This window comes from Pinisolibacter sp. (assembly GCF_036782435.1).
In the GTDB taxonomy this organism is placed as follows: domain Bacteria; phylum Pseudomonadota; class Alphaproteobacteria; order Rhizobiales; family Ancalomicrobiaceae; genus CALBKH01.
In genome coordinates, this window is sequence record NZ_DAIPZB010000037.1 from 1 (window position 1) to 49807 (window position 49807).

Consider the following 49807-nt stretch of genomic DNA (forward strand, 5'->3'; position numbering starts at 1 on the left):
CATTAAACGCATCAAATCAACATGATGGTCCAACCGCGCACAGGTCTCATGAGACGGCGCGGTCCGCGTCGCGCCTCGCTCGGGGTACGGGATCAGTCGAAGTTCGGCGGCCGGCCGGCGAGGTTGGCGGCGACGGCTTCGAGTTGGGCGGGCTTGCCGATCACCTCGTGCTGCATCGCCGCTTCGAGCCGCAGACCTTCCGCCGGCGGCGCGAACCACGAGCGATCGAGCAGGGCCTTCATCCGCCTGACGGCGTCGGGCGAGCGGGCGGCGATGTCGCGGGCCAGCGCGTGGGCGGCGGCGAGCGGATCGTCGGCGAGACGGGTGAGGAGGCCGAGGTCGCGCGCTTCCTCGGCCGCGACGATGCGGCCGGTCATGAGCAGGTCCTTGGCGACGTCGATGCGGGTGAGGCGGCGCAGCGCCTGGGTGATGCCCATGTCGGGCACCAGACCCCAGCGGATCTCCATCACCGACAGCCTAACGTCGGGCGCGGCGATGCGGATGTCGGCGCCCAGGGCGATCTGCAACCCGCCGCCGAAGGCGACGCCGCGCAGCGCCGCGATCACCGGGATCTCGAGCTCCTGCCAGACGTAGGAGGGCTTCTGAAAGAGATTGGCGATCTCGCCGGGGGGAAGATCGAAGAGCCGCGCGGTCAGGGCGTCGAGGTCGGTCGCGAGCGTCCGGAACATCGCCAGATCGAGGCCGGCGCAGAAGTCGGCGCCCTGCCCGGTCAGCACCACGGCGCGAACGCTTCGGTCGCGCTTCAGCGCCTCACCGGCGGCGGCGATCTCCTCGAACATCGCCATGTCCAAGGCGTTCTTCTTGTCCGGGCGCGCCAACGCCACTTCCGCCACCCGATCGGCGATCGTCACTTCGACCCGCGCCATCGTCACCTCCCGTCGCTGCCTCGTGGCAGAGGCCGGAGGCGCCGATGCGCCCGGCCTCCGAAGACACGCGATTTCTCATCCGTATCGGTGGCATGAGAAATCGCGTCAGGAATACCATCGGTCATTTCCATGCCCGCCGGTATCGCCGGCATAGCGCCGAAATCGACGGACGGCGAGAGCGACGTCGGCGCGAGGGCGAGATCGGCCGCGCCGAGGACGGCGGCCTCAGAACAGGCCGACGAGGCCGAGGAGCGTCGGTGCGGCGACCACCGCGACGCCGGCGAGCCAGACGCCGATCGACTTCGGCGTCGACGTCTCGAGCCCGCGCGAGCTTTCGTAGATCGCCGCGGGCACACCGCCGATCAACACGGTCATCAGCGAGATGAACAGCGAAGTGAAGTAGAGCAGCAGGATCGGGCTGGTGAGGAAGAAGCTCGCGGCGAAGGGCTTGAACAGGAAGAAGACCGGATCGAAGTACGGCGAGAAGTGCATGCCGTTGAGCAGCGAGAGGCCGGCGACGACCATCAGAAGGACGTCGCGTTGCATCATGGCCTGGCGTTCGTCGTCGTCGATCATGACTCAGCCTCCGATCCGCGGCGCGAGGCCGGTGAGCGCGAAGCCCAGGAACAGCGCCATGCGCAGCGCCATCAGCCAGGCGACGGCGAAGACCATCACCAGACCGCGCGGCACGATCTTCGGCGTCACCGCCGCGACCACCTTCAGGATCGGGTCGGTGACGTTGCGAAACACCCGCATCAGCACCCGGTCGCTGTCGACGCCGAAGAACACCGACAGGAGATAGCGCCCGATCAGGGTGTAGATCGCCGCGGCCAAGAGGAAATTGGGGAGGTGGAAATACCAGTGGGAGACGAGACTGTCGGTCGCTGTCACTTGGATGACCCGTCGTGTCCGGCCGTCGGCCGGGTGTTCTCGATGAAGAAGGGCGGGTGCAGCACCCGCCCTTCCCGTTTCGTCAGGAACGCGATCAGTGCGACGGCAGAGCCGCGTCCTTGTCGCGCATGATCAGATCGCCGGACGGACGACGGGTGGCGTCGACCATGTCCTGGATCTCCTGCGACGGCGCCCTGGTCAGCAGCGAGCCGACGATGACGCCGAGGAAGCCGACCGGCATGCCGAACAGCGCGGCGGAGATGTTCTTCACGCCGAACCAGTTGGCCACGGCCTGCGCCTGCTTGTCGAGAGCCACCCAGGCGGCGTCCTTGGCGGCGCCGGCCGCCGCGGAAGACCACGCGGTCTGCAACTCGACGAACTTCGCCTTCGCGGCGGGCGCCGAACCCGACAGCCAGCTCCACGTCTCGTAGAAGGAGACCGCATAGTAGCGGGTTCCGACCAGATAATAGACGCAGACGCCGAAGCCGGCGAGCATGCCGATGATGGCGCCGGGCGTGTTGGCCCGCTTCCACCACACGCCGAGAACCAGCGCCGGGAAGATACCCGCCGCCGCCAACGAGAAGGCCCAGGCGACCATCGACAGGATGTCCGCGGGCTTGGTCGAGGCGACGTAGGCCGCGAAGATGGCCACGAAGAGGAGCAGCACCCGCGACGCGATCAGACGAGTCTTGGTCGGCGCGTTGGGGTTGATCATCTTGTAGTAGACATCGTGCGACAGCGCGTTGGCGATGGCGAGCAGGAGACCGTCGGCGGTCGACAGCGCGGCGGCGAGACCGCCGGCGGCGACCAGACCGGCGATCACATAGGGCATGCCCGCGATCTCCGGGGTGGAGAGCACGATCACGTCCGTGTTGATCGACAGGTCCTGCAGACGGAGCATACCGCCCTGGTTGGCGATCTTGCCGCAGGCGGCGATCACCGATTGTGCATCCACGGCATTGGCGCCGCAGACTTTCACCAACCCGATCTTGCCGTAGGTGTAGATCCACTGCGGCAGGTCGGCGAGCGCCGTGCCCTTGTTGATCAGGCTGTAGACTTCCAGCTTGGAGAAGGCCGCGTAGGCCGGGGCCGAGAAGTAGAGCAGGAAGATGAAGAACAGCGACCAGGCCACCGACGAACGCGCGTCACGCACCGACGGGGTGGTGAAATAGCGCATCAGGATGTGCGGAAGCGACGCCGTGCCGACCATCAGGCAGAGGATCAGCGCGAAGTAGTTCAGCGGGTCGTAGTCGGTGAAGGGCTTGATGTGCGGCTTGGCGAAGGAGACCGCGCCGGCGGCGTCCTTGATCACCGGAGCCATGCCCTTGGCGGCGAGGCTGTTCTCCAGATTGGTGATCTCCTGGAGGGCCTGGCCGTAGGTGAGCTGCGGCAGCGGGATGCCGAACTTCTTGGCCGACAGGATGACGATCGGCAGGAGGTAGGCGACGATCAGCACGATGTACTGGGCCACCTGCGTCCAGGTCACCGCCTTCATGCCGCCGAGCATCGAGCAGAGCAGGATGCCGAGGAGACCCGCATAGACCGCGATGGTGAAGTCGAGATCGAGGAAGCGCGAGGCGATGAGGCCGGTCGCGTAGATCTGCGCCACCACGTAGGTGAACGAGCAGGAGATCAGCACGATGACCGCGATGAGGCGCGTCGTGTTGCCACCGTAGCGCTCGGCGAAGAAGTCGGGAACCGTGAAGGCGCCGAACTTGCGCAGGAACGGCGCGATCAGCACCGCCACCAGCACGTAACCGCCGGTCCAGCCGAGCACGAAGGCGAGGCCATCGTAGCCGAGCAGGAAGAGCGTGCCGGCCATACCGACGAAGGAGGCGCCGGACATCCAGTCCGCACCCGTCGCCATGCCGTTGTAGAACGCCGGCACCTTTCGACCGGCGACGTAGTACTCGCCGACCTCGGAGGTGCGCGACAGCACGCCGATCAACGCGTAGACGGCGATCGTCAGGAAGACGAAGCCGTAACCGATGAATTTGTTGGGAACACCGAGCTGTTCCAGGATCCCCAGGAACACCACGAAGGCGAAGAACCCACCCGTGTAATAGGTGTAGATCTTGCCGAGATTGGAGATGAAATCTCCGCCGGACTTGGCTTCCGCCATGATCTCACCCCCCTCAATCTTCTTCGGCCACGCCTTCTTCGCGATCGATGTTGTCTTGCTTCTTGGCGAAGACGAACAGCATCACGACGAAGGCGAGGAGCGAACCCTGAGCCGCCATGTAGAAGCCGAGCGGAAAGCCGGCGATCACGATGGAGTTCAGCGAATTGACGAAGAAGTGGATCACGAAGCCGAAGAACAACCAGAGTCCCAGCATCGTCCACATCAGGCCACTGGTTCTCTGCCAGTGGCGGGCTGCATCTCGAGACATTTCGTTTCCTCGCCTGGAGTCATTGTTTTGGCTTGTTCAGGCGGAGAACGTGCGATTCCGAGCGCGCCAGCGCACGGCCCGGTTCGACACCTCCCCACGAACACGCTAGACAGCCATTCGACGAAAGACCAATCATACTTTAGCCCAATATGTGGCGAAGTATCTCTATTTCGCAATGCACTATTTATTTCGCTATGCGGCATGCATATGCTCGAGAACAATTTTCGTTCGCCCACCGACTTGGTATCGGCCGGGCGCCCGAAGGTCGACTTCGCAACGCAAGATTGACCACCAACTCCGGTTTCGGGAAACTTCACGGGTCCATGTGAATTTTCGAACGATTCACATCTCGCGTTCTTCTCCGCCGATCGACGAGGTCCGCATGGTCTCCAATGCCTATTCGACGCCGCTGACCGCGCTCGACGCCGTCGTGCTCGACACCGAGACCACCGGGCTCGATGCCAAGTCGGCGCGGATCGTCCAGATCGGTGCGGTACGCGTCCACGGAACCGAGGTCGACGTCGGCGATCGCTTCGACACGCTGGTCCAGCCGGGGATCGCGATCCCGCCGGAGACCACCCGGGTCCACGGCATCGCCGATGCGGACGTCGCCGGCGCACCGCGTTTCGCCGAGGTCGAACCACGCTTTGCCGCCTACCTCGGCCGGTCGGTGCTGATCGGCCACACGCTCTCCTTCGACCTCGCCATGCTGAAGCGGGAGTACGGGCTGATCGACCAGCCGTGGCGGGCACCGCGCTTCCTCGACGTGCGCTGGCTCGCCCGCGTCGTCTCCCCCACCCTCGCCCACTACGATCTCGACGGCCTGTGCGCCTGGCTTTCGATCACCAATCCCGGCCGCCACACCGCCATCGGCGACGCCATGGCGACCGCCGGGGTCTTCGCGGCACTGGTGCCGCTGCTGCGCCAGCGCGGCATCCGCACCTTCGCCGAGGCCGCCGCCGCCTGCCGCAAGATCACCGAGATGGAGGCACGCGGCACCGGCGGACTGATCGTCATCGAGACGACGGGGGGCGACGATCAGACGTCGACGCTGGCCAAGATCGACAGCTACCCCTACCGCCACCGGGTGCGCGACGTGATGAGTTCGCCGCCGATCACCGCGTCGTCGAGCGACACGCTGGCCGCGGCGATCGCCGTCCTCGCGGAGAGGCAGATCAGCTCGGTCTTCGTCGAGGCCGACAACGGCGACCTCGGCATCCTCACCGAGCGCGACGTGCTCAAGCGGCTGCACGAGAAGGGCGCGGCGGCCCTCGAGGAGCGGCTCGGGGCGATCGCCACGACGCCGCTGCAGACGGTCTCGGAGAGCGCCTTCGTCTATCGTGCGATCGGCCGCCTCGACCGGTTGGGGCTGCGTCACCTCGGGGTGCGCGACGCCCACGGCAAGGTGATCGGCGCGCTCACGCCGCGCAACCTGTTGCGCCAGCGGGCGAGCGCGGCGATCGCGCTCGGCGACGAGATCGACAGCGCCGCCAATGTCGCCGCCCTCGGGCGGGCCTGGGCGAAGCTGCCGCTGATGGCCAATTCGCTGCTCGAAGAGGATGTCGAACCGCGCATCATCGCCGAGGTGATCAGCTCGGAGATCTGCGTCATGACCCGGCGGGCGGCGCAGATGGCGGAAGCGCGCATGGCGGAGGACGGAAAGGGCGAACCGCCGGTTCCCTACTGCGTCATGGTGCTGGGGTCGGGCGGGCGCGGCGAGAGCCTGCTCGCCGCCGACCAGGACAACGCCATCGTCTTCGAGCGCGGCGAGGCGGGCGGCGCCGAGGACCGGTGGTTCGAGGCGATGGCCACCCACATGTCGGCGATCCTCGACGAGGTCGGCATCCCCTTGTGCAAGGGCGGGGTGATGGCGAAGAACGCGCCGTGGCGGATGTCGCTTCCCGCTTGGCTCGCCCAGATCGACGGTTGGGTGCGGCGGCAGAAGCCGGAGGATCTGCTCAACGTCGACATCTTCTTCGACGGCATCCCGGTGCACGGCGACGCCGCCCTCGGCGAGACGATCTGGAACCACGCCTACGAGGTCGGCGGCCGGGCGCCCGATTTCATCAAGCTCTTGACCATCCACGCCGGCGAGGGTCGCGCGCCGTTCACGCTGTTCGGTGGCCTCAGGACCGACGAGAAGGGGCGCGTCGACATCAAGAAGAACGGCCTGATGCCGATCTTCACCGCCGCCCGCTCGCTCTCCATCCGCCACGGCATCCGGCGGCGCGCGACGCCGGAGCGGCTGCGGGGCCTGCGCGAGATCGGCAAGGGATCGCCCGAGGACATCGAGGCGCTGGTCGCCGCGCATCAGGCGATCCTCGGAGCGATGCTCGCCCAACAGCTCTCCGACACCGAACAGGGCATCCCGCTCTCCACCCGGGTCAACCCGGACGGCATCCCGAAGAAGGCGCGCGCCGCCCTCACCGAGGCGCTGAAGAAGGTCTCGATCGCCACCGATCTCGCCAACGAGGGGCGAATCTGATCGGCTGCGGGCGGATCGACGGACGATCGTGCAACGGTGAGTTTCGTTCGGCGGTCGGCGCGAAGGGGTGAGTGATGAACGACGCCGAAGCCCGAGCTCTGCTCGTCCGCATGTTCGAAGCGGCGATCGCCGCTGCCCAACCCGATCTCTGCATCCCGCCGCACCTGCCGGCGCGACCGAAGGGCCGCACCGTGGTGATCGGCGCCGGCAAGGCCTCGGCCGCGATGGCGCGGGCGGTGGAGAAGGTCTGGGGCCCCCCGCTCGAGGGTCTGGTCGTCACCCGCTACGGCTATGCCGTCCCCTGCGACCACATCGAGATCGTCGAGGCCGCCCATCCCGTCCCCGACGCCGCCGGCGAGGTCGCCTCGCGTCGGCTCCTCGATCTCGTCTCGGATCTCGGCCCGGACGATCTCGTTCTGGCGCTGATCTCGGGCGGCGGATCGGCGCTGCTCGCCGCACCACCGGAAGGTGCGACACTCGACGACGAACGGGCGCTCAACCGTGCGCTGCTCGCCTGCGGCGCCTCGATCGGCGAGATGAACCTCGTCCGCCGCCATCTCTCGGCGATCAAGGGCGGGCGGCTCGCCGCCGCCTGCCATCCGGCGCGGGTCGTCACACTGGTGATCTCCGACGTGCCGGGCGACGATCCGGTCGACATCGCCTCGGGGCCGACGGTCGGTGATCCGACCACCTGCGATCAGGCGCTGGAGATCATTCGCCGGCGAAAGTTCGATCTGTCGGCGTCCCTGATGGAGGTTTTGACCAGTGGACGCGGCGAGAGCGTGAAGCCGGACGATCCGCGTCTCGCCGGCAACGAGGTCAGGCTGGTGGTGACGCCGCAGGCGGCGCTGGAGGCGGCGGCGGCGGTCGGACGGGCGGCGGGCCTCGACGTCCACATCCTCGGCGATGCGATCGAGGGCGAGGCGCGCGACGTCGGCACGGTGATGGCGGGCATCGCCCGTCAGGTGGCCCGGCGCGGCCAGCCGTTCCGCCGTCCCTGCGTCCTGCTGTCGGGCGGCGAGACGACCGTGACGCTGAGGGGGAAGGGGCGCGGCGGGCGCAACGTCGAGTTCCTGCTTTCGACCGCGATCGCCCTCGACGGCGAGGCCGGCGTCTTCGCGCTGGCCGGCGACACCGACGGGGTCGACGGGGTCGAGGAGATCGCCGGGGCGGTGATGACGCCGGACACGCTGGCGCGCGCCTGGGACGCGGGCATCGACCCGAAGGCGAGCCTCGCCGCCAACGACGGCCACGGCTTCTTCGGCGCGCTCGGCGACGCGGTGATCACCGGGCCGACGCTGACCAACGTCAACGACTTCCGGGCGATCCTGATCGTCTGAGCGGCGAAGGCCGACACGGCCTCCCCTCGCCCGGCGATCGCCGGCGATCACGCGCCGGTCACGGCAACGTCGGTGGCGGGTGAAGCGGAAAGATCGCATGAGCGTGGCGAATCCCCTCGCCCACTCGAGACCCCTTCGATGACCGATCCGACCGTCCCCACTTCCCTCCTCACCCGCCGCCGTCTCGTCGGCGGGCTGGCGCTTCTCCCCGCGATGGCGGCGACGATCCGGACGGCGGCGGCGACCTCGGCGGAGGAGGTCTTCGCCGACCCGGACGTGCCGGTGCTCGGCAATCGCAACGGCGACGTCGCCATCGCCATGTGGTTCGATTACCAGTGCCCGTTCTGCAAGAAGGTCGAGCCGGAGATGATGGAGGTGGTGCGGGCCGACGGGAAGGTCGCCGTGCTGCTCAAGGATTGGCCGATCTTCGGCAAGATGTCGGAGACGGCGGCGCGGCTCGCCTGGAGTTCGCGCCACCAGGGCAAGCTCGACAAGGTCCATCGCGGACTGATGGCGATCGAGGGACGGCCGACCGAGGCGCGCGTCGACGCGGCGCTCGCTTCCGCCGGGATCGACCGGGCGCGGCTCGATCGCGACGTCGCCGCCGACGAGGCGGCGTTCCGGGCACTCACCGCGCGCAACGGCGCCCAGGCGGACAGCTTCGGCTTTCCCGGCACGCCGGCCTTCGTCATCGGCTCCTTCGTCTTCGGCGGGGTCCTCGACAAGGACGGCTTCCGCCAGGCGATCGCCGACGCCCGCCGGCAGAAGAAGAAGTGACGGGCGGGTTCAGCTCCCGTCGTGGAGATGCGCCGCCGCCGCGGCGAGGTCGTCGGGCGTGTTGGCATTGAAGAACGGATCGGGCGCGCCCGGGCCTTCCGGCGCGAAGTCGCACCATACGGGGTCGTGGGGTTCGACCCAGGTGAAGACGCGCATGGTCGGCGACGTGGCGAGCCAGTGATCGAGATCGTCGCTGAGCGCCAGCGGCCACAGGCCGAAGACCGGATGGCGACCGCTCGCCGAGCGGGCAAGGACGATGCGGCCGGGTGATGCCCGCTCGACGAAACGGGCGACGAGATCGCGCGGCAGGAAGGGCGCGTCGGTCGCGACCGAGACGAGATGGGTGATGGCGGGATCGCGCGCGGCCCAGGCCATGCCGGCGGCGACGCCGGCGAGCGGGCCGGTGTTGCCGGGGGTGAGGTCGGGAAGGACCGGCAGGCCGAAGCCGGCGAAGGCCGCGGGATCGGCATTGGCGGAGATGGCGAGCCGGCCGACCTGGGGCGCCAGCCGCTCGATCACCCGGGCGATCATCGGAACCCCGGCGAGAGGGCTGAGCGACTTGTCGCGCCCGCCCATGCGGCGCGACAGGCCGCCGGCCAGCACCAGTCCCGCGATCCCGCCGACCCCGTTCATCCCCGATCTCCGACGGCGACCGCGCCGATCACGCCGGCCGCGTCGAGCGGCCGCCCGCGTCAGGTACAACCGCGCGGCGGGCTTGTCGACCGTCGACGAAGCGCCGGTGGATCAGCCGCGGCGCGCCAGGACGAGGGCGGTGAACTCGCGGGCGAGGTCGTCGACGCGGTGGCGTTCGGGGCGATACCACTCGGGCGACCAGTTCATCATGCCGAGAAGGGCGAGTTTCAGGCTGCGGGCGGAAACCCCGGCGCCGGTCGCGCCGGCGGCGACGATCTCCTCGGCGAGGCGATCCCAGATCGCCTCGTAGGCGAGACGATGCGGCCGCGCCGCGTCGCGCACCGGCTCGGGGGCTTCCGAATAGGCATTGAGGCCGGCGGAGGTGTAGTCGCCGAACTCGAGCAGCGCATGGAGATGGGCGCGGATCGCGGTCTCGAGGCGCTCCTCCAGCGAGGCGTTGGCCGCGAGGCCGGCGAGCGCTTCGGTGACGGCGCGATGGACGGCGTCGACGCCGTCGTTCATCACCGCGGCGATGATCTCGTCCTTGGAGGCGAAGTGGTAGTAGATGCTGCCGGCCTTGATGCCGACGGCGTCGGCGATGGTGCGCAGCGTCGTGGCGTGGTAGCCGCGCCGACGCAGGATGCGGGCGGCGGCGTCGAGGATGTCGCGCCGAGACTTCTCGCCGCTGCGCGTGCCGCCCGATGCGGTGTCGTCGACGATCTCGCCCGCGGTCATCTCGTCCTCTCGCTCACAGCCGCTTGGCGACCTCTTCCAGCATCACCTCGGTGGCGCCGCCGCCGATCGATTGCACCCGCGCGTCGCGCGCCATCCGCTCGATCGCCATGCCGGTCATGAAGCCGGAACCACCGTGGCACTGGAGGCAGGCATACATCACCTCGTTGACCAGTTCACCGCAGAACGCCTTGACCATCGAGACCTCGCGCGTCGTGTCGATGCCCTGGCCGTGGCGCCAGGCGGTCATGTAGACGAGCTGGCGCGCCGCCTCGACGCGGGTGGCGGCGAGCGCCAGTTTCTGTCGGATCGCCTGCTTGTCCCACAGGGTGCCGCCGAAGGCGCGGCGCGTCTTGACGTGGTCGAGGGTCAGCTCGAGCGCCGCCCGCGCCTCGCCGACCGCCATGGCGCCGAGGACGATGCGCTCGTTCTGGAAGTTCTTCATGATGGCGTAGAATCCGCGCCCCTCCTCGCCGAGGATCGACCCATCGGGGACGAAACAGCCGTCGAACAGCAATTCGGCGGTGTCGGAGGAGCGCCAGCCGTGCTTGTCGAGGGCGCGGGCGACGGTGAAGCCGGGTGCGCCCTTCTCGACCAGGAACATGGTGACCGAACGGCCCGGCGGGGCGGACGGATCGGTCTTGGCGGCGACGCAGTAGAGATCGCCGTGGACACCGTTGGTGATGTAGAGCTTGGCGCCGTCGAGGACCCAGCCGCCGGCGACCCGGCGCGCCGTGGTGCGGATGCCCTTGACGTCGGAGCCGGCGTCGGGCTCGGTCACGGCGACGGCGGTGATCGTCTCGCCGGCGATGATCGACGGCATCCAGCGACGCTTCTGTTCCTCCGAACCGGCGTTGAAGAGGTGGACCGAGGCCATGTCGGTGTGGACCAGCGCGGTGATCGCCACGCCGGAAAAAGTCGAGCGGCCGAGCTCTTCGGCGAGGATGACCGTCGACAGCACGTCCATCTCCGAGCCGCCGTATTCGGCCGGGTAGCGGATGCCGAAGAAGCCGAGGTCGCCCATCTTGCGCAGCACGGCGCGCGGGGTGGCGCCGTCGATCTCCCACCGATCGGCGTGGGGCTTGACCTCCTCGTCGACGAAACGCGCCACCTGTCGGCGCAACAGGGTGTGTTCGGGGGTCAGGAACGGAAAGGCGTCGTCCTGATCGGCGGCGATGCGGGAGGCCATGAGCGATCCTTTCGGCTTGACCTAACAAACGTTAGACAGTCTAATGAAGCCGGTCAAGGCATCCTCGAACCCGACGGCCCGACATGACGACCGGCACCTCGTTCCACGACCTCGTCGCCACCTTGCGCGAGCGCCACCGCGCCGTCCTCGCCGGCGGTGGCGCGGCGCAGAAGGCGCGCCATCATGCCCGCGGCAAGATGGCGGTGCGCGACCGGATCGATCGGCTGCTCGACGTCGGCAGCCCGTTCCTGGAACTGTCGCCGCTCGCCGCCTGGGGCCTCTACGGCGGCGACGTCGCGTCGGCGGGCATCGTCACCGGCATCGGCCTCGTCCACGACACGCCGTGCATGGTCATCGCCAACGACGCGACGGTGAAGGGCGGGTCGTTCTTCGCCGAGACCGTCCACAAGCACTCGCGCGCCCAGGAGACCGCCGAGGAACACCGCCTGCCCTGTCTCTATCTGGTCGACTGCGGCGGCGCCTATCTGCCCGAGCAGGATCGCGTCTTTCCCGACCGCGACCACTTCGGCGGCGCCTTCTGGCGGCAGTGCCGCATGTCGGCGGCGGGCATTCCGCAGATCTCGGCGGTGTTCGGCGGCTCGACCGCCGGCGGCGCCTACATCCCGGCGCTGTCGGACGAGGTGGTGATGGTGCGCGGCACCGGCCGCATCCACCTCGGCGGGCCGCCGATCGTCAAGGCGGCGATCAACGAGATCGTCGACGGCGAGACGCTCGGCGGCGCCGACATGCACACCACCGTCTCGGGCGTATCGGATCATGTCGCCGCCGACGAGAAGGAGGCACTGGCGAAAGTGCGCGCGATCGTCGCCTCGTTCGGCGACCTGCGTCGGATCGCTCCGCCGCCGTTCCCGGCGCGGCCGCCGGAGGCCGGTCGATCGGCGCTCGTCGACGTGGTTCCGACCGATCTCAAGCAGCCCTACGACGTCCACGAGGTGATCGTCCGGATGGTCGACGAGGGCTCGATCCACATCTTCAAGCCGGACTATGGCGAGACGCTGGTCTGCGCCTTCGCCCGCATCCACGGCCACCCGGTCGCCATCCTCGCCAACAACGGGGTGCTCTTTTCCGAATCCTCGGTGAAGGGCGCGCATTTCATCGAGCTGGCCGACCAGCGGCAGATCCCGCTCCTGTTCCTGCAGAACATCACCGGCTTCATGGTCGGCACCGAGGCCGAGCGCGGCGGCATCGCCAAGCATTCGGCGAAGCTCGTCTACGCCGTGTCGAACGCCCGTGTGCCGAAATACACGGTGATCATCGGCGGCTCCTACGGGGCGGGCAATTACGGCATGTGCGGCCGCGGGTTCCGGCCGCGCTTCCTGTTCTCCTGGCCGAATTCGCGCATCGCCACCATGAGCCCGGAGGTGGCGGCCACCGTGGTCACCGACCTGCGGCGGGCGAGCCTCAAAGGAGCGGCCGACGACGACGTCATCGCCGACCTCGACCGGCGGACGCGGGCGCAGTTCAGCGAACAGAGCGATCCCTACTACGCCACGGCGCGGCTGTGGGACGACGGGATCCTGGAGCCGGACCAGACCCGCGACGTGCTCGGCCTGTGTCTGTCGCTCGCCGCCGGGGAGCCACGCGACACCGCGCCTCGGCCGGTCTATCGGATGTGAGGGCGCGATGTTCGACAGCCTGCTGATCGCCAATCGCGGCGAGATCGCCCGACGCATCATCCGCACGGCGCGGCGCATGGGCCTGCGCACCATCGCCGTCCACTCGGAAGCCGACGCGGGCGCGCCGCACGTGCGCGAGGCCGACGAGGCGCTGTGTATCGGTCCGGCGCCGGCGCGCGACAGCTATCTCGACATCGAAGCGATCCTGCGCGCCGCCCGCGCGAGCGGGGCGCAGGCACTCCATCCCGGCTACGGCTTCCTGTCGGAGAACCCGCGGCTGGCGGCGGCCTGCGCCGCGGCGGGCATCGTCTTCGTCGGCCCGCCGGCCGAGGTGATCGCGACGATGGGCTCGAAGATCGAGGCGAAGCGGCTCGCCGCGGCGGCCGGCGTGCCGACCATCCCCGGCTTCGCCGACGACACCGGCGACGATGCTGCCTTCCTGCGGGCGGCGGGCGAGGTCGGGCTGCCGGTGATGATCAAGGCCTCGGCCGGTGGCGGCGGCAAGGGCATGCGGGTGGTGACGCGGATGGACGACCTCGCCGCCGCGGTGGCGACGGCGCGGCGCGAGGCGATGGCGGCCTTCGGCGACGATCGGCTGCTGATGGAGCGGCTGGTCGGCGAGGCGCGTCACGTCGAGGTGCAGATCGCCGCCGATGATCACGGCCGGGTCGTCCACCTCTTCGAGCGCGACTGCTCGGTGCAGCGTTCCAATCAGAAGGTGCTCGAGGAGGCGCCGGCGCCGAACCTGCCGGACCCCGTCCGGCAGCGGCTCCTCGGCGACGCGGTGCGGCTGGCGAGCACCATCGGTTACCGCAATCTCGGCACCATGGAGTTCCTCGTCGACGCGACCAGCGGCGAGCATTTCTTCCTGGAGATGAACACCCGGCTGCAGGTGGAACACCCGGTCACCGAGATGGTCACCGGGCTCGATCTGGTCGAGTGGCAGCTGCGCATCGCCGCCGGCGAGCCCCTCCCCCTCGCCCAGGACGAAATCCGCCTCACCGGCCACGCCATCGAGGCGCGGCTCGCCGCCGAACGGCCGCAGGAGGGCTACGCCCCGGCGAGCGGCACGATCGCTCTGTGGCGCGAGCCGCGTGGCGCGGGGGGCAGGGTCGACGCCGGCGTCGAGACCGGATCGCGGGTCGGCGTCTTCTACGATTCGATGATCGCCAAGGTGATCGCCCATGGCGCGACGCGCGAGGAAGCGGTGAAGAAGCTCGCCCGCGCCCTCGACGAGACCGCGGTTCTCGGGCTCTCCACCAATCGTGCCTTCCTCGCCGACATCGTCGCCACCCCGGCCTTCGCCGAAGGCGCGGCGACGACGAGCCTCCTGCCGCGGACCTGGCCCGAGGGCTGGCGGCCGGCGGACGAGAGGCCCGACGACCACGGTCCGCTGGTGGCCGGATGCCGGGTGAGCGTCCATGATGAAACGGGATCGACGCCCTGGCATCGCCTGCGCGGGTTCCGGGTGATGGCGGCGTCGGGGCGCGACTGCACCCAGCCGGTGAGCGTCACGGTCGACGGCGAGAGACACGAACACCTCGTCCGCATCGACGGCAACCGCACCGCGGTCCAGCTCGGCGACGCGTGGTGCGAGATCGACCTCGCGCGCCGCGGCGATCATCACGTCGTCACCCTCGCCGGGCGGCCGGAGCGCGGCATCGCCGTGGTCGACGGGGCGTCGGTGGCGCTGCGCTTCGGCGGCGACGAGATCTCGGCCGAAGTGCATCATGTCGGCGACTTCGACGTCCACCGGCGCTCGAGCGACAGGGACGACGGGCGACTGGTCGCCGCCATGCCGGGGCTGGTGGCGGAGATCGCGGTCATGGTCGGCGACGTCGTCGCCGAGGGGCAGCCGGTGGTGACGCTCGAATCGATGAAGCTGTTCCACACGCTCACCGCCCCGCGCACCGCCCGCATCGCGGCGATCGAGGTCGGCGCCGGGCAGGCGATCGAGAAGGGGCGCGTCCTCGTCGTCTTCGCCGACGCCGATCCCGAGGCCGGAGCGCCCGCCACTTGACCGTTCCGCGTCGCGCACCGACGACGATCCGCCCGAAACGCATCCATCGCCACGAAAGGTTCCCTCCGATGGCCGGTCTCTACTTCGAGGAATTCCATGTCGGGCAGGAGTTCCGTCACGCCCTGTCGCGGACGGTGACCGAAGACGACAACATGGACTTCAGCTTGCGGACCATGAACCCGCAACCGCTGCACATCGACGCGCATTTCGCCGCCGAGAGCGAGTTCGGCCAGCGCATCGTCAATTCGCTGTTCACGCTCGGGTTGATGATCGGCATGAGCGTCGGCGACACGACACTCGGCACCACCATCGCCAATCTCGGCATGAGCGACGTGCGCTTCCCCGCGCCGGTGTTCCATGGCGACACGCTGAAGGTCGTGACCGGCATCGTGTCGCTGCGCGAGAGCCGGTCGCGGCCCGAGGCCGGTATCGTCGAGTTCGAGCACAGCTGCTTCAACCAGCGCGGCGAGCTCGTGGCGATCTGCCGGCGCAGCGGGTTGATGAAGAAGAAGCCGAAGACCGAAGGGGCGTGAGGCGCACGACCGGGCGATCGTCCGACCGAAGGCGGCCGGGCTTCAATTCGTCGGCGTCAACATCCTCGCCGGGCCGCGCTCGGGGGTGAGGGTGCGACGGGCGGCCGCGGCGCCGGGCGGACGCGTCGCCCTGAGGAATCCGTTGAAGACCGGGTTGGCGAGGGTGGCGTCGCGGCCGGCGCCGATCAGCAGATCGACCTCCTCGGGCGGCAGGACGAAGCGGGTGGCGATCTTCTGCAGCTTGTCGCGGCGATCCGGCAGCTGGTCGAAGGCGACCTCGCCGGAGAGCATCTTCACGTCGCGGCAGTTCCAGCCCTTGGTGGTGCCGACGTAGCGCGTCACCTCGGCCGGGGTGAGCTTGCAGCGCCATTCGACGAGGTCCTGCTGCCAGCGGGCGATGGTCAGCTGGAAGGCGTCGAAGCCCTGGCGCACCGATGCGTCGATGCCGGTGTCGATCACCGCCATCAGGAGCGGCGTCACCGTCGGCCCCTGACGGGTGCGGGCCCAGTCGGTCTCGGAGGCGCGCCCCGAATTGACCACCAGGAACATCGCCCGCTTCAGCCGCGCCGCCTGACGCGGCGACAGCGGCGCATGCGGCGCGTCGGCCGCGGCGCGGGCGATGGTGAGGCCGGAGAGGCCGAAATTGTCGGTGAGGCCGCCGTCGAGCAGGCGGATGTACTTCATCTTCGCCGGATCGCGATAGGCGGCGAGCGCCCGGGCGTTGGCCTTGAGGAGCGCCGGCGCGGCGGCGTGTTCGGAGGCGTAGCGGGCCCAGCGCGGCATCTCCCAGGCACAACGCTCGGGGAAGGTCTCGAGCGACACCGGCGCGAAGATCACCGGCACCGCGGCGGAGGCCGCGACGGCTTCGGAGATCGGCAGGGTCGCGAGATCCGAACAGAAGGAGCGGAAGGTGTCGGGCTCGAAGACGAAGGGCGAGTGGTTGGCGATGTCGGAAGCGTTGAGCCACACCGTCGGCCGCTTCTTCTCCAACAGGCGGGCGAAGGTGGCGCCGTGGAAGAGGTTGCGGTCGAGCCAGCGCGGCAGGTTGGAGCGGTCGTTGGCGCCGCCGGCGTAGACCCGCATCAGGGTGCCGGGATTGAGCGGGTTGTCGTTGAGATCCTCCTCGGCGTTGCGCAGCAGGAACTTCTCGCGGAAATCGGCGAGCGCATCGCGGCCCTTCAGGCCGAAATAGGCGGCGGTCACCGAGCCGCCGGAGACGCCGGAGACGAAATCGACGCGATCGATCAGCTTCGCCGAGCGACCGCCGGGGCCGGCGAGGTCGGTCTCGGCGAAGGCCTGGAGCACGCCGAAGGAGAAGGCCGCGGCGCGGGTGCCGCCGCCGGAGAAGGTGAGGCCGACGAGGGTCTCGCCGTCGCCGTCGTCGGGGAAGAGCGCCGCCATCGTCGGCGGCTGGCCGGCGCCGTCGGTCGCCCGGTTGATCGGTGCGTCGTCGAGGCTGGCGCAGCCGGCGACGAGGAGGGCGAGCGCCGGCGCGAGGTGGGCGAGCGCCCGTCGGAGCGGGGACCGGAGGAGGAGCGAGATCGTCGGCATCGGGGTCCCGTTCGGCGAGGGTTCGGCGGCCGACACCGACTGTGTCGGAAATCCCCGAGGCTTGTCGAGAGGGCAGCACGGCGGTCGCACGTCCATCTCGCGCCGGAAACGATTACGATCGCCGTCATCCGCCCTTCGCCACGTTTACCGCAAGTCGGCTCTCTGGCAGGCTGCGGCCGAAATCCGGCCTCCGCCCTCTCCGCCATGGATCCGCGCGACATGACCCCGACCCTCTCCGCCCTCGTTCGTGACGTGCTGCGGCCGCTCGCCGGCCTCGGTGCGGTTCTCCTGATCACGACCGGCGCCGCGGCCGGTCTCCTGGCGACGACCGGCGTCGCCGCCGCCGCGCCGCAGAGCCGGGCACTGCTGGTCGGCGTCTCAGACTATCCGAAGGAGACGGTCGGCGATCTGCAACTCGCCGGGCCGAAGAACGACGTGGCGCTGATGATCGACACGCTCGCCCGCCTCGGCGTGCCGGCGAAGAACACGATCGTGCTCGCCGACGGGCTCGAAAGCACCACCGCCGGGCGACCTGCCGACGGCCTGCCGACACGCGGCGCCATCCTCGGCGCGCTCGACCGGCTCGCGGCCGAAGCCGGTCCCGGCGACTTCGTCCTGGTCTATCTCTCCGGCCACGGATCGCAACAGCCGATGGTCGACGCCTCGCGCCACGAGGTCGCCAAGGCCGACGGGCTCGAGGAGATCTTCCTGCCGATCGACATCGGGCCGTGGGAGGATTCGGTCGGGGCGGTGAAGAACGCCCTGGTCGACTGGGAGCTCGGACGGGCGGTGACAGCGATCCGCGCCAAGGGCGCGCGGGTCTGGGTGGTGGTCGACGCCTGTCACTCCGGCACGATGACCCGCGCCGGCGCCGACGCGGTCGCCAAACAGGTGCCGCCCTCGGTGTTGCACATCCCGGAGAAGGCCCTCGCCGAGGCCCACGCGAACGCGGTGGCGAAGACCGCCGCGGCGACGCGCGGCGCGGTGCGGACGCGTCCGGCCGGCTGGGGTTTCGGCGCCGTCGTCGGCGGTCCGGCCAAACCGGCGACGCCCGCTCCGGCCGCGGCAGCGGCGGCTCCGGCGAGTGGTGCGGCGAAGGCTGCGCCCGGCGGTTACGTCGGCTTCTTCGCCGCCTGGCCGGATCAGGTGGCGCTGCAGAAGGCGCTGCCGCGCGGCTACGGCGCCGGCGAGCGGCGGCCGCAGGGCGTGCTGACCTTCTACCTCGCCCAGGCGCTGCGCAGCGGCCGGGTGTCGACGTTCCGCGACGTCGCCCATCGGGTGATGGCCGGCTACGACCAGTTCGGTCAGGCGCCGACGCCGATGTTCGAGGGCGATCTCTCCGCCGACGTCCCCGGTGGCGCCGGTTCGGGCGTGCTGCGTTGGCCGGTGGAGGCGGACGGCAAGTCGCTGAAGGTCGGCGCCGGCATCGTCGACGACCTCGGCGTCGGCGCGGTGGTGGCGCTCGCCACCGCCGACGCACCCGAAACGCCGCGCGCCTTCGCCCGCGTCGCCGAGGCGGGACCGGCCCGCGCCTGGCTCGAACCGATCGAGCGCGGCGGCATGCGCTTCGATCCGGCGCTGGCGCGCGAGAGCCTGCTCGCCACGCTGGTCGAGCGCAACGCCGACTTCCAACTCTCCGTCGCCCGGCCGCCGAAGCGCGCCGACACGGCGACGGCGGCGATCGCCGCGGCGCTCGACACGCTGGCGGCGGAGCCGGAAACGGTCGTTCGTCTGGTCGAAGCGAACGAGCCGGCCGACCTGCGCCTCCACGTCGAAGAGGGACGGCTGTGGCTGGTGAGCGAGGGCGCCGATCTCGTCACCGCGGGGCGCGACCGCTCGCCGTCACTGCCGCTCGAAGGCGCCGCCTCGGCCGAGACGGTCGGCGCGGTGAAACGGGCGCTCGCCGGTTTCGCCAAGGCGCGCAATCTCGTTCGCATCGCCGGGATGGTCGGCGCCGGGCCGCTCGGCGGGTCGCTCACCGTCGAGCCGTTCGTGGTGCGCGACGTGGGGCTCGCTCCGGCCGGCGCGGCGGCGCCGGACGATCGGCCCTGCGCCGAGCTGAAACTCGACCGGCTGCCGGAGACGGCGAAGCCGATCGGCGACGCACTCCCCGACCTCGGCCATTGCGACGCCCTCTATTTCCGCCTGACCAACGGCGGCGCCAAGCCGATCGACGTGACGCCGCTCTACGTCGACGGCGCCGGCGGCATCGCCTACATGGGGCCGCCCGAGGGGCTCCGGCTCGAGCCCGGCGTCGCCGGCCGGCTGGTGCCGCTGCGCATCGTCACCTGGAGCCGGCGGTCGAAAGCGCCGCTGCCGATCGGCCGCGAGCGACTGCTGTTCGTCGCCGTCGAGGTCGAGGGCCGCACCGCGCTGCCGGCGGACTTCCGCTATCTGGCGCAGGCCGTCCCGGCGACGAGTTCGACGCGCGGCGGCGCGGCGCCCGGGACATTCCGCGGCCTGCTCGAACGCGCCGCCTTCGGTGGACCGGGTACCCGGACCGCCACCGCCCCGACCACCCTCGGCGCGGCCGGCATCGTCGATTTCGGCTGGCGGGTGGTCGCCCCCGAAGGGGCGAAGTGAGGCGGGCGCCCCGGAGCGAACCGACGGAAGATCAGATCTCCGCCGGACGCGCCCGGATCACCACTTCGAGGCCGGGATCGGCCGGGCGAAGGTCGATCTTCATGCCGTGGCGCAGGGCGACGGCGCGCACCAGCGGCAGGCCGAGGCCGTGGCCGGGCACCGAGGCGGTCGCCTCGGCGCGGGTGAAGCGTTCGAAGGCGGCGGCCTCGAAGCCTTCCGGCAGTCCGGGTCCGCGATCACGGACGGTGAGGCGGATGTCGCCGCCGCTTCGCGTCAGGGCGATGTCGATGGTACCGCCCTCGGGCGAGAACTTGACGGCGTTGTCGACGAGATTGGCGATCATGCGGGTGAGCAGCAGCCGCTCGCCGAGCACCACCGCCGGCGCGACGGCGACGGCGAGGCGCACCGCCCGGTCCTCCGCCACCCCTTCGTAGAGATCGACGACGTCGCCGACCACCTCGGCGAGATCGACATGGGCGAGGCCGCGGGCATCGCCCGCCGCCGCCTCGGTGCGGGCGATGTCGAGGAGGGCGGCGAAGACGGCGATGAGTTCGGCCGATTCGGCGATGGCGTCGTCGAGCGCCGGTACCGCACCTCTCGATCCGGGGTCGGCTTCGGCCTCGCGGCGGGCGCGCTCGAGGCGCGAGCGCAGGCGGGCGAGCGGTGTGCGGGTCTCGTGGGCGATCTGATCGGAGAGGTGATGGACGCCGGCGACCAGAGCAGCGATGCGGTCGAGCATGGCGTTGACGTGGGCGGCGAGGCGGCCGAACTCGTCGTGGCCCGACCCGGCGACACGCGCGGTGAGATCGCCGGCCTCGACGGCGCGGGCGGTGGCGTTGACCCGTTCGACCCGTTCGAGCAGGCGGCGGCCGACCACGACCGTGACGGTCGCGGCGACGAGCAGGGCGAGGAAGATGGGGATGGCCAGATCGCCGGCGAGCCGTGCCATCACCGCCTCGCGCTCGGCCCGGTCGTGGGCGACGAGCAGATCCGGCCCGCCGGCGATGCGACGGATCACCCCGGACCAGGCGACGCCGGAGACCGGATCGCGGAACCGCACCACCTCGCCGTCGGGGGCGAGATCGTTCGGCCAGGCGTCGAAGTCGCCGGCGATCTTCTCACCCTCGGGGCTCACCACCAGATGGACGCGACGATGGCCCTCGGCGCCGGTCTCGCCACGGCGCCGGTCGACCGCTCGGGCGAGCGCCGCGGTGCCGCCTTCGCGCCAGACGTCCTCGAGGCCGGTGGCGTCGGTGCGGATGGTGTCGAGGATGCGGCGCTCCATCGCCGTCGACACCGTCGCCCACACGGCCGCGGCGAGGACGAGGGCGGCGGCGAGGAAGACGGCAGCGATGACGCCGACGAGGCGCAGCGTCGAGGAGCGCGAGAAGCGGCCGACGAGCGGCGGAACGGGCGCGGTCACGGCGCGTCCGCCGCCAGCATGTAGCCCTCGCCGCGGGCCGAACGGATCACCGTGCCGTCGAAGCCGTCGTCGATCTTGCCGCGCAGGCGGGAGACGTGAACGTCGACGACGTTGGTCTGGGGATCGAAGCGCAGCTTCCACACCCGTTCGAGCAACAGCGAGCGCGGCACGTAACGGCCGGCATGCTCGGCGAGGCAGCGCAGCAGTTCGAACTCCTTGGGCGACAGGGCGACGTGACGGCCGGCGCGATGCACGGTGCGCGCCTTCACCCGGATCTCGATGTCGCCGACGAGCAGCACCTCCGGGTGCGGCTCGATACGGGCGCGGCGCAGCAGGGCGTGGACGCGGGCGAGGAATTCGTCGTCGGAGAAGGGCTTGGCGAGGTAGTCGTCGGCGCCGCGCTCGAGGCCGTGCACCCGGTCGCCGGAGAGCCCGAGGGCGGAGACGACCATGATCGGTGTGGTCACGCCGAGGGCGCGGAGCCGATCGATGACGTCGAGCCCTTCGAGGCCCGGCAGCATGCGGTCGGTGACGATCAGGTCGAAGGGGCTTGCCGCGGCGCGACGCAATCCGTCGGCGCCGTCGGCCGTCGTCTCCGTGGTGAAGTCGCGGCCGGCGAGGAGGTCGGCGACGTGGCCGGCCATGACCGCGTCGTCTTCGATGATGAGGGCGCGCAAGGCCATCGGAGGCTCCATCGGCCGATCAGAAAAGGTGACTCGAAAGGGCTTCGGCATTGGAGCCGAAAGGCGCGTCGGCGTCGAGACGTCCGCGCGGTCCGAGCACGACGAGGCGGGTGGTGTCGCCGCGCCGCACCAGGAGGGCGACGCCACCCGGCACGGGCGCCGCCTCCGCCGCCCTGAGGAGCGACGCGCCGCCCTCGCCTTCGATCCGGCGGCCGGCGACGGCGAGCAGTTCGTCGCCGGCGGCGAGACCGGCGGATCCGGCCGGCGTGTCGGGGGCGACGGCGGCGATGCGGCGGGAAGCGCCGGGCTCGAGATCGACGCCGAGAGCGACCGGCTCGGGCGCCGCGGTGGGCGGCCGTGGTCGTATCGCCGCAGCGAGGCGGACGGTGACGGTGCGGTCGCCCTCGGCCGCACCCGCGGTCAGACGCAGAAGGTCGCCGGGTCGCAGGGTCTCGAGGGCGCGGGCGAGATCGCGCGGTCGCTCGAGCGGGCGGCCGTTCGCGGCGATCAGGAGATCGCCCGGTTCGAGGCCGGCGGCGGCAGCGGGCGAGGCCGGCTCGACCGCCTCGACGACGATGCCCGCCGCCAACGACGGGATCGCCGAGCGCAGCGTCGCGGCGGCACGAAGGCGCAAGCCGAGATGCGGCCGGGCGAGGTCGCCGTCGGCGAGCAGACGCTCGGAGATGCGCGCGACCACCTCGATCGGCAACGCCAGGCCGATGCCGACGTTCCGGCGGGCGCCGTCGGCGATGGCGACGTTCATGGCGACGACGCGGCCCTCGGCGTCGATCAGCGGGCCACCGGAGGATCCCGGATTGAGCGCCGCATCGTGCTGGACGAGGTCGTAGGGCGAGGTCTCGTCGAAGGGACGGGCCGGGCTCGACACGTGGCCGACGGTCAGGGTCGCGGCGAAGCCGAGGGGATCGCCGATCGCCGCGACGGCATCGCCACGACGCAGGGTTGCGGACGGAGCGACGGCGACCGGCGGCGGATCGACCGGGACCCGCAGCACGGCGACGTCGGACAGCTCGTCGACGCCGACCACCCGGGCGGCGACCTCGTTGCCGTCGGCAAGACGGACGCCGATCTCGCCCAGGCCGGCGACGACATGGGCGGCGGTGACGACGATACCGCCGGGCCGCAGCACGAAGCCGGCACCGCGATCGCCCGTCCGGCCGGCGCCCCGACCGAGGATGCCGACGCAGGACGGATCGACCCGCTCGGCCGCGGCGGCGAAGTCGATCGGCGCCCCGGCGGCGGGTGCCGGGCGGACGCCGAAGAGCACCGCGACGAGGGCGACGGCACCGAGAACAAGCACCGTCGGATCGAACCTGCGCGCGGGCGAGATGCGAAAAGGCGTGGGCACGGTCACGAAACACCACCTCAAGAAAAGGAAACCTCGTATCCCCTTGCGCCGCTTCGTTTGAAATTTCGCGTTACGTTCTCCGTCATCTTCGCCGCGGCCCGTTTCATGACGGAAATCGTCATCTTCCGCGGGATTGTCGGGGAAGGCACCATCTGCGAGATTGTTTCCGCGGACGATGGTGATGCGGTTCGAACCATCGTCTCGCGGTGCTTCGGAGGAGGGGACTCCATGGCTTTCCCGACGCTCGGACGAGCGGGCGCGATCGGATTCGTGTCGGCTGTAATTCTGGGATGCGTCTCGATCGTCCCGGCGTCCGCCGGAGAGACCGGGGACGCCGCGCCGCTCGGGCAACTCGCCCTCTCCGCCCGGCTCGCCGCCTGGGGACGGGCCGACAAGAACCCGCTGGCGCTGATCGTGGCGGCGGAGATCCGCCAGCGCCTCGGCGCCCGTGCCGTCGAGCGCACGCCCGAGCAGAGCGGCGAGACCGCGAGCACCGCGCCGGCGGCGAGCGAGACGACGGTCGACGGCCTGCTCGGCGAAGCCGTGGCGCTCGCCGGCAAGGACGAGACGATCAAGGCGTTCGCCGACGACGTCCGCGCCTCCGCCACCAAGGGCCTCGTTCTCGGGGCCGGCATGAGCCGGGCGACGGTGCGCGCCGCCGGCACCGACTGGTATCGCAAGCTGAAGTTCGAGGGATCGCGCTACGCCGAGACCTATGTCGAGCTCTCGGGCTCCGGCAGCGTCCACGTCTCGGTCTACGACGAGGCCGGCAATCTGGTCTGCCGCGACCCCAATCCGTCGGCGGTCGCCTATTGCGGCTGGACGCCGTCCCGCACGGCGCTGTTCGACGTGAAGGTGGAGAACCGCTCCACCACCCCCGTTCCCTATCGCATGTTCACCAACTGACCGGCGAGCCTGCGCCTTCCCCCGTCTCGGCGGCACGACGCCGCGAGCCACACACCCGATGCGCGTTCGCGATCGGCTCCAAGGAGACCACGATGACCCTCCGCATTCTCGTTCCTCTCGTTCTCGCCGCCGCCGTCTCGACGATCGGCGCCGCTCAGGCCCAGACCGCCGCGCCGGCCGACAAGGCCAAGGAGAACGTCTCCCGCGAGGCGACGAAGTCGGCCGAGCCGCTGCCGGTCGAACAGTTGCATCTCTCCGAACAGGTCGCCGCCTACGGCCGCAGCGCCAAGGATCCGCTGGCGCTGATCGTCGCCGCGCAGATCCGTTCGTCGGTCGGCATCAAGGTGGTCGAGCGCAAGCCGGACGGCGCCGACGCCGGCCCGGCGCCGGCGGCCACCGACGTGGTCGGCGGTCTGCTCGACGAGGCCAAGGCGCTCGCGAAAAACGACAAGACCATCGTCGCGCTGGCCGACGACGTGAAGGCCTCGGCGACCAAGGGCCGCGTCGGCGGCGGCATCATCAGCCTCGGCCAGATCACCGGCCGCACCATCCACTCGCGCACCATGAGCTTCCGCGCCAAGCAGACGGCGGAGGTCGCGGCGGTCGGCACCGACACCAACGACATCATGCTCGAAGTGTTCGACGAAGGCGGCCACCTGATCTGCCGCGACACCGATCCGGCCTATTGCCGCTTCACCCCGGCGTGGACCGGATCGTTCACCGTCAAGGTGCACAACAACGGCTCGTCGCTGGCGCACTATCGGCTCGAGACCAACTGATCGCGAAACCGACGCCGGGGCGTCGAGCTCCGGCGTTCACGTGTTCCGGCGGAAGATCACGGGCGGCAGGCGGCGAGTTTCCAGATGCCGTCCGGGGGTACGAAGCGGCGCCCGTCGCGCTTGCCTCGCCAGAACGCCCCGGAGAGACCCGGCAGTTGCAGGTAGGGCGGTGCCTTCGGGTCGCCCTCCGCCGCCGGGTCGAGGCGTTTCAGGTCGTCGGCGAAGTAGTAGAGCGCGGCGGACGGGGCATCGGTCACAGGGACGCGTTTTCCGGTCGGCGGCTTCACCATGAAGACGTGCGCGCCGCCGAAGCCCGGCGGATGGGCGACGGCGAATTCGGCGAAAAGCTTCTGCCGGTTCTCGGCGAGGCGGATCACCCAGGGCCGATCCGACGGGGTGTCGGTGCGGGGCACGTGGGTGATCTCCCAGGCGTTGGTGACGCCGTCGTCGGCGCTCCAGTCGTCGTCGGCATCGATCGGTGCGTAGACGGCGCGGACGAGCGGGCAGTCGAGCGGCGCGGCACCGGCGGCGCCGGTGGCGAGGACGACGACGAGAGCGGCGAGAGAGACGGCGCGGCGCATGGAAGACCTCGTTCGATGGCGAGGCGATGCTAGCGCCGGGCGGGGCGGCTGCAAGACGAGGTGAGCGGCATGAACGCAGATGTAACCGAGGCGACGGCACCGCCGGTGATCCGGGTGGATCGACGCGTCCTCGATCGCCTCGCCGGGCGCGGTCTGATCTCGGCCGCGGCGCGCGACCACGGGCTCGGCCTGATCGAGCCGCCGGGGCGCTGGGGGGTGTGGATGGCCCGCCTCCTCACCGTCGTCGGCGCGTCGCTGATGCTCGCCGGTACCGTCTACTTCTTCGCCTTCAACTGGAACCACATCCCGCCGATGGTGAAGCTCGGCGCCATCGCGGCGATGATCGCGGCGGCGGTGGCGACCGTCATGGTCGTCGGCTTCGGCCGCATCGTCTCCGACGTCGCGGTGAGCGCCGCGGTGGTGCTGGTCGGCGTCTTCCTGGCGGTCGAGGGGCAGATCCATCAGACCGGCGCCGACGCCTGGCAGCTCTTCGCCGGATGGGCGGCAGCGACGCTCGCCTGGGTGCTGCTGGCGAATTCGGCGGCGGCGTGGGCGATCTGGATCGCGGTCGCCAACATCGCCGTCAGGCTTTGGTGGGATCAGGTCCGTCCCTTCGACGACACCCATCATGCCGGGCTCTACCTGATGCTGATCGGGCTCGACGGCGGGCTCCTGGCGGTGCGCGAGTGGCTCGCCGGGCGCGGCGTCGTCTGGCCGGCGGCGCGGTGGACGCGATTCATCCTGGTCCTGCCGCTGATCGGCGCGGCGACCACGGCGGCGCTCACGCTCCTCGATCGCCCCCGCGACTTCACCGCGGTGACGTGGGCGCTGGCGGCGACTTCCACCGCGGTCTTCGCCGCGCTGTTCGTCGTCTACCGGCGGGCACGGCCCGACGTGGCGGTGCTGTCGGCGACGACCATCGCCGCGGCGGTGGTCGTCGATTTCATGATCTTCCAGCTCCTCACCGGCAACGGCCGGGCCGATCTCGGCATCTTCTTCCTGATGGGACTGACGACGCTGGCGATCTTCGCCGGCGCGGTGACGTGGTTGCGCGGCGTCGCTCGCCGGATGGAGGTCTCGTGATGACCGGACGCCCTTCGATCGATGCCGTCACCCTGCTCGCCTCCTGGCGCCGCGCCGGTCTCGTCACGGCGGAAGAGACGCCGGGGCTGGCGAGCGCCCTCCACGCCGCCGCCCTCGATCCCGATCCGCCGATCTACCTGAAGATCCTCGCCGCCGTCGGCACGGCGCTGGCGACGGTGTTCTTCCTCGGCTTCCTCTTCCTGGCCGACCTGATCTCGTTGAAGAGCGGGACCGGTCTCGTCGCCTGGGGAACCGCCTTCCTCGTCTCGGGCATCGCCATGTCGATGGCGCTCGGCAAGGCGCCCCCCGGCCTCGGTCGAGACTTCTTCGCGCAATCCGCTTTCGCCGCCCTGGCGGTCGGCAAGGTCCTGGTGGTGGCGGGGGCGATCCAGATCTTCGGCGAGCGTACGCCGTGGATCCCGACGATCGCCCTGGCGATCGTCACGGTCGCCACCTATCCGGTGTCGGGCTCGTCGCTCGACCGGGTGCTGTCGCCCTATGCGGTCGCCGCCACGGCGCTGATGGAACTGCTCGGGCGCGGCAATTTCGGCGCCGGCGCGAGCGTCGGGCTGGCGGTCTTCCACGCCGTCGCCACGGCGGTCGCCGGCGCGCTCCTCTTGTCGCATCGGGTGCCGCAGGTGTTGCGACCGATCGGTCTGGCGGCGCTCGGCGCGATGGGGACGGTCGTCTGCATCGTCGCCAGCGGCCACAGCTTCGGCTTCTGGGCGAGCCGCGCGCCGCTCGACATGCGACCGGTCGAGGTGATGCTGGTTCTGTCGCTGGTCGGGACGATCGCCTGGGCGGCGGGCGGCTTCGATCGGCTGGCGCGCGAGCCGCTGACGATGGCGACGATCGGCGTGGTGGCGCTCGGCTTCGCCGGTGCGCCCGGCATCCTGTTCGCGCTGATCCTGCTCACCGTCGGCCACGCTCTCCACGACACGCCGATGCGGGTGGTCGGCATCCTGGCGCTGCCGGCCTTCCTGGTGCTCTGGTACTACGGCAAGGACATGACCTTCCTGGTGAAATCGGCGACGCTGGTGGGCAGCGGCGCCTTGCTGTTGGCGGCTCGTGGTTTCATGCGGCTGCGCGGTTGGGATCGGGAGAACTCGCCATGAGACGGACGCTCTTTCTCCTCGCCGGCGTCGCCGTGGCCGCCGTGCTCGGCTCGGCGGTGTGGCGGGCGGAGGCGTTGCTCGCCTCCGGCGACGAGGTGCTGCTGGAGCTCGCTCCGGTCGATCCGCGCTCGCTGATGCAGGGCGACTACATGCGTCTCGCCTGGGCGATGGAGCGCGAGACGATCGCCCTACCGGAGGAGACGACGACGGCGACGATCGTGCTGGCGCTCGATCCCAAGCGGGTCGGCCGCTACCGGCGCCTCCTCTCGGAGGGCGCACCGGGCGCGGACGAGCACGCGTTCCAGGTGCGCCGCGGCCGTTTCGGCGAGCGGTTCGAGATCGAGCCGCACTCCTTCCTGTTCCAGGAGGGACACGCCGCCGCCTATGCCAAGGCGAAATACGGCATCTTCCGCGTCGACATCGCCGGCCGTCATCTGCTCGCCGGCCTCGCCGACGGCGAAGGGGTGCGCATCGATCCGAAGTGACGGGGCGCTCGGGCTCGGTCCGTTCATGGCTGCCGGTCGCCGGTCGAGCGCCCGGGGGGATGCGGGCGGAGCGGAGGCGGGAAAGCGCGTCGGTCACTTCAGCCGCTTCAGCGCCTCGGCGGCATCCTTGTCGCCGAGGTCGGCGGCGAGACGATAGAGCCGGCGCGCCTCGGTCTTGTCCGGTTTGCCGAAGTTGCCCTTCTCGTGGGCCTTGGCGAGCAGGGTGACGGCGTCGAGGTTCTGCCCGGCCACCGCCTTTTCGAGGAGCGCGCGGGCGCGGGCGAGGTCCTTCGGCCCGCCCCAGCCTTCCAGGAGGAACAGCGCGAGGTTGGCCTGGGCGCCGATGTCACCGGTGTCGACCGCGCGCTCGAGCAGCTTGCGGGCGAGGGCGTCGTCCTTCCTGCCGCTCTCGCCCTTGTGCAGGTCGACGGCGAGGAGGCGCATGGCGTCGGCGCTGCCGAATTCGGCCGCCTTGCGCAGCCATTCGACATAGGCACCACGATCGGCCTTCACGCCGAGGCCCTCGCGGTGGATCAGGGCGATGTAGACCATCGAGTCCGGCTCGCCGATGGCCGCGCCCTTCTGGAACCAGGAGAGCGCGGTGGCGGCGTCCGCCTCGAGAGTGGTGCTCGCGCCGCTCCTGACCTTGTCGAGATGGATCATGCCGAGGTTGTGCATGGCGTTGGGCGAGCCGAGAGCCGCCGCCTTCTCCCACCACGCGACGGCTTCGGCGCCGTCTTTCGCCAGACCGGCCTGACCGCGGTGGTGGAGGTTGCCCATCCACAGCGCCGCATAGGAGGAACCGACCTCCGCGGCGGCGCGGAAGGTGCGCACCGCGTCGAGATCGCGGCCGCCGGAGAGATAGGCGCGGGCGAGCTGATCGGCCCAGCGCAGGTTGTCGGGCGCGGCGGCATGGGCGGCTTCGCAGGCGGGGATGGCGACCTTCGGGTCGACCGTCTCCACCCCGGGGTGTTCGACGGACCGCAAGGGATCGGCGGCGGCGCCCGCCGAAGCGTCGCAGAGGTCGCCCTTGGACAGGTCGGGGGTGGCGACCGGAGCATGGGCGGCGAGCCAGCCGGCGGCGCTCTTGTCGCCGGCCGCGGCAGCCTTCTCGTACCAGGCACGGGCGCCGGCCTCGTCCGCATCGCCGACGACGCCGGCGAGCAGCAGTTGGGCGAGGCCGGTCATCGCTTTGAGGTTGCCGTCGTCGGCAGCCTGTTCGAGCAGACCACGCGCCTTCTTCGGTTCGCGGTCACCGCCCAGCCCGTTGAGGTAGAGATCGGCGAGGAGGCGCATCGCCTCGGTATCGCCTTCCGAAGCGGCACGTTGGAACCACAGCCGCGACGCCTGTGCGTCGGCCTTGACGCCCCAGCCCTTGAGCATGATCTCGCCGAGACGGCGCTTCGAGCGGGTGTCGCCGGCGGCCGCGGCCTTCTCGTACCACTCGCGGGCGCGGGTGTTGTCCTCGGCGACGCCGCGGCCGAAGTACCAGAGTTCGCCGACCTCGCGCATCGCCGTCGGGTCGCCGGCGGCGGCGGCCTTCTCGAAGAACTGACGCGCCTTGGCGTAATCCTTCGGCCCGCCGTCGCCGTCGAGATACATCACGGCGAGATTGAACATGGCGTCGCGCGATCCGAGCGCACTCGCCTTCTCCCACCACTTGCGCGCCTCGGCCGGGCTCTTCGCGACCCCGAGACCGCGGTGATGGATGTTGCCCATCCACATGGCGGCGAAGGACGACTTCTTCTGCGCCGCCGCCTCGAAGCGGGTGCGGGCGTCGGCCCAGCGGTCGGCGGCGACATAGGCGGCGCCGAGCTGGTCGAGGAAGCGCACCGTCGTCGGCGACGCCTTCACCGCCGCCTCGCAGGCGGGGATGGCGCGGGCGTGGACGACCTGGCCGGGGGAGAGGATGCCCTTGACCTCGGGCGGGCGCAGCGGGTCGCTCTCCATGGCGGCGAGGCGGTCGCAGGCCTGGGCCGGGGTCTCCGGCCGGTCCATCTCGGCGAGGAGCGGCCGCGCGTCGGCGTCGTCGAGGACGACGGCTTTGACCAACCATTCGCGCGCCGCCTTCTCGTCGATCTCGCCGAACTCGCCGTCGCGCAGCGCCCGGGCGAGATAGACCATGGCGTGGGAGTTGTCGTGGGCGGCGGCGCGCTCCAGAAGTTCGCGGGCGCCTTTCGGGTCGGCCGGGCCGCCGAGGCCGTTGAGCCGCATGTGGGCGAGGCCGATCAGCGCGTCGATGCCTTCGTGGCGGATCGAGCGGGAGAACCAGTCGCGGGCGATGGTGTAGTCGCGCGGCGCCCCGCCAGTGCCCTGCAGATAGTAGAAGCCGAGGTTGTACATGCCCGAAGAGGAATCGTAGGCGGCCGCCTTCTCGAACCACTTGCGGGCCCCGTCGTAATCCTGCGAAGCGCCGACGCCCTTCTGGGCGAAGAGGCCGAGCCCGGCCATCGCCTCGGGTTCCTCCTGGTCGGCGGCACGTTGCATCAGCTCCTTGGCCCGTGCCGGATCCTGGTCGACGCCGAAGCCGTCGGCGTAGTACCAGGCGAGCTGCACCATCGCGCCGGTGTCGCCGAGGGCTTCCGCTTTGCGCAGCCAGACGAGGGCGCGCTCCGGGCTCTTCTCGACGCCGATACCGTGGGCGTACATGAAGGACAGATTGGTCATGGCGACGGGAACGCCGAGCTGCGCCGCCTTCTCGAACCACGGGCGCGCCTGGGCGTAGTCCTTCTTCACCCCGCCGAAGCCGCGATAGTAGAGATAGCCGATCTCGTTGGTGGCGTAGGGCGAGCCACGTCCGGCGGCATCCTTGTAGACGCGCAGCGCATCCTCGAAGCGCTCGGACTTGAGATAGGCGCGTCCCAACTGGTCGGCGAGCCGCAGTTCCTTCGGCGCCTCGGCCACCGCCTTCTCGCAGGCCGGCACGGCGCGGGCGACGTCGACGGTGCGGACGCCTGCGACCTTGCGGTTGCGCAACGGGTCCTGCGGGTCGCTGGCCAGCCGATCGCACTGCTCGATCGCACTCGCCTCGACAGCGGCGGGCTTCGGGGCCGGCGCGTCGGTCGCCTTCGGCGCTTCGCCGCCGCTCGCCGGGACACCGCGGATCTCGGCCGGACGGCTCGCTCCCTCGGGCGTGTAGGACGCCAGCTTCGCCTCGGCCGGCTCGCCGCCGGCGAGATAGACGTCGTTGATCAGGGTCGAGCTGTCCCAGGGCACCTGCTTGGAGCCGGTCGCCTGGACCACCTCGTAGCGCACCCGCTTGATCAGCCTGGAGATCTCGATGCCGGGGCGCGGCGCGTTCTTGAGGAAGGCCTCGGTGAAGGGCGAATTGCGGCCCTCGCCGTCGAGCGCGACGTTGCCGGGGTCGGTGGCGTAGACGATGACCGAGCCGACCGAGCTCTTGATCTCGGCGAGGCCGCCGTAGGCGCTCTCGGCGGCGCGGGTCGCCCCCTTGGTGGCGCGACGCAGCGAGCGGGCGAAGGGGTTGTCGCGGCAGGCGTCGAGCACCACCACCGACACCCGGTTCTCGGCACGCATCAGCTGCAGCACCAGATCCATGTCGACGGTCTCGAGCTTGACGTCGTCGGCCTTCTCGATCCTGGCATCGATCGGGATGATGTAATTGTGGCCGTCGACCTGGATGCCGTGGCCGGAATAGTAGAAGAGCGCGAGCGAGCCGCCGTCGAGCTTGTCGCGGAACTCCTTGAGCTTGGCTTTGAGGCCGGCGCCGTCGAGGTCGCGTCCCTCGACCACCTCGAAACCGAGCTTGCGGAACATGTCGCCGACGTCGGCGGCGTCGTTCACCGGATTGGGTAGGACGTTCTGGGTCCAATAGGCCGAATTGCCGATCACCAGGGCCACGCGGTCCGCCGCATGGGCCGTCGGCAGACCGGCGAGAACGGTGGCGGTGAGCAGGGCGGGGCGCAGCAGACGACGCATGGATCGGTCCTTTTCCAGTCCGTGACGGAATGATCGATCAGAGGCGCCGCACGGGTCAATCGGGGCGACGATTACGATTGCCGTCACCCGAGGAAAAGCGCTGGAAATCGTCCGAACCGGAGCGGATCGACCGCACCTCGCTCGAACCTCAGATCGATCCGAGCGTCACCGCGGCGAGGACGAGGTAACGGCCGACCTTGGCGACGGTCACGAGGACGAGGAAGACCGGCAGCGGCTCGCGCAGGATGCCGGCGACGACGGTCAGGGGATCGCCGATGATCGGCACCCAGGAGAGGAGCAGCGACCAACGCCCCCAACGGTGGTACCAGGCGGCGGCGCGATCGAGATCGGCGCCCTTCGCCGGAAACCAAGATCGGTCGCGCCAATGCTCGATGCCGCGGCCGAGGAGCCAATTGACCACCGACCCGAGGACGTTGCCGAGGCCGGCCACGGCGACGAGGGCCCAGGCGGGCTGGCCGCCGGCGAGGAGGAGACCGACCAGCGCCGCCTCCGATTGCGCCGGCAGGATGGTGGCGGCGACGAGGGCGGTGAGGAAGAGGCCGGCATAGGCGGCGAGATCGAACATCGGGCTCCTCGTCGGGCGGCAGGTCGGTTCCGGACCGGCCGTGGTGCGGTCACGAGGGCTTCTCGGCTCCTCCGTCGCACCGTGGTGTCGTGTCGGCTCGACCGACGCCGAAACAACGCGTACTGGCCCCCGTAGTAACGGATTTCGCCCTCCGCGCCACGCTCGCGGAGGATCGCCACCGCACACCGAGGTCGGTCGGTCGCATCGACAGGGGTCGACGCGAAGGTCACCTCGTCGGACAATGCGCGCGGTGGGTCGCAACCGTCGACCGGCCCTACGAGCGCGTCGGAGGACCCACGGCCATGCAGACCCATCTCGTTCTCACCGTCATCGGTCGCGACCGGCCCGGCCTCGTCAACGCGGTGTCCGAAGTGATCGCCGCCGCCGGTGGCAACTGGCTCGACAGCCGCATGGCGAGCCTGGGCGGTCAGTTCGCCGGCATGTTGCTCGTCGCCGTCGCGCCGGAGAAGGCGAGCGAGCTGATCCGGGCACTGCGGGCCCTCGAAGCGCAGGGCCTCAGCCTCGTCATCGCGACCAGCGACACCCAGGAACGACCCGCGGGCCGTACCCTGAGCCTCGAACTGATCGGCCTCGATCGGCCGGGGATCGTGCGCGACCTGTCGCGCGTCGTCGCGGCGCACGGTGTCAGCATCACCGATTTCGAGAGCGAGCAGGTCAGCGGCTCGTTCTCGGGCGAAGCGATGTTCAAAGCACGCGCGCACCTGACCCTGCCCGACGACCTCCCCATCGAAACCCTGCGGCATTCGATCGAAGCGATCGCCCACGAGCTGATGGTCGACCTCTCGCTCGCCGGGGAGTGAGGCGATCCGCGCCGCGTCCGCGGCCGCCACGCCTGCTCCCGAGCCGCGCGTCGAAGACGATTTCGCCTCGGTCCCGCGCGCCGGATCCGAACCGGTCCATCGCCGCCGGAGGCGACCGCCTTCGCCGATCCGACGGCGCAGCGAAGCGCGGAGACGACCGAATCCCGAACCCGACTTTCGTATCGCTACGAAGCCGCGGATCGAACCGTCGACATGTCGAGAAAAGGTGGCGCGCCCGAAAGGATTCGAACCTCTGACCCCCAGATTCGTAGTCATGTAATATTTATATACTTCAAGATCGACGCAAGTCAAATTCAGATATACCCGATATTTTATGCCGTTTACGCTCCGCGAAATTGGGACCGACCGAAAATTACGCTTTACTATATGCGCCGGAGAGCGGACGACGCCGACATTTCTTGGTAATGCCAAGGCGGAATGAGCGCTGGCGAGCCTATGTATCGAAATTCAACAAGCCCGCATTTTACTTCAACGGCGATGCAGAAACGTGCGGAAATCGAAGCGCTTGCGCCTCAGGGTCGCTTGAAGGGAACCACGTTTCCGTCATCCAGAAACACTTTCATTCCCTCCTCCTCGACCGTGGCGAGGAACTCGGCATAGGCAGCGTCGTCCGAAGGAAACGGGTCATCCCAGACGATCGAAGTCCGGTTGGCGTTGATTACTTCCAGCGTCCATTGGGATTCGTGTTCGAGACGCGCGATGCTCACCTCGACCGACACACCGTCACGCGTGAAAGGACCGCAATGACCGGAAAACACGATATTCGGATCTTTCATGCCTTCACCGAGATTTGGAAACCCAAGCGTTTCGGGGTGACCATATATGCGCTCCGGACATTCATGAAGCCCGTAGAGACCTGATCGAACCGATGGCCGTTCAGTGAAACGCGCCCAAGGGGACCGGATCGGGATGGAAGATGCTTCCCCCTGGTTCGATCGACCGCTTCGCTATGGAATTGCCCTCCGTTGAAACAACCGGGGTTCGCTGAACTTCGACATCCGACCGTGCCGTTACAGCCCCAAGTCGCGTATCACCGACAGTGGAACAGCCTGTAGGGCTGCTTGACCAATCTCCTGGCGCGCGGCCTCCCAGTCGTTTCGGGCGACGAACCGGAATGCTTCCCTCAACGCAGGCGGACAAATTCCAGAATCCCGACAGGCCATCATCAGTTCGAGCGCCTCCGACCTGCTGTCCTCCACCGCGAGTTCGCAGGCGAGTGTCAGCATGAAGCCGACCTCTTCATGTCGGTCGGCGCCACCTCGGCGAAACGCTGCCATCACTTGAGCAAAGGCTCTGCGAAAGCGAGGATCGCTCGGCTCGTAGATCTCCGCGATCATGAGCCGTTCGGCCGCCTCGAAGACCGAGGGAAGCCGGATACGCCGACGAGCATTCAGTTCGATGACTTCGTGCATGAATGGCTCCTTGTCCACATTCGCGCCATTCTTCTCAACCTCCGAACCGCTCGAGCGGCTGATGAAAGGCGTCAGCGCTTGTTTGGCGCGACCCATCCCATCGCTGCATTGCAGACGCGAGGAACGACCGGGACGACGCCGGTATCGGCGAGTAATTCGGTCCGATACTCCTCTCGTCCGCTTGTCGTCCGCGTCAATACGGCGACGTCGGAGACGTAGGAGGCGCCGGAGATCCCGCCACGCCAGTAGATCCGCAGGTAGGAGATGGTCGCTGCACCGTGACGCTCGACCAGCGCACGCCGGTCATGGGGTTCGCGCGAACGGCCAAATCGCCCTTTGACGAGGACGTCAGTCTCGGCAATAGCGACGGCCTTTTCGAAGTGGCCGGTCGGCCGGTAGCAGTGGAGGATCTTTTCTCCCTGGATGTCGTTCGGGGGGCGCGGCTCCTCTGCGACAGAGGCTCCGATCCAAACCAAGATCGACGCGAGCGCCGTTACGGTGGCGAGTGACCGCATGAGCATTTCTCCAAGTTGTCAGTGCGTGAGGAGGGCGAAACCTCCACCCCAGATCACGACGAAGACGATTATGCCGGCCATGACGGCTCCGGAGTTTCCGTTGGCCGCTCCTTCGGCGATCAATCCGAAGGGCAGTTGGACGGCGAGGCTCCAGACGGCGGCGAGCAGCATCGGTACGAAGATCAGAAGAACGATGAAGTGCATGATCCCCCCCATTATCCGTCGATCGGGCAGCGCGCGGCTCGGTGGACTGCATGTGGTGATGCTGGGCGGAGAGTGGCGTCGAAATCGAGACTGCAGATTTGACGGGTCAAAGTGCTGTCCCGGACCAAGGCGACGCGCGGGCCGCACCGATACCGCCCGGCACCGGCACACCCAGCCTCCCGATCACCGATGCGTCGCTCCGGCGAATATCAGCAGCGGAACACCCCAGAAGATCGCGATCCAGAGCAGGGCACCCGCGACGTTGCCGTCGCTCAGCATCTCGATCGGCAGCTCGAACCAGATTTTGAAGGCGAGCAGAACCAAAGGCAGCGTCACGAAGAAGAAGAACAGGATGTGCATGTCGTCCCCCCGTATACCGAGGCGCAGAGCGCCGACCGGCTTCAGATGGGGACGATGCGGTGCGCCCGTCGTCGAAACGCGATGATGGATTTCGCCATCGATCGGCGATCAGAGCGTCTCGTCGACGACGCCCGGGGCAATGCGACGCAGATGCTCGGCGAGGGTCGCCAGCGCCCGTTCGGCGATCTCGATCTCGTCGCGGATCTCAAGTGCATCGCGATGATCGATCCGACGATCGGCGAGACCGTCCTGCACGGCTTCCAGAACGTCGGCCACCTCGATCGCGATCCGCATCGCAGCGTCCTGGATGGCCTGGACGTCGCCCGTCTCCAAATGGTTCTCGCCCTCCACTCGTTCGGCGGCGACGAAACGGGTGCCCCGCAACAGCCAAGCAACGAAGCGCGGATCGGGCGCCGATCGGATCAGCCGGCGGATCTCATCCGCAGAAAATGGCGTCCGATTGACGATCCGTGCGTGGAGCGAGTCGTAGCCAAGCCCCATCTCGCTCGCCACACGTTTCATCGAATAACGCCGCTCGGTGACGATGATCGTATACGCGAGATCGGCGAAGTCCTTGCCGCGATCGGTCATCGCCCTTCCCCCAATTTGTGCAAGATGTCGACGAGGCTCTCGAACTGGACGGTCTCCAGCGTGACGAGCTTCACGCCGAGCGCAGCGGCTTTTCCGTGTAGTTGCTCGTAGCGCGGCTTGAGATTGCGTTCATCCCAAAGATCGGTGGTGACGACGAGGGCGACGGCTGAATTCGGCTCGCCGAAGTGGTCGACGAGATTGTCGGCTTCCTGAAGCGCGTCCATCAGTCGTTCGCGATGCCGGACGTCACCGTCGGCGAGGCGCGACCGTAATGCCTTGGCCGAGACGAAGACGAGTCGGTCACCGAAGCGGGCGATCGTGTCGATCTCGTTCTCGCCTTCGAACCCCTTGGCGATCCAGCCGACCTTCTGGCCGATACGCACTTCATCTGCGCCGGCGTCGACTGCGGCGAGCCCGATCAGTTCCTCGAGCCAGCCGCCGCGCAGGTAGCGGTCAGTTTCGGGTGAGGGCGAAGTCAGCGTCCCATCCTCGACGAGAACAGCGCAGGCGAGCAGGTCGTCGAGGAGCGTCAGCGCAGCGGGATCGGAAAAGACGACGTCTTCCACCTGCACCACCGCGTCCCGGATACGCTCGAACGCAGAGAAATTCGCCGCCACTGCTCGCGAAGCCGCAGCGCGCTTCGCAACTCTGGCGAAGTTCAGCCCGTCGTCTGAAAACCAAGCGCCGCGCTTCCGGAGGCGGGCTTCGATCCCCAACGAAACGGCTATCGCATTTGGCATTCACACCTGCAGCAACGGAAGTTCAGGATCGCGAATTTGGCTACTTCGAGCAACCGCGGGTCTGGAGCACAGACCAAATCAAACAAGGACCACGCACCGCCCGGCGTCAATCACGGATTGCCCCTGATGGCCGCTCAAAACGTGAGAGATTGAATTGATCGACGTGCGCCCATCCGAGATCCGTATTTTGTCGAATGGCCCACCACGTGGAATTGAGCGTCGAATGTCACTCGACATGAAGTTTCCCAAATCGTCTGCAGCGACGGAATTCGGGCCAAAATCGATAGACGCGATTTGAGGTCATATCCCAAAAGGTGGAGGATCCTCCTAATGCAAATCCTGAAGCCCATTGGCAGATCGTCCACCCGCTATGCGATAGAAAAGAACACATTCCTTCTTCGACGCTTTCTCGCAGATCGCTATTTGGATGCCTTTTCCAATGAATTAGCGGTTCCCATCGAGGATATCAGCGTCCTTCGGATGATTCCGATTGACGAAGGTCGGGAACTGGTTAGGCAGGCGGCGTCATTATTCAATAAGACGGTCAAGTCTTCGCGCCTATTACGAAATATGGACATGCAGACCTATGTTGATAGAGTGTTCCTATCGCAAGAGTTGATTAAATACATACTCGATGCCGTGAATATCAGAGATGGCGCTGAATTTTCTAGTCTCAAAGAATTATGGGTTGGGTTGGTTCACCCCTATGCGTCGCACGAAATCGATAATCGCTCGCCGAGCGAAGACAAAAATGCTGCGATAATCAAGAAATTCGGATTGAAGGACGCCACCAGGGTGTCATTCAATGGGCGCTGGCATGACGCGTTCTGGGTTCTGGGCAAAAATGGCAAGCCCGACTACGCTGCAATTGCACTAAATATGATGACGCATCTTGTTTTTGATGAGATGAAAATCAATGGGGATCTTCGCCAATGCAGAAATAAATATGGTGAATTTAATGGCGCAATCGTTCGGCGAGCGCTTTCCATTTTCACCAGCACGCACGATCCACGATTCTCATCAAATCGTACGATCTCTGATTTTGCAACCGAATACTATTTTTACAAAGATGTTGCCGAAGAAATATTTGGACTGGCTCATGCTTCCGAATCCAAGGATGTGCGCTTGACCCATAAGGAAGCCGGGCGTGTTCTATACGAGCATTTCGGAGGCAATCCCAATGCGGGCTCTTATAAAGAATTTGACAGGGAAATACAAAAGCAAATATGGGAACTACATAATAAAGTAAGGAGCTTTTACGCCGACGCGCTTTCGTCTGTCCGTTTTGTTCGCATATTCGACAAGGATGGGGCTCGAAGGAATGAGATAATCTCCGTTATACCGCCAAACAAACTGTCTCTCCTCGCGCGATTGAAAGTTCGATCTGAGAAGCGTGATCTTGTTCGTATGGTTCGTCTCGGGAAGGCCGTCGTCCATGCATTGGACAAGTCCAGCAGTGCTACGGACGAGGAAGCCCAAGGAGCCTTCAATGTAAATCTGGACTTTCTCTTGACGAGCGAGGGGCAAGCAGAAATCAAGCGCGTCGAATCGTTCGCGCGTGCTTGGCGAGAATCCGTCGGATTGTCGTGTCGCACCATCGGCGTCTGGAGCAAGCTGGCGTCAGCTCCCCCAAAAAAGGATGGAACCGATTGGGATGTGACCGAGGCGGACTACGCGAAGAAGCGTGTTCCGCTACTGTCGCCTGAGACCGACATCCGTCCGGCAGCCCGTCTGATCTTTGGAGATAAGCAGGTCGGTCGGGGGAAGACTTCTCGACTCGAAGCGATCCTGGCAACCGAAAGCAATCCGACCGAGATCCTTTGGGGGTTCGTGCGTCTCAATAGTGAGATGCGCAACGCGAGCGCCCATTTCAACACGAGGAAGCGCTTCGTCGAACTCATCCAGGACAGCATCATCAAGCCGCTCAAGGCACCGACTGTGAACTACGAGAATCGAGGCGGCAATGAGGTCGCGCTCGAAGCGCTCGAAGCATTCGGACGGTTGCTCCAGTTCGACGAGTCCTTGGTGTTCGACCTGCTCGAAGAGGAGATCAAAAGTCTTCGCCTGGACCGGTTCGCCGCCGACGCCGATCTGAAGGCGCTTGTGCGAGAGGCGAGTCCGAACACGAGCGGCTCGCAGATCGCGACCCCGAAGTTCATGAGCCTGATGGAGAGGGCGGTCGGTCTCGCGACATCTCGCTCGGAATTCGTTCCTGATGAACTCCAGAGGTTTGCAAGACTGAACCTCGCCGGTTTGTCGTCTCGGTCCGACGAAGACGATGTGTCACGGATCGGCGCCTTGAGATTGGTCTACGGGCGCGGATTCGAAAGATGGCTCACGGAGCATCTCTCCGATTCGAGCCAGATCCGGCAACTCTTGAGACGTATCGGTGAACTGCATACGAAGCGGAGGTTGGAATATGATTCCGCACACAATCGACCGACGCAACCCGGCATCGATCTGCTGGAGCGGATCGACATCGACTCGATCTCCTCGCTCGAAGACTTGGCACGTCGCCTGACGATCGAAGCCATGACGGATTCGTCCTTGGCGACCCGGGCGCGTCGTGCGTCTCGTAACCGTTACGAGCAGAACGTGCTGACCGACGAACGGAGGCAGCGATCGGGGCAGGTGGAACTGGTGCGCCAGGAGATCTACGGCTGCCTCTTCGCGCGATACCTGAACGAGAGCGGACTCGATTGGATATTCGCCGATTTTCCTGAACCGAAGGACGTGGCGGTACCATTCGAGATCGGAGCGACGACTTCATCTCACCATCCCTCCTGGCATGCGTCCTTCTATGGATGGCTGTATCTGTTGCCGCCGGACGATGTCGCCCTCTTGCGTCATCAATTCAAGAAGACGGCGGCCCTCGAAGAACGGGCGGAAGACGGTCTTTCCCCCGACGACATGACGGTACTGTACGATATCGACGGGCTCATGGCTCTCTATGTATCCGTCCAATCGGCAGGCTTCGGAGGTCGAGAGCACGCCATCGACGTCAAACCGGAAAGAGGCGCTGGTACCGACCGAAGCGTCTACTACGAGGACACCAGTCAGTTCGCCCGTGTGTTCTCGGAGGATAAGGAGACACATCGCGATTCGGTCCCTGGGACGCGACGTGGACTGCGTCAGTTGCGATTTGAGAACATTCCCAGCCTCTTGTCGATCTTCGAGAAACATCGGGTAACGGTGCCGGAGGTCGAGTCTTTCATGAAGAAGGCAGGTCCGGACAATGCGATCAGGGTAGGCCTTCTCGAGGAGAAGACGAAGCTTCGCAACAAGCTTGCGGACATGGCGAAAAGTCGAGACTCGAGACCTTTTATGGCGCCCGACGTCGAGCGCTATAGAAGTCTGGCCGGGGAACTCGCAAGATATGATTTCGAGATCAATGCGGCGCGATTGACGGAATTCTCCAGGCTCTATCGACTGGCGATGCGGATCATCGGGCGTCTGAACGATTTCACGTTGATGTGGGAGCGCGACCGGCTCTACATGCTGATGGGAATGCTCTACGAGAAGCTCGGCGCGGAAGGCTTCCGTGTCGAGGTCAAGGCCTGGAACAACGGCACCGAACAGCGTCGGTGGATCGCGATCGCGGTAGGTGACGGAGCATCGAGCGGCGCCATCGACGAGAAACCTCCGTCCAGAGCGGGCGATGTTTCGACGTGGATGTTGCGGAAGTATTCCTGCCTTCCGATCTGGGACAGCCGTTTCGGGATCGTCGCCAAGGGAACGGAAGAAGAGACCAAGCTGCTCTCCCCGGAGGATCGCATCGTATTCGTGCGCCACTTCGTCGGAGCAGAGGCCGAAAATCCCCGTGACATCGAAGCGCGTCGCGACAAGCCGCCGGCGCCGCCCCGCAGAGGCGCGGATGCGCGCTCTTGGAGGAATGGAAAGGCAAAGATCAGAAATGACTTTGCCCACTACAATATGCTTGGAAGCAGCGTCAAGATCTTGAATTTGACCTATCGCGTGAATGCGGTCCGATCTCTCTTCGGGTACGATCGGAAGATGAAGAACGTTGTTTCCAAGGCGATTTCCGACATCTTGTTGGACGAGGGGCTGGCAATCCGATGGAAGATGCGAGAGGACCGGCTCCGTGGCGCTCTGGTTCTACCGTTGGTCCGAAAGGAACTGGCATTCTTGGGGCTGGTCGATGGTAAGGACTTGAGCATCGATCTGCCCCAGGTCTCGGTTCGGTTCACGTCGATGGTGCAAGCTCTCTTCGGCTTCGATTCGGGAGGGCACCGGGAACTCGTCGAGACCGAGGGAAAGCTCAAGGCGAGAGGGCGCCTCACCTATCCGCGAGAATTTCTGGCGCGACACGGCGACCGCTTGCCGAAGGAGGTGCTCTCGGAGTATCCGAGTCTACCTCAGAAATGAGGCAACTGACTGATGAAGAATGCCAATTCTCGATGGTCAGTCTCATCGAACGTGAATCCGGCACTCGGATTCCGGCGAGAACCCATCGAGTTCAGAAAGGGTGCGATTTTCGATCGCACTCTCAAAGGGTTCTATGGACCCTGTTCGGCACGACCGCCTCTTTCACGGCGGACTGACACTTGCTCCTGAAAGGGGTTCAGCAATAAGCTGAGTTCGGCACGACCGCCTCTTTCACGGCGGACTGACACTCCTTTTTTGCGCCATTATTTTCGGTTTCCCGTTCGGCACGACCGCCTCTTTCACGGCGGACTGACACTGAAACGACAAGGTTGGATGCATGTATTGCGTTCGGCACGACCGCCTCTTTCACGGCGGACTGACACACAGTGCCCAGAAACGGTTTCTAGGGTATTGCGTTCGGCACGACCGCCTCTTTCACGGCGGACTGACACCCAGCCATGGGAACCTCCTTGACTGTTCTGGTGCGTTCGGCACGACCGCCTCTTTCACGGCGGACTGACACAAACGCGCTGATGTTCCGGGCAATACGCACCCGTGTTCGGCACGACCGCCTCTTTCACGGCGGACTGACACCCTTTTTCAAGAGGGGCGGTAGGTAGTTCGTTCGGCACGACCGCCTCTTTCACAGCGGCTCGAGAGACCTTCGGAAGATCTATCGGCGCCATTTCGAGGAGCCCGAATTTGAACGAAGACGCCTCTGATCTGTGGCAGCGGGTCACGTCCCTCGACGCTCTGAGGGAAGCATGGTTCCGCGTGCATGCGAACGATGGCTCGCACGGTGGCGACGGCGTGACGCTCGAGGCGTTTCACCGCGACGTCTTCGCCAATCTGACGCAACTGAGGGCGGATCTGTTGGGAGGAACCTACCGAACGGGTCCGTTTCGAAAGGTGAGCGTCCCGAAGAAGAAGCCCGGCTACCGAATCCTGTCGATTCCGAGCATCCGCGACCGTGTCCTGCACACGAGCATCGCGGTGGTCCTCACTCCCATATTCGAACCGCTCTTCGAAGACAGTTCCTTCGCCTACCGACCGAACCGCGGCGTCGTCCATGCCGTCGAGCGTATCGAACGGTGGCGGAAACGTGGGTTCACCGTCGTCATCGAGGCGGACATCGTCAGCTACTTCGACAACATCGATCTGGAAATTCTCTTCGACAAAGTCGCTGCCATCATTCGCCCGCTGCCCGGATCCTCCGCCCTGCTCGTGCTTCTCGAGGCGGTTCTCGCCGACCAGGCTTCCGCGCTGGGGACGCCCGGGCGCGGTCTGGCCCAGGGCTCGCCACTCTCTCCCCTTCTCGCCAATCTCTACCTCGACGCCCTCGACGAGGAGATCGAAGCGGAGGGAGTCAAGATCGTCCGCTTCGCGGATGATTTCGTCATCCTCTGCAAGTCGCAGAAGAAGGCGGAGAAGGTCCTGGCTCATTGCGTGAGGGTTCTCGCCGCGCACAACCTCCGTCTTCACGAAGACGGGACACGGATCGTCGACTTCGACAAGGGTTTCGACTTCATCGGGTATCTCTTTCTGAAGACTCTGGCACTCAAGGAGAAGAACGAGGAGGCCAAGCCGGTCGGCAAACCGATCAAGTCCGAGGTCACCGACGAGGGAGTGATCGAACTCGAGGAGAACGGATCCCGCTTCGACCCCGGCAAACGAGTCCTCTACGTCATCGACCCCAACCACACTCTCGGCCTCCGCAATCGAAGCTTCTCCGTCAGGCGCGAAGACGGGTCCGAACTGATCGCCATTCCGCATCACCGGATCGGCCGCATCGAGGTTGGGCCGATCGTGGGCGTCGATCGAGCGCCCTTCGATCTCGCTCTGGAGACCAGTGTCGACATGGCCTTCGTGGACGGTCTGGGGCAGACGACCGGTCTCCTCGCTTCGGATCGATCGCGGCGGGCGGCCCTTCAACTGGCACAGGCGCACGGGGTCTTCGAGGATGCCTTCCGCATCGAGGTGGCGAGGCGGTTGGTCGATGCCCGCATTCGAAACCAACGAACGCAGTTGATGCGTCTCGATCGTGCTCGCAGCCTTCCGGCCGCATCTGCCGCTCTACAGTCGATGATGCGGCTCCTGCGCAAGACGATCGCCGCGACGTCGGTCGATGAGCTTCGTGGGTTGGAAGGAGCGGCCACCGCCGCCTATTGGCCGGCATTCGGCGCGATGATCGACGGGATGGAGGGCGATTTCCGCCGGAGTCGTCCCGCGGCCGATCCGGTCAACGCGGTGATCAACTATCTCACGGGCATTCTGGAACGCGATACCAGAGCCGCGATTCAATCCGTCGGCCTTCATCCTGGCTTCGGCTTTCTTCACGCGGCAAAGGATGGACACGAAGGCTTGGTCTACGATCTCATGGAGCCGTTCAGGGCGGGGCTCACGGAAGGCATCGTCGCCCACCTCTTCAATGCTCGGCGCCTTCGGCCGGACATGTTCGATGTCGTGAGCGAACCGCCCACCAGGATGCACGACGAGGCACGCCGAGCCGTGATCCGTGGTTACGAGGCGGCCGTCGCGAAGCGGATCAACAGAACGGACGGAGGAGGCAAGCTCGGCTGGAGAGCGATGATGCGCCATCAGGCCGCGACGCTCGCTCGCGCCGTCGAGCGTCGCGACGTCACATTGTTCATTCCACATCTCATGGAGGCGTGACGCGCCATGGGCCGGGACACCTTCCTCCGCGTTCTCTGTTACGACGTGACGAGCGACCAGAAGCGCCGCAGGATCGCCAAGGTACTCGAAGAAGGAGCCTCCAGGGTTCAGTACTCGGTCTTCGAGACCCGTCTGACCGGTTCCGCTCTCGATCGCTTGATCGCCGCGGCGACGGCGCATCTCGGTCCGGGCGACAGTCTGCGCGTCTACACGATCGACCGGGCGGGTGAGCGGCATTGCACGGTCCACGGCTCGGGTGTTCCGATCGAAACGGAGGCGGATTTCTGGCTCCTGTGAACGGAAAAGACCGGATTCGACCTCAGAACTCCGTAAGTACATGCCGTCATTCAAATTTTATCCCTCGCTGAAAGATCGATCCCATGAAATGCCACGTCGTCGGAGGTATCTCGGCATCGACCTCAGAAACGAGGCGAATTGTCATCGGTGTTGCAAAGGGCTATGGAGAATGGTTCGGCACGACCGCCTCTTTCACGGCGGACTGACACGGGGGTATCCTCCGTGGGTGGCCAATTTTCGTTCGGCACGACCGCCTCTTTCACGGCGGACTGACACTTATCCTTTCGGGGGTGGACGGGTTGCGGTGTTCGGCACGACCGCCTCTTTCACGGCGGACTGACACAAGATTGATGCGATGCGGCGGATTCCTTGTTCGGCACGACCGCCTCTTTCACGGCGGACTGACACCCTCCTGTTGCGAAACGGTAAGGGTATTCCGTTCGGCACGACCGCCTCTTTCACGGCGGACTGACACCCTTGGGGAACGGCGAGGTGTCTCTTTGTTAAGTGTGAATGTTCGGCACGACCGCCTCTTTCACGGCGGACTGACACGCAGGGCGCAAAAGATCAAAGATGGGACGTTGTTCGGCACGACCGCCTCTTTCACGGCGGACTGACACACGTGGTTCAAGCAGGCCTCGCTGGGCATGGCCGCCGGCGTCTCAGGGAAAAGCGTTCCCCTCGCCCGGCTGAACGGAGGCCCCGAGGATGGCCGTGCCGGAGTTTCACCGGCTCCGGATGTTCGAAGGATCGGGGATGAAAATGCCTTCCGGCAAAATCATCGCCGTCAGGCAGCCGCCCTTGCCTGCCCCCGTATCGAGGAACACGACCTTGCCGCCGAGCTTCGTTGACCGAAGCTGCACGCGGTGGTCCGCACCCGTATCGTGTCCGACGACGACGGTCGTTCCTGCAGGAACCTCGTCGAGCCAAGCGTATGTCCGAACGGGATGCCCGAGACCGTCGCGGGCACCGGATGTCTCGCCATAGAGAGCGAGTGCCGTCACGGCGCCGCGCCGGGGAACCGGCGTCGGCGACTTCGTGGCCATTGCAGGGTGGAATGCCCCGTGGACGAAGACATGATCGTTCCAACGCGCCCACAATAGGGACATTCCCCAAGCGCGCTGCAGATCTTCATGGAAACTCGCTCCCGCATCGTCGAGTTGGCGCAGGGTTTCGGCGAGTTCGATATCGACGACGACGGGATTTCCAGCGAACCTCCGCATCAACTTGTCGTCGTGGTTCCCTTTGATCCAGGTCGCTCTCCCGTCCACGACTCGAGGAACTATGGCTCGCAGAACGCCGATGGAATCAGGGCCTCGATCCACCAGATCCCCGAGAAGGACGAGATGTCGTCGGTCGGAATCCGCTCGTTGAATGATCGGCGCGAGTTCACTCATCATGCCGTGAACATCGCCCACGACGGCGAGCCGATCCTGCGAGGCGAGCCGATCTTCCGGCGTCATCCCTTGCGAACCCGCTCGAGCATCCGCCGAAAGATCGCAGCCAAGTTCTGGCCACCCATTTCCAGGGGCGCGATCGACATCAGATCCTTATCGCTCTTCCGCTTGAGGAGCACTAATACACCGATTCCGATCAGCAGGCCCCACCCGAGCGCAGATGGCGCCGGCCAAAGACTGTCGTCGCCGACCAAGACTTCGAATTGGTCCTTGAGAAGGGGATAGACCAAAGCGCCGGCAGCTGCGCTGCCGCCGACCCGCGTCAGCCAGTCGAAGGCCGCCTTGTGGGCACGCTCCCTTGCCGACTTGAGATAGACGTCGACGTCGGCCAGATCCGTCCCCAGTTCGACCATCATCTGGTCGAGCCGCATCGCGCGTCGTATCGCTCGATGGAACGCATTCTGTGTCGAGACGTAACTCAGCTCGGAGAACCGGAAGCAGAGGCGGAAAGCCAACGCGGCCTGACGTAGTTCCTCGAGACGGGCGAGCAGAGCCTCTTCACTGCCCATATCGCTTGGAGGAATGAGGGAAGCGGCCGTCGCAGCCACGAGATAGGCTTGTTCATGTAAGGCAAGAAGAGCGACCTGCTGATAATTGAGTCTATAAGTTCCCGTCTTGTAGTTCGCGAGAAAGGAGGGCAGCTCCTCAGCACCTTCGCTTCGACCGACAATGGTCGCCACCCCCTCGATGGCAATCGCATGCCGCACACTGCCGAAATATTCGATCAGTTCCACGTCCGCTTTCGACGCGTCGAGATCGTAATCGGACGTATATTGTCGTGCCAGCCAGACGGCCAAAGTATCTCGCGCCTCGACAGCAACGGGGCAATCGAATTTTGCGAAGACGTATGTATGAACCCGTCCGGATAGCTTTGTTTCCGAGAGGGGGCCCAGCACCAACCCACGGACGAACTCACCGAGCGAAAAATCAGTGGCTTCCTGATCTGCGGCGTCGGTGTCTTCGATCCAGCGAACACGGTTGAAACGAGCGAATGCGTTTTGGGTCTCCAGTAACTCGATCGCAGAGATCGGACCGCCACCGATCGGCTTCAACGATACACGCGCCATACAGAAGCCGTGGCCCGTCGAAAAACTGGCGACGTTCAAATCGCCCAGCTCGACTTCCATTCGGCGGGCTTCAATTCCGTATTGCGCCATTCGCCGGCATGCCGCTTTGCCGGGGGCCCATACGATACGTTTCCGTGTGCGCTCTGCGTCTGATGCTTCGGCATAGAGATCGCACTTCGAGACCAGACGCCTCGCCTGCGGCGCCAAGCTCCAATAAGTGACGAGATCGCCTCGATCACCTCTGATACCAGTCTTGCGAAGTTCTGACCGTTTTCCGGGCGGTTCGGTTTCGAAGGTCGGTGCTCCGACGTCCCCTCTCCCCTCGTGGGGGAGGGACAGGGAGAGGGGTATACGACCTGTCCTCGAACTCTTGCGCTTGCGGAGTCTTCCGGAGTGACCCCTCTCTCCGTCTCTCCCCCACGAGGGGGGAGAGGACCGGATGCGAGGGCCTTCGGTAGATCCACGCCAATCGAGTCGAAAATTCGTGAGCGCGGTATGAGAAGTCCGACGATGTGGTCATGAAAGTCCGTACCCACCTCGCGGGCGCGCAAACGTGCCCATACGGGTTCGTCGGCGTATCGGGTTCGAAGCGCCTCGATCTGTTCACGTGGAAATAAGCTCGAGTCGGTTGAAACGAGATCCTTCATTCGTAAAGGGCTTGTCGCGCCACTGGCGACCGGTCCCGAAGATGGGTCCAGTCCATCGATCTCGTAGTAGAAAGTGATCTCGTGATCGGCGACCTCGACGGCTGCAATCTCACCGATGTTCGACATATGTGTGCTCCGGATCCGCTCGACCGACATCTTAGCGATGCCCATCCTGACGACAACCACCGGAGGCCTTGTTCGGGCTTTCACTCAGGTCGTCAGACGCGCCCTGTTGAACCCGAGCGCATGGGGACAAGGGCAAATGCCGTTGTGCCCGATGATTGCATTGACCCGACAACTTCCATCCGCCCGCAGATAGTATTGCGCCCTGCGTTCGCCCGGTAAACGCGGTGTCCGATCGATCTGATGTGGACGCCGGCTGCCACCTGCGCGACCCGCTCGGAACATATCGGTATAGCTCGCATCGTCCTGAGCAAGAGGATCGTCTCAGTCTGTCGAGGTTCGGTTCGCATTCACAACCTGCAAGATCCCTTCGGGTACAGTCTTGGGACACGTGATGCTGAACTCAACGGAAATGCCCCTCTGGGAAATGGATCGCAATAGCCAGAAATGAGATTTCCGTTTCCTACGTGATCCAAGCGAGCTTTCGGACTCACTCGTCGGAAGTCAAAGCGTTATGCTACTTCCTTGGATTGGTATATTTTTCAGAAACCTCCCCAAGAATTGCGTCGATTTTTGTGGCAATGAACGTTCCGCGAGGCGTCAGGATGACATTTTTCTCCTTGAGACTCGTCGGTGTTGGAATCTTGTCGATCAGACCAAGCCCACCTTTCCTGGATACTCCAGAGCCGAGGTTGTCCGTGTGTCGCGCCAAGGTCGGATACGGTATGCTGAGGCGCTCAGAGAAATCTTTCAGAGTAGGTAGCCGTTCTTGATCTGAACCATCCTCTCGGATTATTTCCAGAAAAACTCGTAACTCGGCCAAATTGACGCTTGGCATGGCGGTTCTTACAAAGTCCAATACTGCAGTCGCTGCTTCCCATTCCCGCTCATTCTGCTTTCCAATGGAAGGGTGGAAGAAAAAAAACATCGTCGGATTCTCCGTTTGTTAATCAATCAGACAGACTGCAGACGGCGCCGTCAATATCACATTGCATATTATCATAAATGAGATTATATGAAGAATGATAACAAGGCGCTGCATTGGCATCAGCACCCCTACCAAAGGAGTCCACCATGAATGTAATCGACCAGATCCACGTTCGCCGCGTCATCAACGGCCGCTCCTATGATACCGGAACGGCCGAGTTCGTCGCCGTGATTACCTGCTATCGTTGGGGCTGGGACGACTTCCAGTCGGAATTGACGGCGCTGTATCTCTCGCGACGGGGGCAGTGGTTCCTCGCCGGTGAAGGGGGAGCCACATCCCGTTGGGCCAAGCCGTGCTCGAGTGGCAACAGCCACAACCCGGGGACCGGCATCGAGCTGATTGCACCGGACGAGGCTCAGCGGCTGTTGGAGGAGGTCGATGGCGATGTCGACAAGTATTTCCCGGTCGAGGAAGGCTGATCCGATCAAGTGATTTACCGCTAACGCAAGAAAGCCCCCCCTCGAGGCGGGCTTTCTTGCGTTCTGGATTGCGGCACCCGATGCAAATTTTGAATTTTCCCGCTCCGAACACACCCTAAGCTGCCGAGACGGACTGCAGAACATACTCCGATGCCCCCCATCTGCCGTGGCGAATTCTCGTCAGGCGGTAGCCCGCGGCACGGGTTTCGACCAGACCCGAGATGTACTGCGCCACCTGCTGCCGGTTGTGCGGCGAGAGGTTCACGACCGACAGCACCTCCGGAGAGACCGTGACGGCGGTGACCGGAGACGACCCGTGCATCGCCGCCCAACGGGCGAAGAACTCGCCGATCAGGTCGCGGACGGGGTCCTCCTCGGTCAACAGCCGGTTCTTCTCGCAGGGGTCCTTACACCCGAGCGCGACGAGCGGATCGCGGATGACCTTGCCCCCGGGGATGTCCTCGTTCTGAACTGGAATCCGTCGACAGGAGA

Annotated in this window: 43 protein-coding genes and 2 CRISPR repeat arrays; of the genes, 17 read left to right on the forward strand and 26 right to left on the reverse strand. The window is 66.6% G+C overall.

What is annotated here, in order from left to right; translation table 11 throughout:
* Positions 1-92: 92 nt before the first annotated feature.
* The 5 genes from V7Q42_RS15535 to V7Q42_RS15555 form a co-directional block, all read right to left on the reverse strand.
* Positions 93-887 carry a crotonase/enoyl-CoA hydratase family protein gene (locus tag V7Q42_RS15535; protein ID WP_333825008.1) on the reverse strand — a complete coding sequence of 265 codons (795 nt, stop codon included), beginning with the start codon at positions 885-887 and terminating at the stop codon, positions 93-95.
* 225 nt (positions 888-1112) lie between these two features.
* Positions 1113-1463: a hypothetical protein gene (locus V7Q42_RS15540; RefSeq protein WP_333825009.1), complete on the reverse strand. Its 351-nt coding sequence runs from the start codon at positions 1461-1463 to the stop codon at positions 1113-1115.
* A 3-nt stretch (positions 1464-1466) separates the two neighbouring features.
* Positions 1467-1778, reverse strand: a complete 312-nt coding sequence (locus V7Q42_RS15545; RefSeq protein WP_333825010.1) for a hypothetical protein — start codon at positions 1776-1778, stop codon at positions 1467-1469.
* A gap of 94 nt (positions 1779-1872) precedes the next feature.
* The gene (locus V7Q42_RS15550; protein ID WP_333825011.1) at positions 1873-3900 is read right to left on the reverse strand and encodes a sodium:solute symporter family protein; all 2028 of its coding nucleotides are present in this window, start codon (positions 3898-3900) and stop codon (positions 1873-1875) included.
* Between the two features lie 13 nt (positions 3901-3913).
* Positions 3914-4168, reverse strand: coding sequence for a DUF4212 domain-containing protein (locus V7Q42_RS15555; RefSeq protein WP_333825012.1), 255 nt, complete (start codon positions 4166-4168; stop codon positions 3914-3916).
* A gap of 382 nt (positions 4169-4550) precedes the next feature.
* On the opposite strand from V7Q42_RS15555, the gene V7Q42_RS15560 reads away from it, so the two are divergent.
* The 3 genes from V7Q42_RS15560 (at position 4551) to V7Q42_RS15570 (ending at position 8770) form a co-directional block, all read left to right on the forward strand.
* Complete coding sequence (locus tag V7Q42_RS15560) at positions 4551-6653, forward strand: DUF294 nucleotidyltransferase-like domain-containing protein (RefSeq protein ID WP_333825013.1); 2103 nt, start codon at positions 4551-4553, stop codon at positions 6651-6653.
* A gap of 74 nt (positions 6654-6727) precedes the next feature.
* Positions 6728-7993 (forward strand): glycerate kinase type-2 family protein, encoded by a 1266-nt coding sequence (locus tag V7Q42_RS15565; protein ID WP_333825014.1) that lies wholly within the window; start codon positions 6728-6730, stop codon positions 7991-7993.
* Between the two features lie 138 nt (positions 7994-8131).
* On the forward strand, positions 8132-8770 hold the full coding sequence (locus tag V7Q42_RS15570; protein ID WP_333825015.1) for a DsbA family protein: 639 nt from the start codon (positions 8132-8134) through the stop codon (positions 8768-8770).
* 9 nt (positions 8771-8779) lie between these two features.
* Here V7Q42_RS15570 and mobA read toward each other — a convergent pair whose 3' ends face one another.
* From mobA to V7Q42_RS15585, 3 genes are all read right to left on the reverse strand, one after another.
* Positions 8780-9403, reverse strand: a complete 624-nt coding sequence (gene mobA / locus V7Q42_RS15575; protein WP_333825016.1) for a molybdenum cofactor guanylyltransferase MobA — start codon at positions 9401-9403, stop codon at positions 8780-8782.
* Positions 9404-9514: 111 nt separating this feature from the next.
* Positions 9515-10138 carry a TetR/AcrR family transcriptional regulator gene (locus tag V7Q42_RS15580; protein ID WP_333825017.1) on the reverse strand — a complete coding sequence of 208 codons (624 nt, stop codon included), beginning with the start codon at positions 10136-10138 and terminating at the stop codon, positions 9515-9517.
* Between the two features lie 13 nt (positions 10139-10151).
* Complete coding sequence (locus tag V7Q42_RS15585) at positions 10152-11324, reverse strand: acyl-CoA dehydrogenase family protein (RefSeq protein WP_333825018.1); 1173 nt, start codon at positions 11322-11324, stop codon at positions 10152-10154.
* 83 nt (positions 11325-11407) lie between these two features.
* On the opposite strand from V7Q42_RS15585, the gene V7Q42_RS15590 reads away from it, so the two are divergent.
* From V7Q42_RS15590 to V7Q42_RS15600, 3 genes are all read left to right on the forward strand, one after another.
* On the forward strand, positions 11408-12961 hold the full coding sequence (locus V7Q42_RS15590) for an acyl-CoA carboxylase subunit beta (RefSeq protein WP_333825019.1): 1554 nt from the start codon (positions 11408-11410) through the stop codon (positions 12959-12961).
* 7 nt (positions 12962-12968) lie between these two features.
* The gene (locus V7Q42_RS15595) at positions 12969-14981 is read left to right on the forward strand and encodes an acetyl/propionyl/methylcrotonyl-CoA carboxylase subunit alpha (RefSeq protein WP_333825020.1); all 2013 of its coding nucleotides are present in this window, start codon (positions 12969-12971) and stop codon (positions 14979-14981) included.
* A 68-nt stretch (positions 14982-15049) separates the two neighbouring features.
* Positions 15050-15514 carry a MaoC family dehydratase gene (locus tag V7Q42_RS15600; RefSeq protein ID WP_333825021.1) on the forward strand — a complete coding sequence of 155 codons (465 nt, stop codon included), beginning with the start codon at positions 15050-15052 and terminating at the stop codon, positions 15512-15514.
* 42 nt (positions 15515-15556) lie between these two features.
* Here V7Q42_RS15600 and V7Q42_RS15605 read toward each other — a convergent pair whose 3' ends face one another.
* Complete coding sequence (locus V7Q42_RS15605) at positions 15557-17065, reverse strand: patatin-like phospholipase family protein (protein ID WP_333825022.1); 1509 nt, start codon at positions 17063-17065, stop codon at positions 15557-15559.
* 219 nt (positions 17066-17284) lie between these two features.
* Between V7Q42_RS15605 and V7Q42_RS15610 the strand changes: the two genes are divergently transcribed.
* A complete protein-coding gene (locus tag V7Q42_RS15610; RefSeq protein ID WP_333825023.1) occupies positions 17285-19648 on the forward strand; it encodes a caspase family protein in 2364 nt (787 codons plus the stop codon).
* Positions 19649-19679: 31 nt separating this feature from the next.
* Here V7Q42_RS15610 and V7Q42_RS15615 read toward each other — a convergent pair whose 3' ends face one another.
* Genes V7Q42_RS15615 through V7Q42_RS15625 form a run of 3 tightly spaced genes read right to left on the reverse strand, consistent with a single transcriptional unit; the run spans position 19680 to position 23072 of the window.
* A complete protein-coding gene (locus tag V7Q42_RS15615; protein ID WP_333825024.1) occupies positions 19680-21071 on the reverse strand; it encodes a sensor histidine kinase in 1392 nt (463 codons plus the stop codon).
* Positions 21068-21754, reverse strand: coding sequence for a response regulator transcription factor (locus tag V7Q42_RS15620; protein ID WP_333825025.1), 687 nt, complete (start codon positions 21752-21754; stop codon positions 21068-21070). Before V7Q42_RS15620 ends, V7Q42_RS15615 begins: the two co-directional genes overlap by 4 nt.
* 19 nt (positions 21755-21773) lie before the next feature.
* Positions 21774-23072, reverse strand: coding sequence for a S1C family serine protease (locus V7Q42_RS15625; RefSeq protein WP_333825026.1), 1299 nt, complete (start codon positions 23070-23072; stop codon positions 21774-21776).
* 276 nt (positions 23073-23348) lie between these two features.
* Between V7Q42_RS15625 and V7Q42_RS15630 the strand changes: the two genes are divergently transcribed.
* Complete coding sequence (locus V7Q42_RS15630) at positions 23349-24026, forward strand: hypothetical protein (protein WP_333825027.1); 678 nt, start codon at positions 23349-23351, stop codon at positions 24024-24026.
* 92 nt (positions 24027-24118) lie between these two features.
* Positions 24119-24805 (forward strand): hypothetical protein, encoded by a 687-nt coding sequence (locus V7Q42_RS15635; protein ID WP_333825028.1) that lies wholly within the window; start codon positions 24119-24121, stop codon positions 24803-24805.
* A gap of 56 nt (positions 24806-24861) precedes the next feature.
* Here the strand turns inward: V7Q42_RS15635 and V7Q42_RS15640 are convergent, their stop codons facing one another.
* Positions 24862-25386, reverse strand: coding sequence for a hypothetical protein (locus tag V7Q42_RS15640; protein ID WP_333825029.1), 525 nt, complete (start codon positions 25384-25386; stop codon positions 24862-24864).
* Between the two features lie 69 nt (positions 25387-25455).
* Here V7Q42_RS15640 and V7Q42_RS15645 point away from each other — a divergent pair, with 69 nt between their 5' ends.
* From V7Q42_RS15645 to V7Q42_RS15655, 3 genes are read left to right on the forward strand one after another with little or no spacing between them, the layout of a single operon-like run.
* Complete coding sequence (locus tag V7Q42_RS15645; protein ID WP_333825030.1) at positions 25456-26469, forward strand: DUF2157 domain-containing protein; 1014 nt, start codon at positions 25456-25458, stop codon at positions 26467-26469.
* Positions 26469-27584: a DUF4401 domain-containing protein gene (locus tag V7Q42_RS15650; protein WP_333825031.1), complete on the forward strand. Its 1116-nt coding sequence runs from the start codon at positions 26469-26471 to the stop codon at positions 27582-27584. The genes V7Q42_RS15645 and V7Q42_RS15650 overlap by 1 nt, the downstream gene beginning before the upstream one ends.
* Positions 27581-28069 carry a GDYXXLXY domain-containing protein gene (locus tag V7Q42_RS15655; RefSeq protein WP_333825032.1) on the forward strand — a complete coding sequence of 163 codons (489 nt, stop codon included), beginning with the start codon at positions 27581-27583 and terminating at the stop codon, positions 28067-28069. The genes V7Q42_RS15650 and V7Q42_RS15655 overlap by 4 nt, the downstream gene beginning before the upstream one ends.
* 93 nt (positions 28070-28162) lie before the next feature.
* Here the strand turns inward: V7Q42_RS15655 and V7Q42_RS15660 are convergent, their stop codons facing one another.
* Positions 28163-32008 carry a caspase family protein gene (locus V7Q42_RS15660; RefSeq protein WP_333825033.1) on the reverse strand — a complete coding sequence of 1282 codons (3846 nt, stop codon included), beginning with the start codon at positions 32006-32008 and terminating at the stop codon, positions 28163-28165.
* Positions 32009-32156: 148 nt separating this feature from the next.
* The gene (locus tag V7Q42_RS15665; protein WP_333825034.1) at positions 32157-32594 is read right to left on the reverse strand and encodes a YqaA family protein; all 438 of its coding nucleotides are present in this window, start codon (positions 32592-32594) and stop codon (positions 32157-32159) included.
* Between the two features lie 302 nt (positions 32595-32896).
* Here V7Q42_RS15665 and V7Q42_RS15670 point away from each other — a divergent pair, with 302 nt between their 5' ends.
* On the forward strand, positions 32897-33415 hold the full coding sequence (locus V7Q42_RS15670) for a glycine cleavage system protein R (protein WP_333825035.1): 519 nt from the start codon (positions 32897-32899) through the stop codon (positions 33413-33415).
* 533 nt (positions 33416-33948) lie between these two features.
* Here V7Q42_RS15670 and V7Q42_RS15675 read toward each other — a convergent pair.
* From V7Q42_RS15675 to V7Q42_RS15705, 7 genes are all read right to left on the reverse strand, one after another.
* On the reverse strand, positions 33949-34212 hold the full coding sequence (locus V7Q42_RS15675; protein ID WP_333825036.1) for a hypothetical protein: 264 nt from the start codon (positions 34210-34212) through the stop codon (positions 33949-33951).
* Positions 34213-34446: 234 nt separating this feature from the next.
* On the reverse strand, positions 34447-34944 hold the full coding sequence (locus tag V7Q42_RS15680) for a hypothetical protein (protein ID WP_333825037.1): 498 nt from the start codon (positions 34942-34944) through the stop codon (positions 34447-34449).
* Positions 34920-35363, reverse strand: coding sequence for a hypothetical protein (locus V7Q42_RS15685; protein WP_333825038.1), 444 nt, complete (start codon positions 35361-35363; stop codon positions 34920-34922). Before V7Q42_RS15685 ends, V7Q42_RS15680 begins: the two co-directional genes overlap by 25 nt.
* Before the next feature lie 18 nt (positions 35364-35381).
* Positions 35382-35567 (reverse strand): hypothetical protein, encoded by a 186-nt coding sequence (locus V7Q42_RS15690; protein WP_333825039.1) that lies wholly within the window; start codon positions 35565-35567, stop codon positions 35382-35384.
* A gap of 183 nt (positions 35568-35750) precedes the next feature.
* Positions 35751-35927 (reverse strand): hypothetical protein, encoded by a 177-nt coding sequence (locus V7Q42_RS15695; protein WP_333825040.1) that lies wholly within the window; start codon positions 35925-35927, stop codon positions 35751-35753.
* Positions 35928-36035: 108 nt separating this feature from the next.
* Positions 36036-36518, reverse strand: a complete 483-nt coding sequence (locus V7Q42_RS15700; protein WP_333825041.1) for a phage regulatory CII family protein — start codon at positions 36516-36518, stop codon at positions 36036-36038.
* Complete coding sequence (locus V7Q42_RS15705) at positions 36515-37234, reverse strand: hypothetical protein (RefSeq protein WP_333825042.1); 720 nt, start codon at positions 37232-37234, stop codon at positions 36515-36517. Before V7Q42_RS15705 ends, V7Q42_RS15700 begins: the two co-directional genes overlap by 4 nt.
* A gap of 354 nt (positions 37235-37588) precedes the next feature.
* On the opposite strand from V7Q42_RS15705, the gene cas13a reads away from it, so the two are divergent.
* The 3 genes from cas13a (at position 37589) to cas2 (ending at position 44614) form a co-directional block, all read left to right on the forward strand.
* Positions 37589-41644 (forward strand): type VI-A CRISPR-associated RNA-guided ribonuclease Cas13a, encoded by a 4056-nt coding sequence (gene cas13a, locus V7Q42_RS15710; protein ID WP_333825043.1) that lies wholly within the window; start codon positions 37589-37591, stop codon positions 41642-41644.
* A gap of 142 nt (positions 41645-41786) precedes the next feature.
* Positions 41787-42304: direct repeats of the CRISPR family, unit length 37 nt; unit sequence GTTCGGCACGACCGCCTCTTTCACGGCGGACTGACAC.
* A 42-nt stretch (positions 42305-42346) separates the two neighbouring features.
* Positions 42347-44317 carry a CRISPR-associated endonuclease Cas1 gene (cas1, locus tag V7Q42_RS15715; protein WP_333825044.1) on the forward strand — a complete coding sequence of 657 codons (1971 nt, stop codon included), beginning with the start codon at positions 42347-42349 and terminating at the stop codon, positions 44315-44317.
* Between the two features lie 6 nt (positions 44318-44323).
* Positions 44324-44614 (forward strand): CRISPR-associated endonuclease Cas2, encoded by a 291-nt coding sequence (cas2, locus tag V7Q42_RS15720; protein WP_333825045.1) that lies wholly within the window; start codon positions 44324-44326, stop codon positions 44612-44614.
* A gap of 172 nt (positions 44615-44786) precedes the next feature.
* Positions 44787-45234: direct repeats of the CRISPR family, unit length 37 nt; unit sequence GTTCGGCACGACCGCCTCTTTCACGGCGGACTGACAC.
* 105 nt (positions 45235-45339) lie between these two features.
* Here the strand turns inward: cas2 and V7Q42_RS15725 are convergent.
* The 3 genes from V7Q42_RS15725 to V7Q42_RS15735 all read right to left on the reverse strand — a co-directional run bounded on the left by V7Q42_RS15725 (position 45340) and on the right by V7Q42_RS15735 (position 48836).
* A complete protein-coding gene (locus V7Q42_RS15725; RefSeq protein WP_333825046.1) occupies positions 45340-46077 on the reverse strand; it encodes a metallophosphoesterase in 738 nt (245 codons plus the stop codon).
* Complete coding sequence (locus V7Q42_RS15730) at positions 46074-47198, reverse strand: hypothetical protein (protein ID WP_333825047.1); 1125 nt, start codon at positions 47196-47198, stop codon at positions 46074-46076. Before V7Q42_RS15730 ends, V7Q42_RS15725 begins: the two co-directional genes overlap by 4 nt.
* Positions 47199-48425: 1227 nt before the next feature.
* Positions 48426-48836 (reverse strand): hypothetical protein, encoded by a 411-nt coding sequence (locus V7Q42_RS15735; protein WP_333825048.1) that lies wholly within the window; start codon positions 48834-48836, stop codon positions 48426-48428.
* A gap of 146 nt (positions 48837-48982) precedes the next feature.
* On the opposite strand from V7Q42_RS15735, the gene V7Q42_RS15740 reads away from it, so the two are divergent.
* A complete protein-coding gene (locus V7Q42_RS15740) occupies positions 48983-49315 on the forward strand; it encodes a hypothetical protein (RefSeq protein WP_333825049.1) in 333 nt (110 codons plus the stop codon).
* Positions 49316-49430: 115 nt separating this feature from the next.
* Here the strand turns inward: V7Q42_RS15740 and V7Q42_RS15745 are convergent.
* Positions 49431-49807, reverse strand: a 377-nt coding sequence (locus tag V7Q42_RS15745) for a hypothetical protein (protein ID WP_333825050.1), incomplete at its 5' end; no start/stop codon positions are given.

Coding starts and splice junctions, on each gene's coding strand:
- V7Q42_RS15645 (WP_333825030.1), top strand. CDS start 25,456: ATGAACGCAGATGTAACCGAGGCGACGGCACCGCCGGTGATCCGGGTG.
- V7Q42_RS15685 (WP_333825038.1), bottom strand. CDS start 35,363: ATGCGGTCACTCGCCACCGTAACGGCGCTCGCGTCGATCTTGGTTTGG.
- V7Q42_RS15550 (WP_333825011.1), bottom strand. CDS start 3,900: ATGGCGGAAGCCAAGTCCGGCGGAGATTTCATCTCCAATCTCGGCAAG.
- V7Q42_RS15620 (WP_333825025.1), bottom strand. CDS start 21,754: ATGGCCTTGCGCGCCCTCATCATCGAAGACGACGCGGTCATGGCCGGC.
- cas13a (WP_333825043.1), top strand. CDS start 37,589: ATGCAAATCCTGAAGCCCATTGGCAGATCGTCCACCCGCTATGCGATA.
- V7Q42_RS15670 (WP_333825035.1), top strand. CDS start 32,897: ATGCAGACCCATCTCGTTCTCACCGTCATCGGTCGCGACCGGCCCGGC.
- V7Q42_RS15565 (WP_333825014.1), top strand. CDS start 6,728: ATGAACGACGCCGAAGCCCGAGCTCTGCTCGTCCGCATGTTCGAAGCG.
- V7Q42_RS15535 (WP_333825008.1), bottom strand. CDS start 887: ATGGCGCGGGTCGAAGTGACGATCGCCGATCGGGTGGCGGAAGTGGCG.
- V7Q42_RS15655 (WP_333825032.1), top strand. CDS start 27,581: ATGAGACGGACGCTCTTTCTCCTCGCCGGCGTCGCCGTGGCCGCCGTG.
- V7Q42_RS15665 (WP_333825034.1), bottom strand. CDS start 32,594: ATGTTCGATCTCGCCGCCTATGCCGGCCTCTTCCTCACCGCCCTCGTC.
- V7Q42_RS15700 (WP_333825041.1), bottom strand. CDS start 36,518: ATGACCGATCGCGGCAAGGACTTCGCCGATCTCGCGTATACGATCATC.
- V7Q42_RS15595 (WP_333825020.1), top strand. CDS start 12,969: ATGTTCGACAGCCTGCTGATCGCCAATCGCGGCGAGATCGCCCGACGC.
- V7Q42_RS15570 (WP_333825015.1), top strand. CDS start 8,132: ATGACCGATCCGACCGTCCCCACTTCCCTCCTCACCCGCCGCCGTCTC.
- V7Q42_RS15730 (WP_333825047.1), bottom strand. CDS start 47,198: ATGGAAGTCGAGCTGGGCGATTTGAACGTCGCCAGTTTTTCGACGGGC.
- V7Q42_RS15560 (WP_333825013.1), top strand. CDS start 4,551: ATGGTCTCCAATGCCTATTCGACGCCGCTGACCGCGCTCGACGCCGTC.
- V7Q42_RS15590 (WP_333825019.1), top strand. CDS start 11,408: ATGACGACCGGCACCTCGTTCCACGACCTCGTCGCCACCTTGCGCGAG.
- V7Q42_RS15555 (WP_333825012.1), bottom strand. CDS start 4,168: ATGTCTCGAGATGCAGCCCGCCACTGGCAGAGAACCAGTGGCCTGATG.
- V7Q42_RS15605 (WP_333825022.1), bottom strand. CDS start 17,065: ATGCCGACGATCTCGCTCCTCCTCCGGTCCCCGCTCCGACGGGCGCTC.
- V7Q42_RS15640 (WP_333825029.1), bottom strand. CDS start 25,386: ATGCGCCGCGCCGTCTCTCTCGCCGCTCTCGTCGTCGTCCTCGCCACC.
- V7Q42_RS15600 (WP_333825021.1), top strand. CDS start 15,050: ATGGCCGGTCTCTACTTCGAGGAATTCCATGTCGGGCAGGAGTTCCGT.
- V7Q42_RS15580 (WP_333825017.1), bottom strand. CDS start 10,138: ATGACCGCGGGCGAGATCGTCGACGACACCGCATCGGGCGGCACGCGC.
- V7Q42_RS15540 (WP_333825009.1), bottom strand. CDS start 1,463: ATGATCGACGACGACGAACGCCAGGCCATGATGCAACGCGACGTCCTT.
- V7Q42_RS15690 (WP_333825039.1), bottom strand. CDS start 35,567: ATGCACTTCATCGTTCTTCTGATCTTCGTACCGATGCTGCTCGCCGCC.
- V7Q42_RS15735 (WP_333825048.1), bottom strand. CDS start 48,836: ATGTTTTTTTTCTTCCACCCTTCCATTGGAAAGCAGAATGAGCGGGAA.
- V7Q42_RS15695 (WP_333825040.1), bottom strand. CDS start 35,927: ATGCACATCCTGTTCTTCTTCTTCGTGACGCTGCCTTTGGTTCTGCTC.
- V7Q42_RS15635 (WP_333825028.1), top strand. CDS start 24,119: ATGACCCTCCGCATTCTCGTTCCTCTCGTTCTCGCCGCCGCCGTCTCG.
- V7Q42_RS15725 (WP_333825046.1), bottom strand. CDS start 46,077: ATGACGCCGGAAGATCGGCTCGCCTCGCAGGATCGGCTCGCCGTCGTG.
- V7Q42_RS15650 (WP_333825031.1), top strand. CDS start 26,469: ATGACCGGACGCCCTTCGATCGATGCCGTCACCCTGCTCGCCTCCTGG.
- V7Q42_RS15740 (WP_333825049.1), top strand. CDS start 48,983: ATGAATGTAATCGACCAGATCCACGTTCGCCGCGTCATCAACGGCCGC.
- V7Q42_RS15675 (WP_333825036.1), bottom strand. CDS start 34,212: ATGAAAGATCCGAATATCGTGTTTTCCGGTCATTGCGGTCCTTTCACG.
- cas2 (WP_333825045.1), top strand. CDS start 44,324: ATGGGCCGGGACACCTTCCTCCGCGTTCTCTGTTACGACGTGACGAGC.
- V7Q42_RS15660 (WP_333825033.1), bottom strand. CDS start 32,008: ATGCGTCGTCTGCTGCGCCCCGCCCTGCTCACCGCCACCGTTCTCGCC.
- mobA (WP_333825016.1), bottom strand. CDS start 9,403: ATGAACGGGGTCGGCGGGATCGCGGGACTGGTGCTGGCCGGCGGCCTG.
- V7Q42_RS15610 (WP_333825023.1), top strand. CDS start 17,285: ATGACCCCGACCCTCTCCGCCCTCGTTCGTGACGTGCTGCGGCCGCTC.
- V7Q42_RS15680 (WP_333825037.1), bottom strand. CDS start 34,944: ATGGGTCGCGCCAAACAAGCGCTGACGCCTTTCATCAGCCGCTCGAGC.
- V7Q42_RS15630 (WP_333825027.1), top strand. CDS start 23,349: ATGGCTTTCCCGACGCTCGGACGAGCGGGCGCGATCGGATTCGTGTCG.
- V7Q42_RS15585 (WP_333825018.1), bottom strand. CDS start 11,324: ATGGCCTCCCGCATCGCCGCCGATCAGGACGACGCCTTTCCGTTCCTG.